This window comes from Ruminococcus sp. AF20-12LB, assembly GCF_003478985.1.
Classification (GTDB): domain Bacteria; phylum Bacillota; class Clostridia; order Lachnospirales; family Lachnospiraceae; genus Blautia_A.
In genome coordinates, this window is sequence record NZ_QUGH01000021.1 from 1 (window position 1) to 40,431 (window position 40,431).

31 protein-coding genes and 1 pseudogene are annotated in these 40,431 nt (G+C 37.8%); 3 read left to right on the forward strand and 29 right to left on the reverse strand.

Translation table 11 applies throughout. From position 1 onward, the window contains the following. Window positions 1-67: 67 nt before the first annotated feature. The 9 genes from DWX61_RS17730 to DWX61_RS17770 form a co-directional block, all read right to left on the reverse strand. Entirely contained in the window at window positions 68-394 is a 327-nt protein-coding gene (locus DWX61_RS17730) for a DUF3784 domain-containing protein (RefSeq protein WP_117801573.1), read from the reverse strand. 202 nt (window positions 395-596) lie between these two features. Continuing rightward, the gene (locus DWX61_RS17735; protein WP_118401243.1) at window positions 597-2,234 is read right to left on the reverse strand and encodes an ATP-binding cassette domain-containing protein; all 1,638 of its coding nucleotides are present in this window, start codon (window positions 2,232-2,234) and stop codon (window positions 597-599) included. A gap of 138 nt (window positions 2,235-2,372) precedes the next feature. Beyond that, on the reverse strand, window positions 2,373-2,555 hold the full coding sequence (locus tag DWX61_RS17740; protein ID WP_117801575.1) for a hypothetical protein: 183 nt from the start codon (window positions 2,553-2,555) through the stop codon (window positions 2,373-2,375). A gap of 76 nt (window positions 2,556-2,631) precedes the next feature. Further along, on the reverse strand, window positions 2,632-3,501 hold the full coding sequence (locus DWX61_RS17745; protein WP_118401244.1) for a PqqD family protein: 870 nt from the start codon (window positions 3,499-3,501) through the stop codon (window positions 2,632-2,634). After that, a complete protein-coding gene (locus DWX61_RS17750) occupies window positions 3,501-3,965 on the reverse strand; it encodes a hypothetical protein (protein ID WP_117481528.1) in 465 nt (154 codons plus the stop codon). Before DWX61_RS17750 ends, DWX61_RS17745 begins: the two co-directional genes overlap by 1 nt. Beyond that, window positions 3,955-4,998 carry a radical SAM protein gene (locus DWX61_RS17755; protein ID WP_118401245.1) on the reverse strand — a complete coding sequence of 348 codons (1,044 nt, stop codon included), beginning with the start codon at window positions 4,996-4,998 and terminating at the stop codon, window positions 3,955-3,957. Before DWX61_RS17755 ends, DWX61_RS17750 begins: the two co-directional genes overlap by 11 nt. Next, a complete protein-coding gene (locus tag DWX61_RS17760) occupies window positions 4,988-6,049 on the reverse strand; it encodes a radical SAM protein (RefSeq protein WP_182432143.1) in 1,062 nt (353 codons plus the stop codon). Before DWX61_RS17760 ends, DWX61_RS17755 begins: the two co-directional genes overlap by 11 nt. 113 nt (window positions 6,050-6,162) lie before the next feature. After that, window positions 6,163-7,464 (reverse strand): glycosyltransferase, encoded by a 1,302-nt coding sequence (locus DWX61_RS17765; RefSeq protein WP_118401247.1) that lies wholly within the window; start codon window positions 7,462-7,464, stop codon window positions 6,163-6,165. Next, on the reverse strand, window positions 7,454-8,194 hold the full coding sequence (locus DWX61_RS17770) for a sugar phosphate nucleotidyltransferase (protein WP_118401248.1): 741 nt from the start codon (window positions 8,192-8,194) through the stop codon (window positions 7,454-7,456). Before DWX61_RS17770 ends, DWX61_RS17765 begins: the two co-directional genes overlap by 11 nt. Window positions 8,195-8,566: 372 nt before the next feature. On the opposite strand from DWX61_RS17770, the gene DWX61_RS17775 reads away from it, so the two are divergent. The 3 genes from DWX61_RS17775 (at window position 8,567) to DWX61_RS17785 (ending at window position 11,562) form a co-directional block, all read left to right on the forward strand. Beyond that, on the forward strand, window positions 8,567-8,974 hold the full coding sequence (locus DWX61_RS17775) for a plasmid mobilization protein (RefSeq protein ID WP_118401249.1): 408 nt from the start codon (window positions 8,567-8,569) through the stop codon (window positions 8,972-8,974). Window position 8,975: 1 nt separating this feature from the next. Beyond that, window positions 8,976-10,637, forward strand: coding sequence for a relaxase/mobilization nuclease domain-containing protein (locus DWX61_RS17780; protein WP_118401250.1), 1,662 nt, complete (start codon window positions 8,976-8,978; stop codon window positions 10,635-10,637). 307 nt (window positions 10,638-10,944) lie between these two features. Then, a complete protein-coding gene (locus DWX61_RS17785; RefSeq protein WP_015543473.1) occupies window positions 10,945-11,562 on the forward strand; it encodes a PBECR4 domain-containing protein in 618 nt (205 codons plus the stop codon). Between the two features lie 142 nt (window positions 11,563-11,704). Here DWX61_RS17785 and DWX61_RS18825 read toward each other — a convergent pair whose 3' ends face one another. From DWX61_RS18825 to DWX61_RS17875, 20 genes and pseudogenes are all read right to left on the reverse strand, one after another. Next, entirely contained in the window at window positions 11,705-12,067 is a 363-nt protein-coding gene (locus DWX61_RS18825) for a hypothetical protein (protein WP_015543472.1), read from the reverse strand. Window positions 12,068-12,118: 51 nt separating this feature from the next. Continuing rightward, window positions 12,119-12,724, reverse strand: a complete 606-nt coding sequence (locus DWX61_RS17790; RefSeq protein WP_118626617.1) for a hypothetical protein — start codon at window positions 12,722-12,724, stop codon at window positions 12,119-12,121. After that, on the reverse strand, window positions 12,717-13,196 hold the full coding sequence (locus DWX61_RS17795; protein WP_118401252.1) for an RNA polymerase sigma factor: 480 nt from the start codon (window positions 13,194-13,196) through the stop codon (window positions 12,717-12,719). The genes DWX61_RS17790 and DWX61_RS17795 overlap by 8 nt, the downstream gene beginning before the upstream one ends. A gap of 113 nt (window positions 13,197-13,309) precedes the next feature. Further along, window positions 13,310-14,101 (reverse strand): TraX family protein, encoded by a 792-nt coding sequence (locus tag DWX61_RS17800; RefSeq protein WP_118401253.1) that lies wholly within the window; start codon window positions 14,099-14,101, stop codon window positions 13,310-13,312. Window positions 14,102-14,170: 69 nt separating this feature from the next. Next, the gene (locus DWX61_RS17805; protein ID WP_015543469.1) at window positions 14,171-14,716 is read right to left on the reverse strand and encodes a hypothetical protein; all 546 of its coding nucleotides are present in this window, start codon (window positions 14,714-14,716) and stop codon (window positions 14,171-14,173) included. Between the two features lie 280 nt (window positions 14,717-14,996). Further along, window positions 14,997-15,848 carry a YodL domain-containing protein gene (locus DWX61_RS17810; protein WP_118401254.1) on the reverse strand — a complete coding sequence of 284 codons (852 nt, stop codon included), beginning with the start codon at window positions 15,846-15,848 and terminating at the stop codon, window positions 14,997-14,999. Beyond that, window positions 15,845-16,078, reverse strand: coding sequence for a transposon-transfer assisting family protein (locus DWX61_RS17815; RefSeq protein WP_005421654.1), 234 nt, complete (start codon window positions 16,076-16,078; stop codon window positions 15,845-15,847). Before DWX61_RS17815 ends, DWX61_RS17810 begins: the two co-directional genes overlap by 4 nt. Continuing rightward, window positions 16,075-20,796, reverse strand: coding sequence for an LPD16 domain-containing protein (locus DWX61_RS17820; protein ID WP_118401255.1), 4,722 nt, complete (start codon window positions 20,794-20,796; stop codon window positions 16,075-16,077). Before DWX61_RS17820 ends, DWX61_RS17815 begins: the two co-directional genes overlap by 4 nt. A 59-nt stretch (window positions 20,797-20,855) precedes the next feature. After that, on the reverse strand, window positions 20,856-28,628 hold the full coding sequence (locus tag DWX61_RS19720; protein WP_118401256.1) for a helicase-like domain-containing protein: 7,773 nt from the start codon (window positions 28,626-28,628) through the stop codon (window positions 20,856-20,858). 26 nt (window positions 28,629-28,654) lie between these two features. Continuing rightward, window positions 28,655-30,748: a type IA DNA topoisomerase gene (locus DWX61_RS17830; RefSeq protein WP_118401257.1), complete on the reverse strand. Its 2,094-nt coding sequence runs from the start codon at window positions 30,746-30,748 to the stop codon at window positions 28,655-28,657. A gap of 72 nt (window positions 30,749-30,820) precedes the next feature. Continuing rightward, window positions 30,821-31,486: a CD1107 family mobile element protein gene (locus tag DWX61_RS17835; RefSeq protein WP_118401258.1), complete on the reverse strand. Its 666-nt coding sequence runs from the start codon at window positions 31,484-31,486 to the stop codon at window positions 30,821-30,823. Further along, complete coding sequence (locus tag DWX61_RS17840) at window positions 31,476-31,805, reverse strand: DUF4315 family protein (protein ID WP_227190458.1); 330 nt, start codon at window positions 31,803-31,805, stop codon at window positions 31,476-31,478. Before DWX61_RS17840 ends, DWX61_RS17835 begins: the two co-directional genes overlap by 11 nt. 23 nt (window positions 31,806-31,828) lie before the next feature. Next, complete coding sequence (locus tag DWX61_RS19725) at window positions 31,829-34,258, reverse strand: CD1108 family mobile element protein (protein ID WP_118401260.1); 2,430 nt, start codon at window positions 34,256-34,258, stop codon at window positions 31,829-31,831. Between the two features lie 17 nt (window positions 34,259-34,275). Then, the gene (srtB, locus tag DWX61_RS17850) at window positions 34,276-34,968 is read right to left on the reverse strand and encodes a class B sortase (protein WP_286188092.1); all 693 of its coding nucleotides are present in this window, start codon (window positions 34,966-34,968) and stop codon (window positions 34,276-34,278) included. Further along, entirely contained in the window at window positions 34,937-35,068 is a 132-nt protein-coding gene (locus DWX61_RS19450; protein ID WP_279289720.1) for a hypothetical protein, read from the reverse strand. Before DWX61_RS19450 ends, srtB begins: the two co-directional genes overlap by 32 nt. Continuing rightward, window positions 35,058-37,883, reverse strand: coding sequence for a VirB4-like conjugal transfer ATPase, CD1110 family (locus DWX61_RS17855; RefSeq protein WP_118401262.1), 2,826 nt, complete (start codon window positions 37,881-37,883; stop codon window positions 35,058-35,060). Before DWX61_RS17855 ends, DWX61_RS19450 begins: the two co-directional genes overlap by 11 nt. Further along, on the reverse strand, window positions 37,861-38,232 hold the full coding sequence (locus DWX61_RS17860; RefSeq protein WP_118401263.1) for a PrgI family protein: 372 nt from the start codon (window positions 38,230-38,232) through the stop codon (window positions 37,861-37,863). The genes DWX61_RS17855 and DWX61_RS17860 overlap by 23 nt, the downstream gene beginning before the upstream one ends. 23 nt (window positions 38,233-38,255) lie before the next feature. Continuing rightward, window positions 38,256-39,125, reverse strand: a complete 870-nt coding sequence (locus DWX61_RS17865; protein WP_118401264.1) for a VirB6/TrbL-like conjugal transfer protein, CD1112 family — start codon at window positions 39,123-39,125, stop codon at window positions 38,256-38,258. Between the two features lie 27 nt (window positions 39,126-39,152). Beyond that, entirely contained in the window at window positions 39,153-39,365 is a 213-nt protein-coding gene (locus DWX61_RS17870; RefSeq protein WP_005421639.1) for a Maff2 family mobile element protein, read from the reverse strand. 145 nt (window positions 39,366-39,510) lie between these two features. After that, window positions 39,511-40,386: pseudogene (locus DWX61_RS17875) on the reverse strand (VirD4-like conjugal transfer protein, CD1115 family); the annotation flags it as partial. Between the last annotated feature and the right edge of the window lie 45 nt (window positions 40,387-40,431).

Here is a 40,431-nt window from a genome sequence, read left to right on the forward strand (position 1 = left end):
AAACTGGTAAGTCTATCTTACATCAGTTTGAAGGTTTACACAAACTTTGGGATACTCCCGAACTTGCTCATTTATAGTTTCTTATATTTTTACTCAAACACATCCATATGTTGAGTAGTACAACACTTATAACTATAACTATAGCTGAAATATATGGCAACCATACAACCTCAAATAATTTACTGATAATCATTAATCCTACAGACATTGAACATACCAAATAGCATATGCCCACTCCTTTGAAAAGCACTTTCTTGTTATAGCTATTCTGTTCTTTTTCTGAGAGTGCATTGTATATCGGTATAAAACATCCGCCTCTTCCATTAAATAATAAACAACCTATAAGTAGAAAAAAAGCCATTATAAGTAGCTCAACTATAACATCTTTCATCATAATCACCTCACACTTTGTAAGAAATAAAAGTTTACAATTCAAAACAATACTTTTCTAATAGCACTTTTCTTAACTTCTTCCTCCAAGAACAAATAAAGCTTTCAATTTTATCCAGTATAAAACTCATTTTTATTTCAATATACCATCTTTTTATCGATAATTCAAACATTTTTGTAAATATTAAATTTGTCAAATTGGAAACTCATACTTCATATATAACATCAAAATATTGCCTCTCTTGACTATTATGTGAAACTACAACAATAATTTTATCTTTTTGTTTTTTTAAATACTGATAATATTCATCTCGAGACTCTTGATCCAAATGTGCTGTTGGTTCATCAAAAAAATATACATCCGCATCTTTTAATATGGTCTTTACCAATTCCACTTTTTGTTTTTCACCACCAGACAGCATATTGATATTTTGAGTCTCCTTTTCTAACACCTCGTGTATATCCATAGCTATATTGTACATATCTTTCATAATTAATCTATCAATTATTTCACGAGTAGAATACTCTGTATTATTTGATAGGTTTATATACTCAACTACAGATACAGAAGGAAACTTCTGTTCTTGATTCATTACAGAAAAACAGTTTAAACGTAATTGTTCATAATTAATTTTTTTTATATTGATATTATCAATGAATATATCTCCAGAAAGACTTTTATACTGTCTTATTAAAATATTAATAAATGTTGTTTTTCCTGCACCATTTGATCCACAAATAAGATATCTTTTACCTTTTTGAAAATCAGCTGAAATTTTATTTAATCCATTTCCATTTTCAAAAATATAAGAAATATCCTTTGCTTCAATAAAGTTAACTGTTTCTTTTTTTAATAAACCATCTTCTCTCAGTTCTAATTGATATAATTCTTTTATTCTATTGTATGAAGTTTTTGTGTTTTGATATGTTTGCCCAAAGGTCAATATCAGATTTGTATTACTGAGAGCTATCCCCATATATGTAAATATTATAGTAAATTGCCCAACTGTTATCCTACCATTTGCTAAATCAGTTCCTGCAAAATAAATCACCAAACTAAATCCTACTAAATATATAACGCTTTGAACAAGAACATACAAATTGCTATTTTTCTGTAATAAAATTCCCTTTTTATAAAATACATCATAATATTTCTCTAATCTTTTTAAGAATGCTCTATATATAACATGAATTTGTACATAATCTATAAATGCTATTTGCTCATTAATAGACTGTAAATATCTAGATTTTGCATTTCTGTAATTTAGCATCTTTATATATAAACCATTTTTAAATAATAAATACAGTAAAATATACAATCCACAAATACAAGCTAAGATTATCCCATACTTTAACTCTATCAGCACGACTAAATTGAACACCAATAATAAAATAATTATATTCATACAAATACTGGGAAGCGATGAAATCACAAAATTAGTTACCAACATTGTATCCGAATCAAGTCGTTCTGCTAAATAGACGCTATCATATTTTTTCACACTTAAAATTTTCACCCCGTGTAAGCGGTTTACAATCATTTTTACTAATGAATTAGAAATCTTCATATTATATTTCATGACTATATATTGAAATATATATGTAACTAATGCCTTAACTGATTGTACAATAATAAAAATAATAATAAAATTAACTACCATATGTTTTGTCGCACCCTGAGATAAAACATCTAAAATTTGAGACATCAAATATGTATTAGCAAGTCCTATACTTGATATAATGGTACTAAATAATAATATCAAGGTAAATCCCTTTAAATTACATTTTATTATACTTGCACAAAAAGAAGATAAATTATTTTTTATATCAGATATATTTTCCATATTTTTCACCACTATTAATTAATAATTGTTGTTTTTCTATACGCTCAGCAATCCTTTATTAATAAAAATCAAAGACGCCTTCCCTATATATAAAATAATGAAAAGGCGCCTTTGCTTAATGTCTGAAATCAATTTTCTTTAGCCAGAAGCCCAATCATTGTTCCATGTGGCAGTTAAATACACAAAAGCTCCACCAAACACGGCAACCACTAAATATACAGCTCCTGCAACCATTACAGGTCCTATTGCAGCCGAATGTGTAGACGGTCCATCGCCTGATAAGTTTTCTACTTTGATCTCAGGTCTTTCGTAATCTTCCATATGTAGCCTCCTTTCTAATATTTTTATTTAAAAATTATAATATTTCAATAATTTTTAAATCCAAAATGTTTTATTTTTATTGTTCAGAGGAATAAACATAAACATCTTTTTGTTGATACTCCTTTTTCAGTATTCCGATTGCTTTAAATGAAGAATCTAATACCACTTTATTAAATGCTTTATATATCAAAACAACTTTTTCTCCATCTTCTACTAATGTTTTAGCTTCAAGAGTTTCTCGATATAATTTTTTCATGAAACTTATTAAAATATCTGTCCATCTCTCCGGTAACTTATCTTCATCCTCTATGTATATAATCTCAAATATTTTATATTTAATATTAGGTTGAATTATTATCTTCGCAACATTTCCATTATTATCTTCCATAGAAAATCCACTGATAATTCCACTACTCCAAACTAATTTAAGAATATTCTCATTATTTAATAAGCCTAATCCTTCCTCTGCAATAACCAATGAATCTTTTAAACTATCTATATTAGAAACAAGATCTAATAGCTCTTCATACTGCAAATATTTAATTTTAAGTTTGTCAGATATGTAGACAAACCTGTCAAGCAAATAATTTTCTCCTGTCATTTTAATAACCTTTAATCTCCAAAATAGCTGTAATGTTTTATCAACGTCTTTATAAATTATGTCTTCATCTATATCGTACTTTGTGTTTAACAGATGACAAATATCTTGCACACTATTGTCTCCGTCACAGTATTCCAGAATATTAAAAGCAGCTTTATTAATCATTATCCTGCCTAAAACACTAAAAAATGTTGAAACAAAAGAAAAACTATTATCTCCTTCTACTTTAATATTACGCATATTCTCATCCATTTTGATTGGTCTTGAATTTCTCATTACTTCTGATGTGCTTCTATTCATATTTCTCTCCATTCCGTAACTTTCATCATCCCATATTTTTAACATTACTGTATCATATATGCATATGATACAATATCTCTACAACTATTATTGAATCTTCTAATACACAATTCCAGTTCAAAGCCTAACTCTTCAATATTACATTTATTTAAGTCCCGCTTCACTATAACTAATTTTAACTTCGTTAGTTGATGATTTTCTTTATAGATTTCAGCTATAGCATAATTTAATAATGTTTTTTTATTCCACGGAAAAATTAGAAGATTGCAATAGCTCAAGTCTTCGCACTGTTTCTTTTCAATTAAAATCATATCTTTAATCTCATCGTTTTGAATGTCTGCAAATGCAACCAATTCATGATCAAAAAAACGTTTTCTTAACCAACGTGAACTATATTCATTAGAATTAAAATCCACACTATATATATAATTACAATTTTCACTAACACATTTTTCTTTTATAAACATTGAAATATCAATAACTTTATCACTTAAAATTTCACAATACATTTTGACCTCCATAGCTCTTAATTAGCTCTGCATAACATTTATTCATTTGTTCCATATTTTCTTCACTAAATACATCAAATTTCATGTAATTCATTCCTACTTCTGCTGGAAAATCTTTTCCTAGTATTATTTCATTAGCAGAACCTATATTTTTTCTAAAAGTTCTTATTAATTGATGATTCCATAATTCTCCATAGTTTTTCTTTAAATATTCTGAAATACTATGTTTTTTTAAATCCCCAATTATAATTGGAATATATGGACTTAACAAAAGTTCACCTTTTTCATTAACCTGGATAAAATCTAGTTGTTCCATAAATAAATGTTCTAATGAATCACACCATTCAATAGAAATTCCGTCTTTTTGAATATTTTTATATCGGTTAACCAATAAATAATTAGCGGCTTGTATATACTCATTTTTACTTAAACTATACGCATCTAACCCTTCTTTAGCTCTTCCCATCTTCATTAAAGGTTGTACACGTAAGATATCAATGCCCAAACGCGTACATAACTCAATTATCTTTGGCAATTCTTCGTAATTTCTTTTATTAAGACAACATACTGCTGAAATTTTAATATCTGATTTAGCTTTTCTTCTAAGAATATTAAGTTGCATAATTGTATGTAATAAATTTTCAAATAAACCTTTTTTATTACGCAACCAATCATGTGAATTCTCTGTAGCTCCATCTATACTAAATTGAATATTATTTAATCCGTAATAAATTAATTTTTCACTAATAGATTCCGTTAACAGTTCTCCATTTGTTACCATTCCAATATTCATTTCGCTATTTATTTTTTTTTGGTGATCAATAAATCGAAAAATTATTTCTTTTTTTAATAAAGGTTCCCCTCCACAAATACAAAAATTATCAGGTCTAGTAGAAGCTAAATCATTCATTATGCGAAATAATTCATCTGATGCTAACTCATCATTGTTCATTTCTCCACTGTGATTATAGCAATGTCTGCATTTTAGTGTACATTTTCTTGTTATATCTATATTTATATCACTACCTCTCATTTTTCCTCTCTTCACTTATCAATTTCAAATAAAACTTGTCCATTTCTTGACTCCATTCAGGTTCCAAAATATCAAATAAAATTTTTCCATATCCCAATTCCGGCATTCCTTCTATGCCACCTAAATTCATTTTTTCAGGTGAAACCATCTTATTTCTTAAATACGCAAATAATCTATGATTCCAAACTTCCTCCCAATTTTTGTTTACATATTCACTAAATTTGTGTTTTTTAATATTTCCAATAGCAATTGGTATATAAGCAGAAATTAATATATCTCCATTTGCACTAATTTGTGTAAATTTTCCGTGATCTATATCATCATTTAACAAATGATCAATTGGATCTCCCCATATCAAATCCATTTTTTTACCCATAGACTGGTTTTCACTATTTTTTTTACTTATTTTTTGAGCCACTATTTGGTATTCCTTGTAGTTCAATTTGTATGTATTTAAATTATCCATTGCACGCCCTAATAGCATTAAGGGTTGTGCTCTAAACGAGTCAACATTGAGAGTTTCACACAAATATATAACTTCTTCTAACTGCTCAAAATTTTTTTTATGCGGAATAAATGATACGGATATTTTTCTATTTATACCCAATTCCTGTCTTGTATCATCCAGATATTTTATTGCATTTATTGCATTTTTATATGCTCCTTTTTTGTTTCGTAACCAGTCCACCACTTCTTCTGTGCTACCGTCTAAACTAACTTGTATACTAGATATTCCTGACTGCCAAAGCTTTTTTGCAATTTCTTTAGTCATTAACTCTCCATTTGTTACCATATTCACATCAACACAAGTGTTCTTTGAATAATTTGCAATCTTATAAATACTTTCCTTTCTTAAAAGTGGTTCTCCTCCACACATGCATATAGAAACTGGCCTACAATCAATTACATCATATGCCATTCTTTCTAATTCCTCATCACTCATTTCATCCATTCTCTGGTTTTTTAAACCTCCACTAGAATTAAAACAATGTAGACATTTTAATGTGCACTTATTTGTTACATCAATTCCGGCTGCAAAAAAATTTGTCATGTTATTCCTCCTCATATAATATAGTAGTATTTATAGATCATCTCCAAGGTCTGTATGCTATACTCTTAGAGATGAAGTGCATTTCTGCAATTCACTCATTTTTTTCTTTTTTATTAATTGATTCTTATTTCATTCAAATAACTAATTATTTTATCTTTCTTGTATAAATCAGTAAATTCCTCTTTAACTTCTTTTATTTTTTTTGTATACCGATCTGTTGATAATATCTTATATATTGCATTTTTCACTTCACATGTATTACCATGTGACAATTTTCTATCCTTAATCATAATCCCTATATTATTTCTTTCGATAGCTAATCCCACTTGATAATCATGATAATTTGACGGATATACAATCATCGGTGTTTCACATAAGATAGCTTCTCGTACTCCAGACAATCCCCCATGTGATATAAATATTTCATGATTTGCTAACATTTTCCATTGATCCACAAAATTATAAAAATGTATGTTTCTTACATGTTCATACTCTGCGCTTAATCTTTCCATTACCTTCTTATCATTACCAACAGTTATATCTATATTTATGTCCATACTTTTTATTTCACTTAAAATATTTCTTAATATATTTTGGGAATAATAGTCTATAGATGTTCCCCTAGTCACATAAGCACCCGACTTCTCTTTTAAATCTAGCTGAGACAAAATATTACTATCGTATCCACAAAATTCAACATTTTTCATATGATTTGAATATGATTCATACAAATTTCTAGTACTGTATACAAATAGTTTGTCTGGTAATATTTTTCTTTCATTAAAATTCATTAATGTCTTAAATTTTCTATAGACATACATTTGCACTTTGTCATAGTATTCTAAAAATTCATTCCAATTATTTATTTCTAAAAGTTCATTTTTCTTTATTTTCCCCTGTTCCTCATCCAATCTAATTTCTTCAAGAACCACCTCATTATAAAATTTTTCATAAAAACAATTTGCTTCTTCAATATCTGTCGCTACTTCTATTGCAATACTGTGTATATTAAATTTTTTTGCTAACAGACCGCCCCATTTTGCCAATGAATCATATATTATTACTTGAGGATTATATTTTTTCACATACTTCATCATATAATCATACATATATTCATATAAGTATTTTGAAGAAATAGCACTCCATTCTATATTATTACTTGTATAATTTAAGTGATAATAAGAAATATGTTCATCTTCAAGTAAATTACTACTTTTTGTATTAAAATTAGCAATTACTTTTTCTGGATAGCAAATAACACTCACATTATCATTCTTAATGTACTCTGCAAAAAAATCATTTACAAAGCAATATGTATTATATCCCTCTTTTCCAATTTTATTTATTACATCAAGCACAGGAAATACATGCCCGTATAACGGAATCGTTAAAAAGAAAATAGTGTTATTTTTCATTTCTTTCACCTTCTAAAAACTCAATTATTCGCAAGTAATCATTCATATTATTCACATTACAATAATAATTTCCCACAACAAAAGATTGTATTTTCCCCGTAGCACAAATTAAATTTAATAAGTCAACTAATTCTTTTTCATGTCGCTCTTTATTTTCTTTAACTTTCTTAATAGCACCTAACACTGTATTTTTAAATATAATATTACCGGTTCCACTGCAATTATTATAAACAATCTGAGGTTTTTCTATAAAATTATACAGAAAACCATCTGGAGACTTTATAAATGTATAATTTTTTTTTACATATTCCAAGTACTTCTCATAGTATAATCCAACCATACATTCGTTAGTACTTGTTTTAAATTTTTCAATCGCCTCTGCATAATTATTTTCATATACAAATTCATCTGCTAACACCAAGATAAAATCATCATTGCCAATCTCTTCCACTGCACTTTCTATTGCACCGACAACTCCTTTTACAGATTGTTTTTGTTTACAAAACAAAATCGGCGTATCATTAACTTTTGTTCCAATAGTATCTATAATCTTTTCATGATTCTCTCCAATAATAACTATACATTCCGTTATTTCTTTTATATTTGTAAGGTTTTCCAAAGTGTATAGCAATAAAGCTTTACCATTAATTGGTACAAGACATTTATGCATATAAGTAGAATCCTTATTAAATCTTTTTCCTTCTCCAGCTGCTGGTATTACTGCTTTCATTTTTCTTCCTCTATAAAATCCTACCCTATTTCTTATCTACATATTTATTTTAACAGACAAAATTTATATAAATAAATAACTGTAATAATCTGTACTTTTACTGTAACAAATTAAGAGCAAGTTTCGCCTGAGTAACTCAAAACTCACTTCGTGACTTTCGACTATCTGGCAATCTTGATGGGGATTCTGCTCCCCATACCCTCAGATAATACAGTTTTCACTAATATGCATACTTGGCTCCTGTAAAAAAACAGTCGCATCGTGATCATATCTATCACGAAAAATCCATAAATATTTTTATTGTGTTACCGCCTGATATTTTCAAATCGGCTTTATATATAGAAATATCTTTATTTTGAAAGGAACTATAAAATGGCACGACCTAAAAAAGATAAAAACTTACGGCATACTCGTCATATCATGCTCCGTCTCACCAATACTGAATATGAAATAATTGCAGAAAATGCAAAAGCAGCAAGCCTCCCGTTAGCAGAGTATGTCCGTAAACAGATAACAAATAAAAAAGTAATTGTGAAATATGAAATTGTGGCAGATCTATCGGAGTTAAAGAAATTAATTGCTGAATTTGGAAAGATTGGTAGCAATCTGAACCAAATAGCTCGTTACTTTAATACTGGTGGACTCCATTCCCAGGAAATGCGTAACGAAATCAAAAAGAGCATTGCTGAAATTTATAAATTAAAATACGAAGTAATAAAACTGGCTGGAGATTTTACCACTGTCAATGCAAATAATAGAAATAACACAGGAGAAAACTAATATGGCAATCCTGAAACATATTGCAAGCAAGAATGCCGACTATGGAGAAGCTGAACGCTATCTGATTTTCCAACATGATGAATATACGCAAAAACCAATTCTTGATGATAATGGGAATATGTTTCTTCGTGAAGAATATTATCTGGATGGTATAAACTGTGATCCGTTTACATTTGATGCGGAATGTCGGGAAACTAACGCTTTCTTTCACAAAAATCAGTCTTTTAATGAGATTAAGTCGCATCACTACATCATCAGCTTTGATCCTAAAGATCAGGAAGAACATGGTCTGACCGGAGAGCAGGCACAGAAACTTGGCGTAGAATATGCCAGAGAGAATTTTCCTGGGCACCAGGCTCTTGTCTGCACCCACACTGATGGTCATAATGGCAGTGGAAATATTCATGTACATATTGTAATCAACAGTGTGCGAAAGTATGATACCGAGCCACAGCCCTATATGGAATTTGACCGGGATTCAAAAGCTGGATACAAACATCATCTTTCTGACAGATACCGAATTTACTTAAAACAAAAAGTTATGGATATGTGTCATTCCAATGGACTAAACCAGGTAGATCTTCTGACACCTGCTGAAAGAAAAATATCTGAAAAAGAATACTGGGCAAAACGCAGAGGTCAAAAAAAGCTCGATGAACACAATGCAGAACTGAAAAAGAAAGGACTTACTCCAAGACAGACGACCTTTCAAACAGAGAAGCAATACCTTCGTGATGCGATTGATACGGTTGCTTCACAGGCAACATCACAAGAAGAATTTTCCAGATTGCTGTCTGAAAAATATAATATTACATTTAAAGTCAGTCGTGGCAGATACAGCTACCTGCATCCTAATCGTCAAAAATACATCACCGGAAGAAATCTTGGAACGCTTTATGAAGAAAATCATCTTCTGCAGGTATTCCAGGATAACTCCAGCAAGCAACACGCAGAAAAGTCACATTCTACTGACAGACCAGTTACAGATTTTTCAGAAAAGTCAAAATCGTCAGCTTCTGTCCAAACTGACGAAACTACACACTCTTTCCTTTTTATAAAATCTGATTTACGACTTGTAACAGATTTACAGCACTGTATCAAGGCACAGCAAAGTCAGGCATACGCACAAAAAGTAAAGCTGTCTAATCTTAAGATGATGGCTCAGACAGTTGCCTATGTACAGGAACATGGTTTCCAGAGCAAGGAAGATTTAGATACTGCCCTTTCCAATGCCTCTGCCCAAAGCACTGATGCCAGAAATACTCTGAAATCCACAGATGACTCTTTAAAAAGTATAAATGAACAGATTCATTACACCGGACAGTACCTTGCCAATAAATCCATCTATTTCGATTACCGAAAAAGTCGAAATAAAGAAAAATTTTATGAAGATCACCGGGCAGAACTCACCCTTTATGAGTCTTCTCTCCGAATACTCAAAGAAAAAGCACAGGGCAAAAAACTCCCTACTCTGAAAATGTTGCGTGAGGAAAAGAGTCGTTTAACAGAATTGCAGACAGTACAGCGAGATGAATTTAACTCCCGGCGTGAATATGAACGTGAACTTCGTACAGTATGCTCCAATGTGGATATCATTCTTAATCATCCACATATACAGGAATCTCTGCACGAAACATCACAAGAACATTCTTGTTTCCGTTAAAAATCTCGATAAAAAATTTTCCAAATTATTTTTCACTTTCTCCGTTGACTAAATTCATTTTTTCGCATATACTATGAATAGGAAAACAGGCGACATCCTGTTGGTGTGGCTGACACCTAAAATCCGAAACGAAAGCCGAACATGAATCGGAGAGTTGGCAGGCAACAGAAAAACCTGAAAGCAAAGCCAGACATATGGGCTGGAGTGTTGGCGGACAACAGAAAAATCAGTCTATAAGGGAGATGCACAATGCTACGGTATTGTAATCTCCCTTTAAATATTTTATACATATTGCAGAGGTCATAATATGACAAAATACAACAAACAGCAGGCCATTTCTATCATTATAGATTGTGCTGCCAAATACGAAGAAAATCTCAATGGCTATCAGCTCTTATTTATTTTAAAAGACAAGCATAAACATATTTCTTCTCTGGAAGTAAGTTTTTATCCATATAATTTTCTTCACCTTACAGGCATTAAATTAATTGATGGCACTACTGCTACTGATTTTTACAAGCGCTGTTTAAACCATAAATTAAGTCCTGAAGATTTTTCCTTCGCATCTGATGGAACTACTCAGTTAAAACTTGAAATTCTTCCACAACTTATGCTTAAAAATATATCAGCTAAAATGGTTGGAGATTTTAACGGATGCAATCCAAAATTATATACAGAAAAATTAGCTGGTGGCGTAAAAGCCTGCCTTGGTTTTGTAAAAACTCATCGTGCTGAATATGTGCCAAATACAGTACTGAATACAGATATTCGCACAGTTACTAAAATTTCACAGCAGGTAATCGCTACATATCGTCGAAAAAATTCAGCTTCCCCTTATCAGGAATTAGTTTATAAGGCCAAAAAAATCGACTGGGATACCATTACCTTTCCGAAAGAATATGACTATCTCACCAAACCAGAGTAGCATATATCTGTAAGGTACTTAAGTTTTTTATATTCTTCTGTAATACATGAAAAGATGGTGCTATGCACCATCTTTCTAAAGTTCTTTTTTCTATATAAATAATATTATTCTATTTTCTCCACCAGGAAATATCCGTAAATATTTATTTGTTACATCCGTAATGTGTATATGAATACACCCAAGCACTATTATATTTTAAAATAGTATTACATTTTTTACACCATGTTGCATTTGCTTTATATACATCACATCTTGATCCAGTATGTCTATGCTGCCATACAGTATCAGTTACACGATTACCAGAAGCATGCGTGCAACTACTTTTAAATTCAATATAAGATAAATTCAGTACATCTCCTTTTTCATTATATATTTTCCCATCAACTTTTTCTTCCATTTTTGAAAAGTTATTATCAGGATTTGCTGCCATTACATATGACGAATTTATAAGCAACATGCAACACATACTCAATGCCATAAATAACACTTTTGTTTTTCTTCTCATAACCAATCAGCTCTCTTTCTAAAGTATTAATAGGATATTTCCAACAGCAGTTTACTGCTTTAACATAACAATACATTCTTCATTTATTAATTCAAATTTTATAATTTCACTATATGAAATTTCTTTACTTTCATCATAAACTACTATTTCAAATTCACATTCGTCTACATAATCTGGAGTATTATTTGCTAACTTCTCATTTTCATTACTATAGATTTGACCAAGCATATTTTTCTCAGGAATCCAGTATATATTTTTTTCATTCTGGTAAATCGTAAAAATATTGCTTTCTTTTCCTAATGATTTGCATTCATACATATAATTTTCTGGTATATCTATTTGAAAAATATAACCATTTCCTACCGGTGTTTCCATCAATTGTAATGTTTCTTTATGCTCCGGAATTAAAACGGAACTTTTCACATTTCCATCCTGTGTCATTGCATAAACAGTAATTGTCATTTTATTTTTTAACATAATATTCATGAACACGCATAAAAATAACATAGCTGTTACAATTACTCCAACTGTAATTCTTTTCATATAAAAATTTTTTTTCAGAGTTTTTTTTCTTTCAAATCCCTCAAATATTCTCTGCTTCGATTCTTCCGTAAATTCGATTCCTGTCACAGCCTTTTTAATTATATTTTTATCCACACTCATTCACTCCCAAATTCTTTTTTAATAAATTTCGTCCCCGTTCCAAACGCTTTTTCACAGTCGATTCTGTAATTTTCAAAATCTTACTTATTTCAAAACATTTATATCCTTCTACATAATATAAAAAAAGCACCGCCTTATATTTAGATGGTAATTCTAAAAGGACATCAAATATCTGACTATCTATACTATCCTCAGGATATGTAGTCTTAATTGTTTCAATATTTATATGTGGATGTTGTTTATAAAAACGCAATTTATCTTTGCAAAGATTTATTGTAACTCTAATTAACCATGCCTTTTCGTGTTCATAGGTTTCAAAGAGAGGCTTTTTTAGCATATATTTTATCAATGCATCTTGCACCGTGTCTTCCGCATCATACGTTTTTTTAAGCATTACAATACATAGTTTATACATCATTTCTCCATATTTCTGAAATATCTCCTCAACTGAAGATGTTTCAATCATGCCTCTCACCTCCCAACTTTAGTCCCTTTACAGTAAAACGTTTCAGAATTCCAAAAGGTGACAACTTTATATAGTATTTTTTCATCTTTTAATTTGCACTCATCAAATATTGTTTAATGTACAAATCTCCCAAGCAATAAAAAAATACAAATATGTGTTGGATAATATATATAAAAAAATTTTTTCAAATTTTTCCCTTTGCGATTATTATATAATGCAATAAATGGTGCTGCAAGAACCATCCATGCCTGGGTATAATTAAACAACCCTGGGTAAACCCAATACTGAGATACACTTACAATATAAGAACCTATTAATACAAATACTGAAAAGAAAATCAATGCTACAATCTGATTTTTCTTTTTTTTCATATAATACCATCCAATTCCTAAGATCAGAAAAAATGGAGAATACTGAATCGTAAAAATATTAGGTAAAAATACATTTATTACTGAACCACTAGTCCCTATTATAAGACTTCCTATCCCTACTAAAATAGGTATAAGCATTAAAACTATATGCCTTATAATATGTTCTTTCTTTATAATCATATCAATCAAGTAAATATAAATTGCTGTAAAAAGCCATTCTGGAATTACATTAAATGAGATCTCCGAATGTAATAAATACGATAAAACAATTTCAAGAATGCAAATACATATATGATATTTATACAATCTGAAAATATAACTTTTTTTATCTGATGAATACCGCATAGCCTGTATCACAGCAAAAAGAAATAACGGTGCTGCAATTCGACCCACAATTCTAAAAATACTAACATTTATCGTAGTGTTTGCAAATACATATAAATACAAATGATCAATGGTCATACATACTAATCCTATTATTTTAAGCATTGTATTACTTAAATTAAAAAATATATTGTTCTTAATCCTTTCCATAAATCCCCCTATAAATTCAAAAGTGTAAAAGCCCTTCTATCAATTGCATAGAAGGGCTTTTACAAAACATTAGCCAAAATAACCTGAAATAGAATAACGGTTACCTATAGGGCTGCTATTAAAACGAAAATAAAATTTATCACTATTGCTGTATCCGCCAAGATCATCAGCTGTAATCGTATGTGATTTACTACCACCCGCACTAATTGTCCAACTACTTACAACCGTTTGAACAATAGTTCCTTTATGTACCAAATCAACCTTTACTTTATTACTTGAGCCTGCAGAAAAACTAAATTTTTTACCTTTAACGCTCGTAAAATAATAATTTGTATATAATGTTGAATAATTACTACTACCATCTACATAATATTTTCCATCACTCCAAGACCATTTTGATGTTGGTTCTTGAGTTGTTCTGGCAACAGGTACAAATTTAAATTCTTCATGTCCGTTAACATCGCCTGTAAAACGCACTTCCGGAACACCTTTATCCGCTTCTTGAGTCATCTCTTTATCTGTTTGTGCAAAAACAATCGACGACGGAACACAAAGGCATACCATAACCATAAATGTGAATAATAAACGTTTAAAACTCATTCTTTTGTTTCTCATGTAATTCCTCCCTTATTAGAAATATTATCTTTTTTGCTCCGACTTCCGAATATCTTTCCCATTGGATTCACACCCTTTATTTTCTCTTTTAATCATAATACGAATACCCGCCCATAATAGTGACATTAATTTACAAATTTTGATAAAAAAATAATATTTTCTGAAAACACAAAGTATTAGCTAAATTAAAAAGTGCAGGAAAGACTACCTACATAACAATCTTTCATCAACCTAAATATAAAACTTCGAATCTATAATTCAAATCCATTAATAAAAGAGCCTATCTTTTCTTGCGTTCTATATCTTCTTCCATTACCTGCTGCATATCTTTCTGTCCACTACGTCTTGCAATTTCTTCCTTTTTCTCATTCAGTTTTGCAAGGACAGATTCTTTTGGACGGTTCTTTTTATCTTTTGGTGCTGCATTATTTTTAAGTCCATCAATCATATTGTAATTTGCTTCCTCTGTGATTTCCGCACTTCGCAGGTATTCCCCATTCTCCATGTACTTTTGCCAGTTATCCAGTTTCGGTTTATAGTCTTCTGCCTGCTCCTGTACTGGCGGGTGCAGAGAATCAAGAATCTTCTGTTTTACTACATCATCAAATCCATTGTAGGTGCTGTCTACAATCACATTGCCTTTCTGATCTAAGACTACATACGCAACATCTTTCCCATACTGCTCATGTTCCATAAGGAAATAATTCTTACCTTCCACCAGCAGATAATCTATTACTTCCCATGTTCCATCTTTTCCAGCTATTTCATAGCCCACTGTATCTTTTGCAAGGCCACCACCTTCTGAAGATGTGCCTTTCATAAAATCAGAAATTTCTATAAAAGTATCTTTATTTACATAGTAAATGGTCATAACACCCTTATCATTAAGGATCAGCACATCACTGGTACTGACTGCATGGCCTTTATAATTGTGCGGCTGTTTCTTCTCCAGCTCCTTTTTTATCTGCTCCGGTGTTTCTCCCGGCTTCATTGTTCCGAGATACACCTGTTCATAATTTTCCATCTGCACAGGAATCTGATCCTTTGCAAGTTCCTCATAGGTTCGGAAAAGAAGATTTCTCAATTCCGGTTTCTTTTTTAGCTGATAAACTGCAAACTGACTTGTACTCATTCTCCATCCACCTCCAGATCTGCTTTATAGATTTCTACCGTTTTCTGCAGTTCTTCATATCCCTCATCGCTAAGATAGTAGAGCTTCTGAATCGTTGTAAAAATCAGTAGTTTCATATCTTCGTCCAGATAGGAAAAAATCTCATCCATCGCTTCCATTGTCTGAATCCGGTTTCCTGCATCAAAAATTGCGACTGCTATATATTCATCTTCCTCAAACCTTACCATCATAATGTTACATCTCCCTTCTTATGTGCCTTGGATTTTTCTTTCGACGTATTCTGCTCCTGCTCTTTTATTTTCGCCTGACGCTCTCTGAGTGCCTGAAGAACGGATTCTTTTCTGCTCTTTGGTTGCGGAACGTTTTCTTTTTGTATAGGCTTCTCCTCTATTTTCGTAAGCTCCTGCTTTTGGGCAAAATATTTTTCCACATCATCCATTGCTTTTTGTACTAATGGACTTTCCTTATAATGCTGAATCATATCCACATCTTCCCGGTCAACTTTTCCCAGTCGCATAAGATCATACGGTCCATCATAATCACTTCCATCATGCAGTTCAAATCCAACACCTTTTATTCCATTCATGCGATCTGCAGGAATCGTTTCATAAATGCGTAATGCTTCTTCAAGGGTAAGGTTCTCATGATACTCACCCATAACAGGAAATTCCATACACTCCGCAACATAAAAAGTGATCGTGGCTTCTGGCTGTTCCTGCTCTGGTTTCCTGGTAAAAGCAGAGAATGTTTCTGCATTTTCCAAACGTGAGAGTAATGACCGGGCAGTGACTACATCACTGTCTATATCCGTTTCTTCCGACACCTCAGTCAGCCAGTCTTTTAAACCTGCTGTATCCTTGTTCAAAATATCCTCTGTAATTTTCTCGACCTGTTCTTCCCTATTTTCAACACTATCTTTATATTCATAGGTATCATACTCATAACTAAAATTATCCAAGTCCACTGCGAGTTTCTTGATTTCCTGCTGATCAAGATAGGCTTCGGATTCCTTTATATATTCTGCTAGGGTAATCCTTTCTTCTGAGATTGGGTTAATGTCTATTTTAATGCCTGCTATTGCCATACCATAGGAATTCAATTCGTTAAAAAAACTATCCTCCCGAATATTTCCCCGATAAGAAAGCACCACATCAAGATCAGAATCTGCACGATACAGGTCATCTCTGCTTCTGGAACCATGTACTCTCGCCCCAATCAATGTAACTTCATTTTCCAGTCCCATTTCTTCCAGAACAGCTCTTGCATGAAATAAAACTTCATATTCAATTTCTGCCCTGCCCATTCCATTCAATGCTGTTTCACATCTGCCAAGTTCCGAAGTGAATCGAACATCTCCACTAGCCAGCACTTCTTTAGAATGACTGATTACCTTATCCCGAAACTCCCTGTCATCAACTTTTACACATTCAACATCTTCCAAGCCTTCATTTTTCAGGCTGGCATACATTGCTTTCTGAATAGAATCTTCTGGATTTCCACAGGCACCTCCTGAAATTTCATGAAGTTTCTGATCATAAACCAGGTATTTATAGCCTTCCTCAGTCGGTTGCACTGTTAAATACATACCAGACATTTTAAATTGTACGGTTATTCCCTCATAATTTTTTAATGCCGCTTCCCTGTCATAACCATCAAAAAAAGCCTTTGGACAATTACGTTCAAACTGTATCTTCTCCATTCTCTCTTCTTCTGCATATTCAATTTCTGCATACAGTTCTTCATAATCCATTACATTTGCATCTTCTATCGAAAATCCTTCTTCCGCTAAAATGTTCTCCATTGCTTCTGAAATAGAAATATCCGGATTATCGTAGACACCGCCATCCAGTTCCAGATAGTCCTTATCATAGAATGTATAATCATAACCATCTTCTACTGTCTGGATTGTAAAATACTGCTCTCCAATCTGGTATGCTATCTCTGTATCATGCCCTGCCAGACTGTTGCCTATATCTTTAAAAGTATTGTATATCTGCGGATTCAGCCATCCTTCTACTTTCTGACAATCATAAATCAGCGTATCTACTCCATTCTTGCACTGGATAAAATCAAGACAGCCTCGCAACGGTGCCGTATTTTCAATTCCAAGAGCTTTCATTTTATGATTAGGCAGAGAGTAATATGCTCCAAGGGCAGCTCCAAGATCCTTATATCGCTCAATCTTCATCCCTCCTTTTGCTTCCAGATCTTCGATCACATAATATTGGTCAATATAATGATTTTCTGGCATTTTCAGGTCAATGCCATTATTTTCTCTGACTTTATGTATCTCGAAAAAACTGAATTTCTGTTCTTCCCCCTGCAGATTCTGTCCGGTCAGTGTCGGCTCCCATGTGTCCGTACTGATTGGCTGCTGTTCCATGATTTTCATAACTGTTCCGTCTGCCAAGATAACTGTTGCCTGTCCTGTAAGATTCATCAGGTCATATACTGTTGCACCATTTTCTTCCAGATATTCTGAAATAGCTTCCCTGGCTTCTTCATCAAATCCATGCCAGATGTCCTCTGCCACCAGTGTTCCATTTTCCGATACGATAATATCTGCTACGTCCTGACCGTATTCCTCACTCCTCATCTGGAAGAATCGCTCCCCATGATACGTTTTCATATCCATCGCATACCAGGTGCCTGTATGTCCGTCTGCTTCATACCCTCTTGTAGTTTCAGTTATATGCTGATTTTTCACACCAAGCACCTCTTCCAATTTCCTGGTACGGATTTCATTCCTTGCCATATCAATGAAACCATTCAGGACTGCCGGATGACTGCTCACAATATAGTCCCTGTTCAGATCCATTCCCCGGCTGATATTTTCCGGAATATCAATGCCATCTGCCCATCGTTTATTGCCATCAGAAAATCTTCCATCATAGGAAAGCTGTTTCAATGTATTTGCCAGAACAAAGGCAACCCGTTCTTCTCCGTATTTCTCAACCACACTTACTGCAGCATCTGGATTTAAACGCATACCGTTAAAGCCCTCTGCGATTGCCTGTTCGATTGCATTTTTACAGTCAATGTTCAGTTTTCTGGAATCCAGGTAAGCATCTACATTTCTCTCCTGCATAGCCTTTTCCAAAGTTCCCATATAAACTTCCGGATATGCTTTTACTGGATTGGCATTTAACATTTCAGCTCTCTGTGCCACAAAGTCCGGTAGTTCTGTAAATCCAAAGGAATCTACATAGTATGCGGTTAATCTACCGCCCCGGTTCGTAATGATCACATCACTGACTGACATAGAGTGTCCGGTAAAATCGTTTGGTCGTTCTATATTAAAACGCTCAAAAAGATTGTCCAGTGTCGTAGCATCTCTCAGTCTTTCACTGTAAACCATCTGATAGTCTTTGCCATCTACGGTAAATCCCATTTCTTTTGCCGCTTCCAGACTTAAAAACTGATATCCTCTTTCTTCCTGGCCACTGTTGATCTGATAAATACCATAACGGTTTCCATCACTCTCTAAAAGAAGTGTTTCTTTGATTTTTGCCTTTTCTTCCGGTGTCATAACCGTTTCCTGACTTCTCCGATAATTTTCCCATTCAAATTTCGTCACTCCGAATAACCCGTCATGCTGTAAAATGTCCCGTTCCAGATTCATAACCCTCTGTGACTGCTCCTGACCGCCAACTGCTCCGGTCAGCCCGTAAACTGTTACTCCATCATGGTGCAGTTCCACTGCCCGTTCCCTGGTAAGCGGAAGCATACTCTCCGAATAAAATCCGGCTTCATGCAATTCTGATAAGCCGATCATCGAATCCGGCAGACTGTCAATCTGTTCCTCCGCTTCTCCAATCAGTTTTAGTACCGCTTCTCTGTTTCCATCCAGAATAGATTCTGCAAGATTCTCTACCAGTTTTTCCATTGCTTTCCTGTCATCCAGTTTATAAGCAAAATTCACGATAAGATTTCTCTGGTCATTGCTGAAAATCGTCCGTTCCTGCTCCAGACGGTTAATGGTCTGTTCTGCATACTGCATGGCACTCATTTCTTCTGTCTGCTCCACAACATCTGCTTCCTGCTCTGGTCTTTCTATCTGAAGTTCTCTGAGCTTTTCCTCAATCTGTCCGATCATATCAGCAGAAGTCTTACGGATGGTGTCCATAGAAGCACGAAGCTCTTTCATATTTTTACCGGAAGACCAGCTTGCAATATAAGAAAAGGAATACTCTGATGTATCCAATCCAAAATGGTTGCATACCACATAGGCAACACTTTCTGCTTCCACTTCCCTTGTAAGCTGGTCTTTTACAATGCCCTCTGCTTCCATCTGGTCACGATCATGTAATACTGCATGTGCGGTTTCATGCACCGCTGTTTTCATGGTCTGTGCCTCACTCATGCCAAGTTGGACAGCAATATATTTATCGACAAGCTGATAAAAGCCTTTTGCTTCCCCGTCAATCTCAATAAAGCGGATAGGAACTGGGGCAACCATTTTTAATGCTTCCATAAAATTATGGTAGATTAGAACATCCCCCTCCAGTTCTGATACCTCAAACTCTGGAATCGGTTCTCCTGTGGTCTGGCTGACATCAAATACTGTCGTAACCCGGAATCTTGTAATGACACGCTCTACTACTTCTGTTTCCGGCTGTCCATCTTCCCCGATCACAATCTCGCCAGTGTCCGGATCAGTCTTTTCAATCTCCTGTTTCTCTTTATACGGAGCCGGGGCAATAATCTGGATGCCCTTTTCCCCTCTTTTTACCTGCCGGTTGAATTTCTTCTGCCATGCCTGATACCCGGCTACCAGTGTTGCTTCCGGTTTCTGCATGGCGATCAACAATGTATTATTAAAACTGTAATTATGGAACTTTGCCATTGTGTTCAGATATTCGGTATATTTTTCTGATGTGAATATTTCTGCAACGCCCTGTTCCAACTGCTCTGTAATCTGCTTTAACTGTTCTTCTCTGTTTGCCATAATCAAATCCTCCATAGAAAAATCCCGCCAAAGCTCTGGTCACTCTGACGGGATACCCTTTATAACTCCTGTTCATGTTTCTTTTTGGGCTTCTGATGTGTTTCACCTGCCTGTTGTTTCTGTTCTTTGAGTCTTTCCAAAACAGACGTTTTATGAACACTGTCTGCGATTCTGTCCTGACGTTCCTCTGGCACATTTACTTCCGGATTTTCCCCGATACCCTCATCCGCCAGAAGATTTTCTCCCCCTTTCTCATCCATATTGAGCATGGCATTTAATTCTGCCAGACGTTCCATTTTTTCACTCAGTTCCGCTTCTTTCGGAAATGGCTTCTGTACCTCTTCCTGTGCAGTCTTTAACTGCTGTTGTACCGTTTCCAGATTCTGCTCGGTATCTGCCAGCTTTTTCTCGATTGCAGAAAGTGCATTATGAATCCTCTGGATATTACCCAGAGTATCCTTTCCGAACTCAATCTTATAAGAACATTTTCCCTTGAGCGTCATGGTATAAGTATTCGACAGGAAATTATATTCTGAAGAAAGTGCAAAACCATGATATTCTCCGATCTGCCCGGCTGATTTTACAGACTTCAAACCGGATGCTGCTGAAATGAGTGCAACTCCTGCTTCTTTTTTATCTGTATACAGCTTTCCACCGACTGTCATTGCAAAGTGGTCATTATCCTGTAAATCTATTCCTTTTACTACATCTGCATCCACACGCATACCGGCAATCTTCTCTTTTAATGCGGTAATCTGTACTGGATACCGCTTTGCAATATCCGATTCCAGACGATAGATCTGACTGGTGTGGTTCGCTTTCAGAAGTTTCAGCTTACTTACCTGCACATCCAGATCCATTTTCTCCTTAATATATTCGTTACCCGTTGCCAGTGCTTTGATCTCTGCATAGGACAATGCCGTATCATCCACATCCTCACAGGCACGAACCGGGGATTTACTGGTCATAATCTGCGAAATAAACTTCTGTTTGTTTTCCAGAATCTGCCACATGTACGAATCGAAAGTATTTTCCGTTACATACCGAAAGATTTTTACCTTATCATTCTGGTTTCCCTGTCTGAGAATACGTCCCTCCTGCTGTTCCAGGTCAGACGGTTTCCAAGGACAGTCCAGATGATGCAGTGCAAGTAGTCTGTCCTGAACGTTGGTACCAGCACCGAGTTTCGGAGTGGAACCCATCAGGATTCTTACCTGTCCGGCCCGCACCTTTGCAAACAGCTCCGCTTTTCTTACTTCCGTATTATACTCATGAATAAATGCGATCTCCTCTTTCGGAATACCCCGTTCTACCAGCTTATTTCTCACATCATCATAAACATTGAATGTTCCGTCATTTTTCGGTGTACTGAGGTCACAGAAGATCAACTGGGTAGCCTGTGTATCTTTTCCGTCCTCCCATACCTGGAAAGCATTCTCCACACAGGCATTTACCTTGCTTTCCCCTGCATCCGGCAACATATCATTTAAAAGCCTCTGGTCTAATGCACATTTTCTTCCGTCATTGGTAATCTTGAGCATGTTATCTACCCTTGGATCTACCACACCGCCACGAACCTTTTCTGCACGTTCTGAAAAGGCTTCCACCATTTCTTTCTGTTCCTCGCTCGGCTTTAATACTTCATTGATATATTCTGCTTCCGGTACAGGAAGATTCAGCATATCTGCAGTCTGAATATCCGCAGCTTCTTTAAATATGGAGATCAGCTCTGGAAGATTAAAAAAACGGGCAAATCGTGTTTTTGCACGATAGCCCGTCCCTTCCGGTGACAATTCGATTGCTGTAACTGTTTCTCCAAAAGTCGCTGCCCACGAATCAAAATGTCCCATTCCCATATTCATTAAAGTATCATACTGGAGGTATCTCATAATGGTGTATAACTCAGTCATGCTGTTTGATACGGGTGTTCCCGTTGCAAACGTAATTCCTTTTCCTCCGGTTATCTCATCCATATACCTGCATTTCATAAACATATCCGAACTTTTTTGTGCATCGGTCTGTGAAATACCTGCCACATTCCGCATTTTTGTGTATAAAAAAAGGTTCTTATAGTTGTGGCTCTCGTCCACAAACAGCCTGTCAATGCCAAGCTGTTCAAAAGTAACCACATCATCTTTTCGTGTCTGGTCATTCAGTTTTTCCAGTTTTGCTTTCAATGTTTTCTTTGTCTTTTCCATCTGCTTGACCGTATATTGCTGTCCTGCTTCCTCTTTTGCCGCCTCAATAGAAAAAGTAATATCTGCAATCTGATCCTTCAGCAATGCAATCTGTCTTTCTCTGGAAAGTGGAATTTTCTCGAACTGGCTGTGTGCAATGATAACTGCATCATAATCACCAGTTGCGATTCTGGAACAAAACCGTTTTCTGTTTGCCGGTTCAAAATCTTTCTTCGTTGCCACCAGAATATTTGCTCCCGGATACAAGCGTAAGAAATCGCTTCCCCACTGTTCCAGCAAATGATTTGGAACCACATAAAGGTTCTTTTGTGCCAGTCCCAGACGCTTGCTCTCCATACCGGCTGCGATCATCTGAAACGTCTTGCCTGCACCTACGCAGTGTGCGAGCAGTGTATTATTTCCATAAAGGATATGTGCCACTGCATTTTTCTGATGCTCCATCAGCTTAATTTCCGGATTCATTCCCACAAACTGGATATGACTGCCATCATATTCCCTTGGCCGGATGCTGTTAAACCGTTCATTATAAATTTTACAGAGTGTTTCCCGTCGGCTCATATCCTTAAAGATCCACTCTTTAAATTCCTCCCGGATCAGTTCCTGCTTCTGCTGTGCCAGGGTGGTTTCTTTCCGGTTCAGTACCCGGTGTTCCCCATTTGCATCATGTATTGTGTCATAGATTTTTGTGTCACGCAGATTCAGGGCATCTTCCAACAGCCTGTAAGCATTTGCCCTCTGTGTTCCGTAAGTTGCCGTAGAAAGCGGGTTATTGCTGCTGTCCACATTCTTTCCTTTTATGTTCCATTGTCCAGTCACTTCCGCATACTGGACTTTGATACGCTCATAATTGATATGCTGTCGTGGTGTATGGAATGTCTCTGCCATGAACTCTGTAATATAGTCTGGAGAAATCCATGTTGTACCAAGCCTTGCTTCAATCTCGGAAGCATCCAGATCTTTCGGCTGTACTCGTTCCAGTGCCTGTACATTGATCATATATTCCGGGTGGTTTTCTGCAAACTGCCTTGCAATGTTCAGCTTCTCCCTGACATTCCCGGAAAGATACTCATCGGATGGCTCCCATTTATCCGTAAGCGGATTCTTGAAGATAACACCCGTAAGCTCCTCTGTGACCTCCTCCACTGTTTTTCCGGTAAGCTCCATCATATAAGGAATATCTACTTTTGCCTTTTCCCCGATGGATACCGCCAGTGCCTCACTTGCAGTATCTACCGATGTTACCGGCTCTGCCCTGCGGATTGTCCTTTTCGTAAATATGTCTGCTTTCCGCTTCAACTCGCCCTTTTCGTCCAAAAATTCAAGGGAAGTTAAAAGGCAATAGCTGCTGTCCATGCTGAACGCTCTTTTATTCGCATTGCTGCTGAGTAGTCCATACTTGGCAGTAAAGCTGTCATAAACCTGATTCAATTCAGCCTGTAAGCTGGCAACCTCTTCATCACTGCATTCTTCCAACTGCCGTTCCAGAAGCCTGTTTGTTGCATCCCGGATGGCAACCATGCCCCTGACACGTTCGCCTGTCACAACGGGAAGTTCCATCTTATTCATAACAGAATTTTCCCTGTAATAAATATCCTCTCCGACAAGTGCAAAGCTAAAGTTCTTAATGTTCGGATCTGCCGGTATGGATACCACCTGTTCTTCCAGTTCCGTATCCGAAATCTCCTGCTCTGTGATGGTTCCCTGGATATGCTTTACCGCTTCTTTTAACTGCTCTGCCAGATCTGCTCCCTCTTTTGCCTTTACTGTCACTTCCTGTTTTCCGTACTGGGTACTTTCTGTTGTAAAATCTCCAAGCACCATTTCCGGATGATCAGCAAAATAGGAATTGACTGTATAGCCTTCCGGTGTAGTTTTTAACTGTACCCAGTCTGGTTCTGTAATTGCAGCCCTGTCCCTTTTCTGGAAAAACAGAATATCCGCAACCACACTGGTATTGGCATTTCTCTGGAAAGCATTGTTCGGTAAGCGTATTGCCCCAAGCAGGTCTGCCCGGTTTGCAAAATACTGTCGGACTTCCGGATTCTGTTTATCCATTGTACCGCTTGATGTGACAACTGCCACCACTCCGCCCGGACGTACCAGGTCTAAGGATTTTGCAATAAAATAATCATGGATCATAAAGTGGTATCTGTCATATTTGCGGTCACTGACCTGATATGCCCCAAACGGTACATTTCCAATCACGCAGTCAAAAAAGCTGTCCGGGTAACTGGTTTCCTCAAATCCCTGTACTGCAATCCTATTCTTCTGGTAAAGCTGTTTTGCAATTTGCCCGGAAACCGGATCAAGCTCCACGCCGTACATATTTGTGGCACTCATGCTTTCCGGTAAAAGTCCCATAAAGTTACCTACTCCACAGGATGGCTCCAGGATATTTCCCTGTTTCAGTCCCATGTTGTCAAGTGCTTCATACATTGCTTTGATGACTGTCGGGGAAGTATAAAAAGCGTTCAGGGTTGACGCCCTTGCTGCACTGTATTCTTCTGATGTAAGGACTCCTTTTAACTGCGTGTATTCCTCTGCCCAAGCACTGTTTCTTTCTTCAAAAGCCTGTGGAATACCGCCCCAGCCAACATATCTTGACAACACTTCCTGTTCTTCCGGTGTTGCCAATCTCTGCTCCTGTTCCAGTTCTTTCAACAGCCGGATAGCTTCCATATTTGCTTTAAACTTTGCCTTCGGACCGCCAGAGCCAAGATCATCGTCCGTAATATGGAAATTATGAGGTTCCTGCTCTACAATCTGTTCTTTTATATCTTCCGGTTCTATTTCTTCCTCTGGTTTTATTTCCGGTTCTTCTTCTGGTTCACTGATAATTTGCTCCGGTTCCGTATCTTCTATATCTTCTTCTGGTTCGGAAGCACTCACAATATCAAATAAAGACATCTGGTATCCATTTAAGCCATCTGCCTGATCTGGTACTTCCTGTACCGGGAAAATCGTATAGCTGCCTTCCACATACTGATGTACTTCCGTCAAAAGCTGTAATTTCTTCTCATAAGTTTCATTCACTGCTTCAAAATCCAATGGCAGCATTGCCAGGGCATCATCCATCGCCTGTAACAGTTTCTGCGACTGCTCCGAATCATTCAGCATAACAGGAAGTTCTTTTCTTGCTTCTTCATTAAAGAAATCCTGCTTAAACGGACGCTCGATTTCTTCTGGCATTCTTGCATAAAAACTGATTACTTTTCCTGCAATCCGTTCCCTCTCATATTCCGGCATACGGGAATAATCTGCAGAACGTAAGAACTGCTGATTATCAATCAGATAGCCGATTCTTTTTGCAACTTTTGCCCAGGGCAGCAACACCGAGGTATCTGGATTCCCATAGTCCCCTCTCTCCAGTTTCAAACCTTTCCCGTCATAATCTGCATGTGAATTATCTGCCCCACATAAAGCATGGCTCTGACCGCCTATCCCATATTTTTCCTTGATAAAATCTGTCCTTGCCTTATCATCTTCATTCAGGAGATAAAAAGAATAGGTAGAAAGCCTTCCATCCGAATATGGCCCTCCACCGGCAAGAAAAGCATCTATTTCATCCTGCGTAATAAATACCTTATGTTCCTGCCATGTGAATTCATCTCTTGCACTGTATGGAATTACTTCTGCAGCAAATTTCTGAAACTGACCGGATATTCTGATCGGATTATAGGTGCGGAACCGCATAATGCTTTTATCTTCCTCATAAGCCATCGCCAGTCCTTCCAGACGCTCATTCAGATCTGCCAGCCACTGCGGATCTGTCAGTTTCTCTTCCAGATAATCAGTAATTTCTGGATAAATACTGTGAAGATGTGGCAAATCTTCTTCATCAAAGACAAGTTCTGCTACCCCCTCTGCCATATCCGCTTTCATATAGGCAAGTGCCTGGGCATGTTCCTTTATTGCATTCTCCCTTGCAACATCAAGTACGGACTGCGGTGCATACTCGCCTTGTTTCAAAAGCTGATGGATACGACCACTCACATCTTCCCAGGATAAAAACGCTTTATCCAGAATCTGATCAGTAACGGTATGCCCTACTGCAATCTGCAATCCCGTTTCGTCAAACCAGACAGAATATTCCATTCCATTGATTTCAAAACCTTTTCCACCAGTTCCATACTCCCGCTTTACAAACTCCGTATATTCTTCCGGTGTCTGTTCACTCATAAAATTATAGATAATACGAAGCTGGCTTTTACTTCGGTTTCCCCCGGTTCTTAAAACCTCATCAACCACTTCACTTGGAATGGCAATCTCCCCTGCATAGAGGGCAGCTATTCTGTTTTCAATTTCCCTTTTCTGTTCATTTACAGATGGAAGTTCGGGCAAAGATAAAGCAGAGGCGATTTCTTCCTCTGCTTTACTTAACTGATCTTCACTTGTGTCTTCAATTAGTTGTATACCAATTCCGTCAAGATGCTCTCTTCCGCTGTTGCCATCAGACTGTTCATATGGGCTGTCCACGCCATCGGGTTCTCCTCTTTCGACGGTGCCGGATTCTTCTCCAACAGTTTCTCCATCTGTACTTCCAATCTCTTCTGTGCTGTTTTCTCGATCTCCTCCAGATGACGGTTCAGTTTCCCAGTCAGCAACAGGCTCTGATACAGGCTGTTCTTGTGTTCCTTCAGAAATGTCCTCCGCAGCATTCCGTATTTCCCGATCTGTGCTTCTGTCTCCTGGATTGTCAGATTCGGAAACAGATAATCCCCTTTGCGATGATATGTCAGTTCCATGCTCATTTCCTCCTTCATTTTCCTGTGGATATTCGTTTTCTATGATTCTGTTGTTGTTTTCTTCGCTTTCGCGAATTAACGTGTTAAATTTATTATAATTCCTTTCTTCCGAATTTTCAATACCCTTTTTCATTTCTTCTAATGAAATACGGTGTACAAATCTTCCAATATCCACTAACACAGACTCACTGGCCATGCTCGTTGCATTTCCAATAAATGTCAGCACTGATAAGCTGTTATAATCTGTGATATGTACAAAGTCCATTTCTTCCTGCCGTTCCAACGGATCAAGCCCACATCTGGAAGCCAGAGTATAATAAATGCTATCTGTCAACAGACTGCGAAATTCGCTGCGGATGGTATCTTCTTCCAGCTCCTCCAGGTACGTTCCTTCTGTCATATACGTCAAGCCATCCAGATATTCATCCAGGTTTTCTTCCACCATGTATTTTGCTGTTGCCATCAGTGCATCAGAAAGATTTCCTGCGTCCTTAGCTTCCAGTCCGTAAACTTCTTCTAAATGGTTTAATAAGGCATCTTGTTGTTTCTCCTGCAACTGCCACAAATACGGTGTTCTTCCACCTTTTACCTTATGAGTATCCTGAATATCAAATACATACCGGAGTCTTGTTTTCTGCATGGTTTCATCTAAAAGAGCAATTCCCTTTGCTCCTCGATTTACCCACCGCAGCATTTTTTCATTCCATAATTCCAAAGAAGCACAGGCAGTTGCTTTTGGACGCTGTGCGTGGATCAAAAGCTGATCCATAAATGGATACCGATACAGTCTGGCCGCAGTATCCAGATAATTCATCCAGTCTCTCGGTGAACTGCTGATACGGGTTGCATGATATTCTGCAAGTCCCCGTATCTCATCTAAATGAGCCATAACTCATTCCTCCTTCCGTCTGTGCTTTATTTCTTCTTTTTAGGAAACTCAAGACTGAATCTGGCTTTTCCATCTTCCAGCCCCAGTACCAGATCGGCATCAAATTTGCTGTCTTTTTTCTTGGAATACAGTCCTTTCACATGGGTACGCCCCTTTTTCAGAAGCTCCACCGCCATCTTTTTATCCATCGACTTTTTCATATTTTCCAGAAAGCGGTTCGACTTCCACAGAGCAAACTGACAGTTTCTGTCAGAACAGTAATAATTGATTTTTCCCTCGTATACTTCTGAACCACACACTGGGCATTTTCCAATCACTTCCCTTGCAGTCTGAAAACGATTCCGTTCTTCTTCCGGGATTGCCCTGCACAAAGAAAGAATCTCATTAATCATGGATACAATCCCATTCATAAATTCATCTTCCTGGATTTTCCCCTTTTCCATCATCAGAAGCTGATTCTCCCATTCTGCTGTCAGGCTTGCAGATTTCAGATTCTCCGGCATTACATGAATCAACTCACATCCTGCTACTGTAGGAAGAATCTGTTTTCCTTTACGTTCTGCATAGCCAGAAACTACCAGCTTTTCGATGATATTGGCTCTGGTTGCCGGTGTCCCAAGTCCTTTTTTCTCTGTTTCAGAATCAAATTCCTTATTCCCTGCTGTTTCCATTGCAGCAAGCAGGGTATCTTCGGTAAACATCTTCGGCGGAGAAGTGTAATGTGTACTCTTCTCTGCTTTCACAGAGGCAAGAGTCATTCCTTCCTCATATCCTTCTGGAAGTTCTGTCTTATGATCCGGTTCATCAGATTTCTTATCCTTTACACAGTATTTCCGAAAGGCTTCTTCCACTTCTTTGAAGCCCATCTGCACAGGCAGCTTCCCTTTTGCAGTAAACTCATGTTCTTTGCACTGTACGGAAATTTCTGTCTGCTCATAAAGGTACTCTTCCCCTGTTGCCTGAACAAGCTGCTGTCCGATCAGCATCAGCAGATTTTTCTTTCCACTGGAAAGTCCTCCCATGCCTTTTTCCATTGCTTCTTTTGTCGGCAGTATTGCATGATGATCAGATACCTTTGCATTATTAACCACACGATCTATGTTTTCTCCAGTCTGTTCAGATTTCAGAAACGGAAGAAAATCTGTCATGCCTTCGACAAGCATTTTTACCGTTTCTTTCATATCTTCGGTTACATACTGACTGTCTGTTCTCGGATAGGTAACCATCTTTTCTTCGTACAGCTCCTGCAGCATATCCAGTGTCTTCTGGGCAGTGTATCCGAAAAAACGATTTGCTTCCCTCTGCAGACTGGTCAGATCATAAAGTTTTGGTGGGAAAGTCTTTTTCTGTTCTCTTTTTACCCTTGTGACCAGTGCTTCTGCCCCATCACAAAGTTTTCTTAATTCTTCCGCTTCCGTTTCTAACGGGATACTCTCTGACGTTACCGTAAGTTTCCCATCTGACAGGGAAACCTTATAATAGGCTTCTTTCTTGAAATGCTCAATTTTCTCTTTTCTTTCTGTCAGCATGGCAAGCGTTGGTGTCTGCACTCTGCCAACTACCAGACGTTTAAAATATCTGGTTGTGTAAGCTCTCGTTGCATTCATTCCAATCAGCCAGTCCGCCTGTGCCCTGCATACCGCAGCATTACAAAGCCCTGCATATTCTCTCCCGTCATTTAGGGACTGGAATCCTTTCAGGATCGCTTCATCTTCCATTGAGCTGATCCACAGACGCTTCACTGGTTTTCGACAGTCTGCCAGATCATAAACTCTTTTAAAAATCAGTTCTCCTTCTCTTCCAGCATCACAGCCATTAACCAGATACGCTACATCTTCCCGGTTCATTAAGCTACACAACACTTCAAACTGCTTCTTTTTATCTTCTGATACCTGTACTTTCCATACTTCCGGGATGATCGGCAAATCCTCAAACTGCCATTTTGCATATTTTTCGTCATAAATTTCCGGTGGTGCATATTCTGCCAGGTGTCCCAGACACCAACTGACAATGCAACTGTTCCCCTCCAGATACCCATCCTCTCTCTGATAAGCAGATAAATTTTTTGCAAGACTCTGTGCCACACTTGGTTTCTCTGCAATTACTAAAAATTTCGCCATATTTTCCTCCTGTTCCTGTCAAAAAGGCAGTCCATAAAGAACTGCCCTTTCTCCATACCTTATGATTTTTCGTTATTTCTGCTGGTCTTCTGCATTTTCTTCATCTTCATTGATGTAACTGTCATCAGCAAATTCCAGACCTTCCTCTACAATTCCGTCCTCTTTTTTCTTTCGGAATTTACTTAAAGCAAAAGCAGCTAAAACGCCGAATGCCAGCACAATGCCTCCACCCAGGACTGCAGAACCAAACATTTTATTACCACTGGATTCCTGTTTTACTTCTGTTTCTGGCTGTACGGTAGTTTCCGGTTCTGGTGTTGTGGTTATTTCCGGAAGAACAACTGCAGATTCCTCTTTTTTCTCAGTTTCTTCATTTTCATCTAAGAACTCTGCCAGATCCTGTTCATCTACCAGTGACATCATGTACACATTTTCAGAAGTACCGGAACGGTCAATAACCATATAAAAGGTATTTCCATTCTTTGTCTGGACAGTCAGAAACTGCTTGGAGCTGTCATTCTCCTTATCATCCACAAGTTGTCCGTTTCCCGGCGTGGAAAATGGTGTTCCCTCTGTGGCAGGCTGCTCCGCCGGCTGTTCTTCTATCACCTGTTCCGCAGTTTCAGCCTGCTCTGCGTTTTCATTTGCCTGTGCAAAAGCGGTCACACTGGCAGAACCAATCAGCATCGTTGCCGACAACATAATCATTAAAACTTTTTTCATTACTTTATTCTTCATCTTCCAAATCCTCTCTTTCTTCTATCAGTCCGGTTGACATTTCGCTATCCATATTTTCTTCTTTCTTTATACCCGTTTCAGAACTATCCATAGAAAGATTGCCCTCTTCATCAAACTGCATGGTAACTGTTCCGTTCTGAATTCCATCCAGAAAAGTCAGCATCTTTCGGCTGTCCATCTTCATGGAACGGATTGCCTTAATAATTTCTGCATCTTCCATCTGCTTTTTCTGGATTCTCAGTTGCCTTACATGCTCCTGCAGTTCCAGAATCTTGTTTTCAGTTTTCTGAATGTCATCCAGAACCTTTTTTAACCGCATATTCATCTCTTGTTCGCTCCCTTCTAGTGAAGTCTGCCAAATGCCATAAAATGTTGCTGCCAGTAAGAACTTGCAATGCTTGTATATTGAATCGGATTTCCACAATGAATCATCATGTTATTTCCTACATAAATTCCAACATGGCTCGCTCCCGGCGTATCATAAGTTCCCTGGAAAAAGATTAGATCTCCCGGCTTTGCATCAGATGGAGATACATAGGAACAATAAGAACGAAGCCCGTCCGCTGTTGTTCTTCCCACGTTCCATCCATTTCCGCAATTATTGATTACCCAGCATACAAAACCAGAGCAGTCAAAACTGGTAGATGGCGATGCACCGCCCCAGACATACGGATAACCAAGATATTTTTCCGCTTCCCGGATCATCTTGGCAAACTGCGGATCAGAAAGTGCTTCTGCCGGAATATCATATCCAAAGCCTGCCCCACCTGTCGGAATTGTGTTAAGGTCAAACAGATAATCACGATTTCCATAGTATTTGTTGTAAGCGTCATACTGCTCCTGTTCCTTATCTGTCATACGGTTTCTTAAAACTGCATCCAGGTTATGGTTCGTAAGTGTTACATCCAGCCGGTTCACTTCTCTTGTTGTCGTTACTTCCACTTCCTGACTTCCATTGCTGTCTGCTATGTATGCTTCCCAGGTCCGATGCCCATGTGCTGACGCAGAAGCATGATCGCCATAAAATACATCAAACTGCACACCATACTGTGCAAAATTTCCGGTATCCTCAACTACATACTCCACGCCATTCATAATGACATGGGTTCCCATTGGCACAAATGGATTGGAAGCATCTACCGCAATCGTATGATTTGCCTGTGGATAGGCTCCACTTGCTGTCGGGCCTCCACTCCACTGTCCGCAACAGATCGGGCAGTTACAATATCCACTGGTTACAACCTGTCCCAATGATTCTCCAACCCTGACCGTTTTCTTTTCTGTTACGGTTTCTCGTGTCGAATCCGTATATAAGCCATACTGTTCCTTAAAAATATCCTGAATCTCATCTGCAACCTCTGCATAGGTAAAACCGCCGTACTTGACTGTCAGATAAGAAATGAGTTGATACGGATTGTGTCCGATCTCATCAATCTGGAACTGGAACTCGTCATAATCGGAATGGTTTGTTTTCATCTGATTGATCTGTTCATTCAGTGCATTTTCCAAAGCCACATAAGCATTTTCCGCAGCATAAATATCTGCATCCTCGCTGGAATAACTGGTAGAAATAATAGCATTGGAACTTCCTTGGAATAACGCAGCACAGCTTGACAGACTCGTCGCCATCAACGCAAACAGCAGAACCAGAACTCCTATGGACAGGAGGATATTCCTGTTCTGTGCCACAAGCTCCTTGACCGCAGCTTTGGCTTTTTCTGTAAATCGCTGTGCATTTACAAGCACTGCATCTTTCACAGCCTTTCCCTGTTTCGCAGCCTGATACTGCTTCTGGTAACGCTTTTTCTGCAATAATTTCTTTAAGGCAGACTGCTTTTTCTGCTCTGCTTCTTTCTGAACCGCCCTTTTTGCTTCATCGGAAGCACTGGTGCCAAACTGCAGGCGGAATTTTTCTGTTTCTTCCAGAACAGATTCCCTTAACCGGTTATTTCTCTGTCGGTTCTCTTTCAATCGTTCCCGAACGTAAACAGACTTTCTTGCAAGACTTTCTCCTGCAAGCTCCATCTGACCTGCCGCATCAAGAGCAGCATTATCATCGGTATCTTCTCTGACCTTTTTCTGACCATAATCAGATACCGTTTCCGAAACGGCGGAAGCTCCCCTTTTTGCCATCCCACTGCCAGGAATCACACCCTTGCTTTCATCTTCAAAGGAAAGCCGGGATTTTGATTTCTTCTGTTCTTTTCGTATCTGTTCCCTTTTTGTCTTGCCTTTGATCTCTTCCCGAAAATCTTCCATTGATTTTTCATCAACTTCTGACTTTTCATGGTAGCGTTTCTGCTCTTTTGCTGCATAGGCTGTGACCATCTTTTTCTTTCGATTCTGCCTGTCCGTTTCTGTTATTTCAGAATCACGTTCAAATTTCCGTTCCGGATGCCCCCGGATACTTTCTTTCCGAAGTCTGGAACGTGAAACAGACGGAGATTTCTCCCCGCCTGCTTTATCATCACTCATTTCTGAGTTTTCCATTTCTTCCGCTTCTGCAATTTCTTCCTGTTCCAGAAAAGCATGTCTGGACTGCAGCCTGTGCTTTCCTTCTGTCACTTCCTCAACCGTTTCTTCTGCAGTATGAGTTTTTCTGACCTTTCCAAAGTCCAGCTCCTGTTCCCTGTGTCCGGCTGTTTTCTTCTCATCTGCCTCACGCCCGGTAATTCGCTTTTCCTTTTTACTGCGAAGATTTTTTTCCCGGAGTCCATCCCTGCTCATCTTCTGGACAGTCTTGTCCCTTGCTTTATATTCATGCTCTTGCATGGTCATCATCTCCTGATCTATGGTAATTTTCCGTTATTTTTCTTTGCAACCAGTACCATACGCCCATTTTTCTGGGAATACTCACAAGTAGACAGTGTAAGTAACTTATCTCTGTATTTTGCTGTTGTTCCTGTTTGATAAAGTGATTTTTCCTTAACGGAGGCAACAAATTTTTTATAATCATCCACTGTTCCCGCTTTGATAAAACTGTAATAATCAAAATCATTTCCTGTATAAACGGGTGTTGTAAATACTGCAAATATCTGATACTGTTCATTTCCCCATATCGTGCGGAACAGGATTGTCGGATGTTCTTCATAAAATCCTTCGTCCTTATATTTTTCAAGGTCAGCAAACATCTTCCCACTGTTCATGTGATGTCCATATATGATCAGATTGTCCGAATCTCCTGGTACACATTCCTCTGCCAGAAATAAACAGCCATTTGCAGAATATTCCCCGTTAAAATCCCGATGCAGATAATAATTTTTATCTCCGGGCCGGTACATGACCGGATAATCTATTCTCGTCCCATCAATGGTCAGCCAGCCAATACAATCTGAATTTTCTTCATGCAATGCCAAAATTCCAGCATCTACCTCTAAATCGTCGGAAGTATCTTCTTCTGGATCGTCCTCTTTTTCCTGCATAAGTTCCTGCAACTCTTGCTGTAATTGGTTATCCTGTCTTTCCTGCATAAAAAATCCCATCAGGAAATACAGACTGATCGTAAGCAATATAACGGATATAGAAAGTAACAATCCTGCCACCCATTTTCTCATACTCTGCTGTCACCTCTTTAACTATCATCTCTGCCTTTGATGCCGAGTTTTTCACGCTTCTCTACATCTTCCGGCTTCGATGACATTAACGCATAAAGCATAAGGGTATTATCGAATCTGTCCTTAAATGGAATAATTGTATTTCCATAAAAAATCAGCCCTTCTCCCTCTCCACTGTTTGTTACATAGGAAAGCTGGTGTGTTGAAATATTAAGCTGTTTTGCCAGAATCTGTCGATCCCCGGATGCCTGGTTGAGCATCAGGATAAAATCTGAGTTTTCAAAGATATTCTCGATTTCCCTTGATGCAAGCAGATCTTTTACGTTCTGCGTGATACCAGTCGGAATACCTCCCCACTTCCTGAATCTCTTCCAGATTTCCACACTGTACGCTGCTGTCTGTTCCTCTTTCAGCAACAGATGGAACTCATCAATGTAATATCTGGTAGACTTATGAGCAGAACGATTGACTGTTACCCTGTTCCAAACCTGATCCTGAACAATCAACATGCCAAGTTTTTTAAGCTGTTTACCAAGGTCTTTAATATCGAAACATACCAGACGATTGTTCAACTCTACATTTGTGCGGTGATTAAACACCTTCAGGGAACCATTTACATAGATTTCCAGTGCTGTTGCCAGCCGCTGCGACTCTGTCTCTTCCTGTTTGCGAAGCAGATTATATAAATCTTCCAGAATTGGCATTTTCTCTGGAACCGGATCAGCAAGATAGTCCTGATATACCAGACGTACACATCGGTCAATGATTGTTTTTTCCACTGGTTCCAGACCATTTTTCCCTCCTACTACCAGTTCACAAAGCGAAAGGATAAAATCTGATTTCAGAGATAACGGATCGTCATCATCCGCATAATTGATATTAATGTCCATTGGATTGATGTAATCATGACTGGTCGGAGAAATACGGATAACCTGCCCGTTAAATGCCCGGACTAACGGAAAATATTCTCCCTCCGGATCACAGATAATAATGTCGTCTTTTGTGACAATAAATACATTGGTAATCTCTCTTTTTGCTGCAAAAGATTTACCAGATCCAGGAGTACCAAGTATCAGCCCATTTGGATTCTTCAGCTTTTTCCGGTCTGCCATGATCAGGTTATTAGACAGGGCATTTAACCCATAATAGATAGATTCCCCACCCATAAACAGTTCCTGCGTTGTAAATGGAACAAAAATAGCTGTCGATGTGGTAGTCAATGCCCGCTTGATCGGAATCCAGTTTCTTCCAAGTGGCAAACTGCTCATAAGGCCCTGTTCCTGCTGATAGTCCAATCTTTTTAATGCACAGTTATATTTCTGTGCAATACCTGCCGTCTGGAATACCACATTTTCCAGCTCCTGTTTATTTTTCGCTGTATTTAAAAACACCAAAGTCACAAGAAACATTCTTTCATTTCTCGACTGTAAATCTTCCAGAAGTCTTTTCGCTTCCCCTCCGTATGTATTCAGGTCAGATGGAATAATATCCATATCATATCCGGAGCGTACCGCTTTTTTCTGTTCCTCAATTTTCATGCGGTTAATGTCCGTAACCTTACTCTTGACCAATTTGATTGCTTTCATCTGGTCGATGGACTGGATATGCAGATTAACAAGCAGGTTACAGTCCATTTCCAGAAATTCAGCAAGCATTTTATCCGTCAGCTCTGGTGCCAGAATCTGCAGATAGGATACTGCTCCGATGGTATCTCCCATCTGAAAATCCTTTCCATTTTTGAACAGGAAACTGGATGGTGCAATATAATCCTTTGTATTCAGCCCGGTACGCAGCATATCATCATAGCTGAACTTGAATGGTACTTTGACATTCTGGTTGAATGTTTCATACATGATCTGCAAACGCTCCACACCATTTAACGGATACGCAGATACCCCGAAAACTTTAAAATTATTTAGTATGTCTGTTTCGATACGTTCCAGTTTTGGTTTTGCTTCCCGGATATTGTCAGCTTCAATTCCAAATGTAATGTACTTGGTTCTGACAAGACCATTATTTCCTTTTGCCAACTGATTTCTGAGCATCTGGGCAAACTCCATACGCAGATCATCAAAACTGTCATTCTGCTTTTTAATACGGATCACATCTTCATATTCCGTCATGTTGCTGTGATGATTGATAAAGGACAACTGAAAATGGATGGTACTGTCAAAATAATTCAGGAAATCACACCAGTTCTCAAAAATCGCATTTTTATCCTCATTCTGTGCTAACTGATAGTTGATATCATAAAAACGAATTGTTTTTGAATAATACCCATCCTCCACACGACAGATTCCGTCTTTTCCCATTTCCCTGTATGGAATCGACTGCTGTGCGGTAATGTTTTTCCCTTTATTTCTATTGTCTTTATTCGTGCTGGATATTTGCTTTCCAGTACCTTTTTTTCCACTGGATTTTACAGAACCCGGCGGCTTTGTCTTTTTTTTATGCTTTTCTGCTTTCTTTGCCTGTTTCTGTGCTGCCTTTTCTTCACGAGCAGCCTGTTTTGCCGCCTGCTTCGCAAGTTTTCTTTCTTCCTTTTCGTGTGCCTTATGTAACTTCAGTTCATATTTCTGGGCTTTTTTCCAGGCACGTTTTTCCCGTCTGCTTAATTTACGTCTTGGTCTGCGGACACCTCGGTGTCGCTCCAGTGCTTCATACCCAGTAACCATCGGTACTCCCGTCAAACGCTGTCTGCCCTTTGTATAATCTTCTGCCTCGTCCGAATCAAACACTGGTAAACCATCATCAGAATCCTCTTCATCCAACCACCAGTCATCCGGATGGGAAAATTCTTCTATCTGCTCAGGAAGATTCTTATCGTTTCTTACTTTTTCCACGAACAGTACCTCCTTTCGCTTTTGTCATAATTCTCTTTTTTTCATAAAGGTTTTCTACCTCATATTTCCGTACCGGAGGACGGACAAATTTTACTGTAATCACGTTTTTGAGGACTTTCTCTAAAGGAAGTCCATCTTTCTCATACATGGCAAATAAAAAAGCCGGAAGCATCAACAGACACATTCCGGTTGCCGCATTACTCGAACCAATCAATCCCCTTGACAGGAAATAAAACGGAAGTCCTACTGCCGCTGCAATACCAAGGCAGATAAGCTGTCGTTTTGTAAGATTGAGAATAATTTTATTTTTTACTTTTGTCAGATCTTTTGGTACTGATACAAAAGCCATTTTCATCGTCTCCTTTTCTACATTTAGTGTGCATTAAAGATGCTCTTTGAGAAATTACCTGTTTTCATAAGACTAAAACACAGTATTACTGTATAAGCCATTACACTGAGCAGTGCTGTATGCACATTGTCTGATACCTGTATATTGGCAACCAATACAGAGTAAATGCCCACACACACCATAATAAAAAATCCCTGAAATGCCAGTGCAAACAATCCTCTTAAATAATTGCTGCCAATCTGTCCCCATTCCCGATTGCTCATAGTGGCAAATGGAATTGCACCGATTGACGAATACAGATAAATTTCTATCATACGGCCATACAAAATAACCGTTATAAAAACGGATATAACCTTTAGGCACAGACTCGCCAGAAGCGTTTCCAGTGCCAGTATAATCAGCTCTCCTATTTCCATTGATTCCATTGCTGTCTCCATCGAGGTGATTACCGAATCAATATTGATTGCCGTCTGCTGGTTGATAACACCTGCAGCCCGGTTCACTACATTCTGTCCAACATCAAAAATTGCCATTGTGATCGTAAAAGCATTGCTTACGAACCATACTGCAACCCACATCTTGAAGAAATATTTGAAAAACATCCATGTATCTATATCATGCATGTTATTCTTTTCGGTGAGCATGGAAATCAGCTCATAACACAACACAAAAGTTATGATCATTCCGGCAATCGGTACGATCACAGAATCCGACAGATTTTGGATCAAGCTGAAAATACTGCCACTCCAGCCCTGGGGCGTTTGCCCAACCTGACTTGCAATATCACCGGTTTTTTCATTCACATCGGTAAACATGTTCGTCAGGTTTGAGCTGACCATGCCTGTAAGGAGGTTACGCATCCATTCTTCTATGGACTCAAAAATCTTATCCATGCGTGTTCTCCTTTCCTACTGCCCCGGCTAAAACAAATTCGCCAGTAATGGTACAAGCTGTGTACCGATCAGAACGACACCTCCACCTGCCATAAGCTGCTTGATTCCCTGGGACTTGGCTCCGGGATTGTCATTTCCATATCCCTCCAGAAGATTGATAACTCCCCAAACTGCCAGACCAGCTCCGATTGCAACAACCAGAGTCTGTAAAATATTAATTGCGGATGTAAAAAACGCCATAATCTATGTTCTCCTTTCGTAACTGCTGTTTCATTGTGATTTTCAAACGGTTACTACTCGGAGGGTTCCGCCCTGATGGGCGGTCTTTCATGCTTACGCATATCGCTACCTCCCAAAAGGGCATAAAAAAAGAGCTATGTATGTTTTACGTTACATGCTCTGTGCCTTCATTTTCACTATTTGATTGTTTTTCCAGTTCACTGCCTTCATACACATAAAGGTCGAACGCTTCTTCCGGATTTAACCGGACTTCCATCTGATGCTTCATGTATTCTTCCACATGGAACTCATTCTTTTTATCATAATCGGATAACTGCTTATACCGTTTATGTTTTGTAATGTCAAATTTATCACTGTAAAACGGACGGACACCACGAAGCTGTAAAATACATTTATTACCGTCCATGACTGCCAGTTCATCCCGGCTCATCAGTTCTTTTCCCGTTTTCTGATAATTCAGACCATAAGACCGGCTCTGGCCTCTTGTATCAGAAGTGTTATATAAATCAATCGTTTCCTTTCCCAGTGTCTCCGAAATTTCTTTCAGAGTTGTACTTTCCTTTCCACCAAGGAACAGCATGGTATCGCAGTTGCCTGTGATAGTTTCGGCGGCATCCTTGTAAATGGTCTTGAGCTGTGATTGTGACTGCAGAATAATAGATGCGGAGATTTCTCTGCTTCGGATCGTTGCAATCAGCTTATCGAACTTCGGAATTTGACCGATATTTGCGAACTCGTCACAGAGGATTCTTACATGATAAGGCAGTCTTCCATGATGAACGTCATCGGCTCTGTCACATAACAGGTTAAAAAGCTGACTGTACATCATGGCAACCACAAAGTTAAATGTATCATCCGTATCAGAAATTACAATAAACAATGCGGTTCTTTGATCTCCAATCATATCCAGCTCCATCTCATCATAAGACATAAGTTCCCGCAGTTCCGCAATATCAAAGGGTGCGAGTCTTGCACCACAACTGATCAAAATACTTTTTGCTGTCTTTCCAGAGACAAATTGTCAAGGACTTTTTCATCAAATTCACAAAAAATCCACAAAAAAGGT

Bases quoted from the DNA above. Each gene is read 5' to 3' on its own strand.
- DWX61_RS19725 (WP_118401260.1), bottom strand. From the start codon at position 34,258: ATGCAAGAGCATGAATATAAAGCAAGGGACAAGACTGTCCAGAAGATG.
- DWX61_RS17745 (WP_118401244.1), bottom strand. From the start codon at position 3,501: ATGTTAAAAATATGGGATGATGAAAGTTACGGAATGGAGAGAAATATG.
- DWX61_RS17810 (WP_118401254.1), bottom strand. From the start codon at position 15,848: ATGAGTACAAGTCAGTTTGCAGTTTATCAGCTAAAAAAGAAACCGGAA.
- DWX61_RS17740 (WP_117801575.1), bottom strand. From the start codon at position 2,555: ATGGAAGATTACGAAAGACCTGAGATCAAAGTAGAAAACTTATCAGGC.
- DWX61_RS17775 (WP_118401249.1), top strand. From the start codon at position 8,567: ATGGCACGACCTAAAAAAGATAAAAACTTACGGCATACTCGTCATATC.
- DWX61_RS17760 (WP_182432143.1), bottom strand. From the start codon at position 6,049: ATGACAAATTTTTTTGCAGCCGGAATTGATGTAACAAATAAGTGCACA.
- DWX61_RS17785 (WP_015543473.1), top strand. From the start codon at position 10,945: ATGACAAAATACAACAAACAGCAGGCCATTTCTATCATTATAGATTGT.
- srtB (WP_286188092.1), bottom strand. From the start codon at position 34,968: ATGGGATTTTTTATGCAGGAAAGACAGGATAACCAATTACAGCAAGAG.
- DWX61_RS17795 (WP_118401252.1), bottom strand. From the start codon at position 13,196: ATGATTGAAACATCTTCAGTTGAGGAGATATTTCAGAAATATGGAGAA.
- DWX61_RS17820 (WP_118401255.1), bottom strand. From the start codon at position 20,796: ATGGCAAACAGAGAAGAACAGTTAAAGCAGATTACAGAGCAGTTGGAA.
- DWX61_RS19720 (WP_118401256.1), bottom strand. From the start codon at position 28,628: ATGGCTCATTTAGATGAGATACGGGGACTTGCAGAATATCATGCAACC.
- DWX61_RS17840 (WP_227190458.1), bottom strand. From the start codon at position 31,805: ATGCGGTTAAAAAAGGTTCTGGATGACATTCAGAAAACTGAAAACAAG.
- DWX61_RS17800 (WP_118401253.1), bottom strand. From the start codon at position 14,101: ATGGAAAGGATTAAGAACAATATATTTTTTAATTTAAGTAATACAATG.
- DWX61_RS17805 (WP_015543469.1), bottom strand. From the start codon at position 14,716: ATGAGAAACAAAAGAATGAGTTTTAAACGTTTATTATTCACATTTATG.
- DWX61_RS17865 (WP_118401264.1), bottom strand. From the start codon at position 39,125: ATGGATAAGATTTTTGAGTCCATAGAAGAATGGATGCGTAACCTCCTT.
- DWX61_RS17830 (WP_118401257.1), bottom strand. From the start codon at position 30,748: ATGGCGAAATTTTTAGTAATTGCAGAGAAACCAAGTGTGGCACAGAGT.
- DWX61_RS17730 (WP_117801573.1), bottom strand. From the start codon at position 394: ATGATGAAAGATGTTATAGTTGAGCTACTTATAATGGCTTTTTTTCTA.
- DWX61_RS18825 (WP_015543472.1), bottom strand. From the start codon at position 12,067: ATGAGAAGAAAAACAAAAGTGTTATTTATGGCATTGAGTATGTGTTGC.
- DWX61_RS17815 (WP_005421654.1), bottom strand. From the start codon at position 16,078: ATGATGGTAAGGTTTGAGGAAGATGAATATATAGCAGTCGCAATTTTT.
- DWX61_RS17770 (WP_118401248.1), bottom strand. From the start codon at position 8,194: ATGAAAGCAGTAATACCAGCAGCTGGAGAAGGAAAAAGATTTAATAAG.
- DWX61_RS17780 (WP_118401250.1), top strand. From the start codon at position 8,976: ATGGCAATCCTGAAACATATTGCAAGCAAGAATGCCGACTATGGAGAA.
- DWX61_RS17755 (WP_118401245.1), bottom strand. From the start codon at position 4,998: ATGAGAGGTAGTGATATAAATATAGATATAACAAGAAAATGTACACTA.
- DWX61_RS17765 (WP_118401247.1), bottom strand. From the start codon at position 7,464: ATGAAAAATAACACTATTTTCTTTTTAACGATTCCGTTATACGGGCAT.
- DWX61_RS17835 (WP_118401258.1), bottom strand. From the start codon at position 31,486: ATGAAGAATAAAGTAATGAAAAAAGTTTTAATGATTATGTTGTCGGCA.
- DWX61_RS17860 (WP_118401263.1), bottom strand. From the start codon at position 38,232: ATGGCTTTTGTATCAGTACCAAAAGATCTGACAAAAGTAAAAAATAAA.
- DWX61_RS17750 (WP_117481528.1), bottom strand. From the start codon at position 3,965: ATGTATTGTGAAATTTTAAGTGATAAAGTTATTGATATTTCAATGTTT.
- DWX61_RS17735 (WP_118401243.1), bottom strand. From the start codon at position 2,234: ATGGAAAATATATCTGATATAAAAAATAATTTATCTTCTTTTTGTGCA.
- DWX61_RS19450 (WP_279289720.1), bottom strand. From the start codon at position 35,068: ATGATAGTTAAAGAGGTGACAGCAGAGTATGAGAAAATGGGTGGCAGG.
- DWX61_RS17870 (WP_005421639.1), bottom strand. From the start codon at position 39,365: ATGGCGTTTTTTACATCCGCAATTAATATTTTACAGACTCTGGTTGTT.